General features: G+C 34.6%; 49 protein-coding genes and 2 pseudogenes (2 of these 51 cut by a window edge). 15 read left to right on the top strand and 36 right to left on the bottom strand.

Features of this window, described 5'->3' with window-relative positions; genetic code table 11:
- Together AC1Q51_RS22960 and AC1Q51_RS22965 are read left to right on the top strand one after the other, a co-directional pair.
- A protein-coding gene (locus AC1Q51_RS22960; protein ID WP_001010277.1) for an ABC transporter substrate-binding protein crosses the window boundary here: on the top strand, positions 1 to 187 show its final stretch. 782 nt of this gene lie to the left of the window's left edge; 187 of the gene's 969 nt are visible here — the last part of the coding sequence; its start codon lies off the left edge, out of view; its stop codon occupies positions 185 to 187.
- Positions 188 to 567: 380 nt separating this feature from the next.
- Positions 568 to 1953: a peptide MFS transporter gene (locus AC1Q51_RS22965; protein ID WP_069354950.1), complete on the top strand. Its 1386-nt coding sequence runs from the start codon at positions 568 to 570 to the stop codon at positions 1951 to 1953.
- Between the two features lie 41 nt (positions 1954 to 1994).
- Here AC1Q51_RS22965 and AC1Q51_RS22970 read toward each other — a convergent pair whose 3' ends face one another.
- Both AC1Q51_RS22970 and AC1Q51_RS22975 read right to left on the bottom strand, forming a co-directional pair.
- On the bottom strand, positions 1995 to 2174 hold the full coding sequence (locus AC1Q51_RS22970; protein ID WP_000382679.1) for an acid-soluble spore protein H: 180 nt from the start codon (positions 2172 to 2174) through the stop codon (positions 1995 to 1997).
- A 191-nt stretch (positions 2175 to 2365) separates the two neighbouring features.
- A complete protein-coding gene (locus AC1Q51_RS22975; RefSeq protein ID WP_000081428.1) occupies positions 2366 to 2653 on the bottom strand; it encodes an ArsR/SmtB family transcription factor in 288 nt (95 codons plus the stop codon).
- A gap of 819 nt (positions 2654 to 3472) precedes the next feature.
- Here AC1Q51_RS22975 and AC1Q51_RS22980 point away from each other — a divergent pair.
- The gene (locus tag AC1Q51_RS22980; RefSeq protein ID WP_000109093.1) at positions 3473 to 5092 is read left to right on the top strand and encodes an L-lactate permease; all 1620 of its coding nucleotides are present in this window, start codon (positions 3473 to 3475) and stop codon (positions 5090 to 5092) included.
- 39 nt (positions 5093 to 5131) lie between these two features.
- On the opposite strand, the gene aspA is transcribed toward AC1Q51_RS22980, so the two are convergent.
- The 3 genes from aspA to gloA2 all read right to left on the bottom strand — a co-directional run bounded on the left by aspA (position 5132) and on the right by gloA2 (position 8532).
- Positions 5132 to 6565 (bottom strand): aspartate ammonia-lyase, encoded by a 1434-nt coding sequence (aspA, locus tag AC1Q51_RS22985; protein ID WP_075718941.1) that lies wholly within the window; start codon positions 6563 to 6565, stop codon positions 5132 to 5134.
- A 173-nt stretch (positions 6566 to 6738) separates the two neighbouring features.
- Positions 6739 to 8037 carry a hemolysin family protein gene (locus AC1Q51_RS22990; RefSeq protein ID WP_000353320.1) on the bottom strand — a complete coding sequence of 433 codons (1299 nt, stop codon included), beginning with the start codon at positions 8035 to 8037 and terminating at the stop codon, positions 6739 to 6741.
- Positions 8038 to 8145: 108 nt separating this feature from the next.
- Positions 8146 to 8532, bottom strand: coding sequence for an SMU1112c/YaeR family gloxylase I-like metalloprotein (gene gloA2 / locus AC1Q51_RS22995; RefSeq protein WP_001017682.1), 387 nt, complete (start codon positions 8530 to 8532; stop codon positions 8146 to 8148).
- 91 nt (positions 8533 to 8623) lie between these two features.
- On the opposite strand from gloA2, the gene AC1Q51_RS23000 reads away from it, so the two are divergent.
- From AC1Q51_RS23000 to AC1Q51_RS23010, 3 genes are all read left to right on the top strand, one after another.
- Complete coding sequence (locus AC1Q51_RS23000) at positions 8624 to 9802, top strand: NupC/NupG family nucleoside CNT transporter (protein ID WP_061661013.1); 1179 nt, start codon at positions 8624 to 8626, stop codon at positions 9800 to 9802.
- Positions 9803 to 9988: 186 nt separating this feature from the next.
- Complete coding sequence (locus AC1Q51_RS23005; protein WP_002153524.1) at positions 9989 to 11005, top strand: LCP family protein; 1017 nt, start codon at positions 9989 to 9991, stop codon at positions 11003 to 11005.
- A 234-nt stretch (positions 11006 to 11239) separates the two neighbouring features.
- Complete coding sequence (locus AC1Q51_RS23010; protein ID WP_492331738.1) at positions 11240 to 12502, top strand: VanW family protein; 1263 nt, start codon at positions 11240 to 11242, stop codon at positions 12500 to 12502.
- A 42-nt stretch (positions 12503 to 12544) separates the two neighbouring features.
- Here the strand turns inward: AC1Q51_RS23010 and AC1Q51_RS23015 are convergent, their stop codons facing one another.
- Both AC1Q51_RS23015 and AC1Q51_RS23020 read right to left on the bottom strand, forming a co-directional pair.
- Complete coding sequence (locus AC1Q51_RS23015; RefSeq protein ID WP_000288806.1) at positions 12545 to 12817, bottom strand: hypothetical protein; 273 nt, start codon at positions 12815 to 12817, stop codon at positions 12545 to 12547.
- A 16-nt stretch (positions 12818 to 12833) separates the two neighbouring features.
- Positions 12834 to 13352, bottom strand: a complete 519-nt coding sequence (locus tag AC1Q51_RS23020) for an RNase A-like domain-containing lipoprotein (protein ID WP_000822706.1) — start codon at positions 13350 to 13352, stop codon at positions 12834 to 12836.
- 398 nt (positions 13353 to 13750) lie between these two features.
- Between AC1Q51_RS23020 and AC1Q51_RS23025 the strand changes: the two genes are divergently transcribed.
- On the top strand, positions 13751 to 14299 hold the full coding sequence (locus tag AC1Q51_RS23025; RefSeq protein WP_061661012.1) for a TVP38/TMEM64 family protein: 549 nt from the start codon (positions 13751 to 13753) through the stop codon (positions 14297 to 14299).
- Between the two features lie 63 nt (positions 14300 to 14362).
- On the opposite strand, the gene AC1Q51_RS23030 is transcribed toward AC1Q51_RS23025, so the two are convergent.
- The 3 genes from AC1Q51_RS23030 to AC1Q51_RS23040 form a co-directional block, all read right to left on the bottom strand.
- Positions 14363 to 16063: a M4 family metallopeptidase gene (locus AC1Q51_RS23030; protein WP_000730376.1), complete on the bottom strand. Its 1701-nt coding sequence runs from the start codon at positions 16061 to 16063 to the stop codon at positions 14363 to 14365.
- Positions 16064 to 16231: 168 nt separating this feature from the next.
- Positions 16232 to 16360: an NprX family peptide pheromone gene (locus tag AC1Q51_RS23035; RefSeq protein ID WP_000713580.1), complete on the bottom strand. Its 129-nt coding sequence runs from the start codon at positions 16358 to 16360 to the stop codon at positions 16232 to 16234.
- Between the two features lie 14 nt (positions 16361 to 16374).
- Entirely contained in the window at positions 16375 to 17634 is a 1260-nt protein-coding gene (locus AC1Q51_RS23040) for a tetratricopeptide repeat protein (protein WP_061661011.1), read from the bottom strand.
- 198 nt (positions 17635 to 17832) lie between these two features.
- On the opposite strand from AC1Q51_RS23040, the gene AC1Q51_RS23045 reads away from it, so the two are divergent.
- A complete protein-coding gene (locus AC1Q51_RS23045; RefSeq protein WP_000150177.1) occupies positions 17833 to 19296 on the top strand; it encodes a nicotinate phosphoribosyltransferase in 1464 nt (487 codons plus the stop codon).
- Between the two features lie 203 nt (positions 19297 to 19499).
- Here the strand turns inward: AC1Q51_RS23045 and AC1Q51_RS23050 are convergent, their stop codons facing one another.
- The 7 genes from AC1Q51_RS23050 to fdhF all read right to left on the bottom strand — a co-directional run bounded on the left by AC1Q51_RS23050 (position 19500) and on the right by fdhF (position 31063).
- Positions 19500 to 21866 (bottom strand): heavy metal translocating P-type ATPase, encoded by a 2367-nt coding sequence (locus AC1Q51_RS23050; RefSeq protein WP_000796571.1) that lies wholly within the window; start codon positions 21864 to 21866, stop codon positions 19500 to 19502.
- A 23-nt stretch (positions 21867 to 21889) separates the two neighbouring features.
- Positions 21890 to 22267 (bottom strand): ArsR/SmtB family transcription factor, encoded by a 378-nt coding sequence (locus AC1Q51_RS23055; protein ID WP_000918378.1) that lies wholly within the window; start codon positions 22265 to 22267, stop codon positions 21890 to 21892.
- A 316-nt stretch (positions 22268 to 22583) separates the two neighbouring features.
- Positions 22584 to 23999, bottom strand: a complete 1416-nt coding sequence (locus tag AC1Q51_RS23060; RefSeq protein WP_001284896.1) for an amino acid permease — start codon at positions 23997 to 23999, stop codon at positions 22584 to 22586.
- Between the two features lie 103 nt (positions 24000 to 24102).
- Positions 24103 to 25236 carry an alanine dehydrogenase gene (ald, locus tag AC1Q51_RS23065; protein ID WP_001219741.1) on the bottom strand — a complete coding sequence of 378 codons (1134 nt, stop codon included), beginning with the start codon at positions 25234 to 25236 and terminating at the stop codon, positions 24103 to 24105.
- 368 nt (positions 25237 to 25604) lie between these two features.
- The gene (locus tag AC1Q51_RS23070; RefSeq protein ID WP_001164721.1) at positions 25605 to 27476 is read right to left on the bottom strand and encodes a glycerophosphodiester phosphodiesterase; all 1872 of its coding nucleotides are present in this window, start codon (positions 27474 to 27476) and stop codon (positions 25605 to 25607) included.
- Positions 27477 to 27631: 155 nt separating this feature from the next.
- Positions 27632 to 28114 carry a helical membrane plugin domain-containing protein gene (locus AC1Q51_RS23075; RefSeq protein WP_001040540.1) on the bottom strand — a complete coding sequence of 161 codons (483 nt, stop codon included), beginning with the start codon at positions 28112 to 28114 and terminating at the stop codon, positions 27632 to 27634.
- Positions 28115 to 28126: 12 nt separating this feature from the next.
- Entirely contained in the window at positions 28127 to 31063 is a 2937-nt protein-coding gene (gene fdhF, locus AC1Q51_RS23080; protein ID WP_492331739.1) for a formate dehydrogenase subunit alpha, read from the bottom strand.
- 299 nt (positions 31064 to 31362) lie between these two features.
- Between fdhF and fdhD the strand changes: the two genes are divergently transcribed.
- Entirely contained in the window at positions 31363 to 32169 is an 807-nt protein-coding gene (gene fdhD, locus AC1Q51_RS23085) for a formate dehydrogenase accessory sulfurtransferase FdhD (RefSeq protein ID WP_000529236.1), read from the top strand.
- Positions 32170 to 32400: 231 nt separating this feature from the next.
- Complete coding sequence (locus AC1Q51_RS23090) at positions 32401 to 32907, top strand: GNAT family N-acetyltransferase (RefSeq protein WP_000405868.1); 507 nt, start codon at positions 32401 to 32403, stop codon at positions 32905 to 32907.
- 357 nt (positions 32908 to 33264) lie between these two features.
- On the opposite strand, the gene AC1Q51_RS23095 is transcribed toward AC1Q51_RS23090, so the two are convergent.
- Entirely contained in the window at positions 33265 to 33387 is a 123-nt protein-coding gene (locus AC1Q51_RS23095) for a hypothetical protein (RefSeq protein ID WP_001085006.1), read from the bottom strand.
- A 330-nt stretch (positions 33388 to 33717) separates the two neighbouring features.
- Between AC1Q51_RS23095 and AC1Q51_RS23100 the strand changes: the two genes are divergently transcribed.
- The 3 genes from AC1Q51_RS23100 to AC1Q51_RS23110 all read left to right on the top strand — a co-directional run bounded on the left by AC1Q51_RS23100 (position 33718) and on the right by AC1Q51_RS23110 (position 36567).
- Positions 33718 to 34389 (top strand): response regulator transcription factor, encoded by a 672-nt coding sequence (locus AC1Q51_RS23100; protein ID WP_000238956.1) that lies wholly within the window; start codon positions 33718 to 33720, stop codon positions 34387 to 34389.
- Between the two features lie 65 nt (positions 34390 to 34454).
- On the top strand, positions 34455 to 35909 hold the full coding sequence (locus AC1Q51_RS23105; protein WP_000041023.1) for a HAMP domain-containing sensor histidine kinase: 1455 nt from the start codon (positions 34455 to 34457) through the stop codon (positions 35907 to 35909).
- 145 nt (positions 35910 to 36054) lie between these two features.
- Complete coding sequence (locus AC1Q51_RS23110; protein WP_000351212.1) at positions 36055 to 36567, top strand: GNAT family N-acetyltransferase; 513 nt, start codon at positions 36055 to 36057, stop codon at positions 36565 to 36567.
- Between the two features lie 32 nt (positions 36568 to 36599).
- Here AC1Q51_RS23110 and pdxR read toward each other — a convergent pair whose 3' ends face one another.
- A complete protein-coding gene (pdxR, locus tag AC1Q51_RS23115) occupies positions 36600 to 38000 on the bottom strand; it encodes a MocR-like pyridoxine biosynthesis transcription factor PdxR (protein WP_492331740.1) in 1401 nt (466 codons plus the stop codon).
- Positions 38001 to 38120: 120 nt separating this feature from the next.
- Here pdxR and AC1Q51_RS23120 point away from each other — a divergent pair, with 120 nt between their 5' ends.
- Positions 38121 to 39047, top strand: a complete 927-nt coding sequence (locus AC1Q51_RS23120) for a DMT family transporter (protein ID WP_001059057.1) — start codon at positions 38121 to 38123, stop codon at positions 39045 to 39047.
- Between the two features lie 187 nt (positions 39048 to 39234).
- Positions 39235 to 39759 carry a DUF4871 domain-containing protein gene (locus AC1Q51_RS23125; protein WP_000719680.1) on the top strand — a complete coding sequence of 175 codons (525 nt, stop codon included), beginning with the start codon at positions 39235 to 39237 and terminating at the stop codon, positions 39757 to 39759.
- 294 nt (positions 39760 to 40053) lie between these two features.
- Here AC1Q51_RS23125 and AC1Q51_RS23130 read toward each other — a convergent pair whose 3' ends face one another.
- From AC1Q51_RS23130 to AC1Q51_RS23210, 17 genes and pseudogenes are all read right to left on the bottom strand, one after another.
- Positions 40054 to 41253 (bottom strand): NAD(P)-dependent malic enzyme, encoded by a 1200-nt coding sequence (locus AC1Q51_RS23130; protein ID WP_000880783.1) that lies wholly within the window; start codon positions 41251 to 41253, stop codon positions 40054 to 40056.
- A 59-nt stretch (positions 41254 to 41312) separates the two neighbouring features.
- Positions 41313 to 42659: a 2-hydroxycarboxylate transporter family protein gene (locus tag AC1Q51_RS23135; protein WP_000512722.1), complete on the bottom strand. Its 1347-nt coding sequence runs from the start codon at positions 42657 to 42659 to the stop codon at positions 41313 to 41315.
- Between the two features lie 122 nt (positions 42660 to 42781).
- Entirely contained in the window at positions 42782 to 43489 is a 708-nt protein-coding gene (locus tag AC1Q51_RS23140; RefSeq protein ID WP_492331741.1) for a response regulator, read from the bottom strand.
- Positions 43486 to 45090, bottom strand: a complete 1605-nt coding sequence (locus AC1Q51_RS23145) for a sensor histidine kinase (protein WP_065229735.1) — start codon at positions 45088 to 45090, stop codon at positions 43486 to 43488. Before AC1Q51_RS23145 ends, AC1Q51_RS23140 begins: the two co-directional genes overlap by 4 nt.
- A gap of 78 nt (positions 45091 to 45168) precedes the next feature.
- On the bottom strand, positions 45169 to 46116 hold the full coding sequence (locus AC1Q51_RS23150) for a methyl-accepting chemotaxis protein (RefSeq protein ID WP_433996687.1): 948 nt from the start codon (positions 46114 to 46116) through the stop codon (positions 45169 to 45171).
- Positions 46108 to 47151: pseudogene (locus AC1Q51_RS23155) on the bottom strand (HAMP domain-containing protein); the annotation flags it as partial. The gene AC1Q51_RS23150 and the pseudogene AC1Q51_RS23155, both read right to left, overlap by 9 nt.
- Before the next feature lie 253 nt (positions 47152 to 47404).
- Positions 47405 to 48160 (bottom strand): C39 family peptidase, encoded by a 756-nt coding sequence (locus AC1Q51_RS23160; protein ID WP_098329629.1) that lies wholly within the window; start codon positions 48158 to 48160, stop codon positions 47405 to 47407.
- Between the two features lie 7 nt (positions 48161 to 48167).
- Positions 48168 to 48989 carry a transporter gene (locus AC1Q51_RS23165; RefSeq protein ID WP_492331742.1) on the bottom strand — a complete coding sequence of 274 codons (822 nt, stop codon included), beginning with the start codon at positions 48987 to 48989 and terminating at the stop codon, positions 48168 to 48170.
- A 230-nt stretch (positions 48990 to 49219) separates the two neighbouring features.
- On the bottom strand, positions 49220 to 50470 hold the full coding sequence (locus tag AC1Q51_RS23170; RefSeq protein WP_080017751.1) for a sensor histidine kinase: 1251 nt from the start codon (positions 50468 to 50470) through the stop codon (positions 49220 to 49222).
- Entirely contained in the window at positions 50467 to 51138 is a 672-nt protein-coding gene (locus AC1Q51_RS23175) for a response regulator transcription factor (RefSeq protein ID WP_001238623.1), read from the bottom strand. The genes AC1Q51_RS23170 and AC1Q51_RS23175 overlap by 4 nt, the downstream gene beginning before the upstream one ends.
- A gap of 195 nt (positions 51139 to 51333) precedes the next feature.
- Positions 51334 to 52038, bottom strand: a complete 705-nt coding sequence (locus AC1Q51_RS23180) for a metallophosphoesterase family protein (protein ID WP_492331743.1) — start codon at positions 52036 to 52038, stop codon at positions 51334 to 51336.
- A 437-nt stretch (positions 52039 to 52475) separates the two neighbouring features.
- The gene (locus tag AC1Q51_RS23185) at positions 52476 to 53852 is read right to left on the bottom strand and encodes an ABC transporter substrate-binding protein (RefSeq protein WP_000060580.1); all 1377 of its coding nucleotides are present in this window, start codon (positions 53850 to 53852) and stop codon (positions 52476 to 52478) included.
- Positions 53853 to 53873: 21 nt separating this feature from the next.
- Complete coding sequence (locus AC1Q51_RS23190) at positions 53874 to 54695, bottom strand: carbohydrate ABC transporter permease (RefSeq protein WP_000635946.1); 822 nt, start codon at positions 54693 to 54695, stop codon at positions 53874 to 53876.
- The gene (locus AC1Q51_RS23195; protein WP_000573796.1) at positions 54692 to 55624 is read right to left on the bottom strand and encodes a carbohydrate ABC transporter permease; all 933 of its coding nucleotides are present in this window, start codon (positions 55622 to 55624) and stop codon (positions 54692 to 54694) included. Before AC1Q51_RS23195 ends, AC1Q51_RS23190 begins: the two co-directional genes overlap by 4 nt.
- On the bottom strand, positions 55624 to 56721 hold the full coding sequence (locus AC1Q51_RS23200; RefSeq protein ID WP_000571384.1) for an ABC transporter ATP-binding protein: 1098 nt from the start codon (positions 56719 to 56721) through the stop codon (positions 55624 to 55626). Before AC1Q51_RS23200 ends, AC1Q51_RS23195 begins: the two co-directional genes overlap by 1 nt.
- Positions 56718 to 57284 (bottom strand): glycerol-3-phosphate responsive antiterminator, encoded by a 567-nt coding sequence (locus AC1Q51_RS23205; RefSeq protein WP_090978368.1) that lies wholly within the window; start codon positions 57282 to 57284, stop codon positions 56718 to 56720. Before AC1Q51_RS23205 ends, AC1Q51_RS23200 begins: the two co-directional genes overlap by 4 nt.
- Before the next feature lie 308 nt (positions 57285 to 57592).
- Positions 57593 to 57671: pseudogene (locus tag AC1Q51_RS23210) on the bottom strand (GNAT family N-acetyltransferase) (its annotated part continues 197 nt past the right edge of the window); the annotation flags it as partial.

The raw sequence follows: 57671 nt of genomic DNA on the forward strand, positions 1-57671 counted from the left end.
TAAAGGAAATGAGAAAAAAGGCTCTGAATTAGAAAAAGAATATATCAATGATCCGCTATTTAAAAATTTAAATGCAGTGAAAAATGGTAAAGCATACAAAGTTGATGACGTTATTTGGAATACAGCTGGTGGTGTAATGGCTGCTAACCTACTATTAGATGATATCGAAAAACGCTTTGTTAAATAATTTTATTCTAACCAGCTCTCTCTTTGATGGAGCTGGTTTTTTCATTTCACTGAAGTGTCACATTATTTCATTTTGTATTTTTATTCCCAATATGTTATATTATAAAAGTAAATAGAATATATTTTCTTTATATCAGAATAGATTTTTTAATCTAAATTTTCTGATTAATCACTATTTTATTTTCTTTTAGAATTCAATTATTACATTTGAAAACGCTTATCATCTCGTTTTCAGGGCAAAATACAGTAACGGTTGAAGAAAAATAGAACTTTTTTAGAAATTTTCTTTCTATTTCCATATAATTCTATTGACTTCTAAATATTTTGTAAATTAAAATGATTACATAAATATCCGTTATACAGGATTAGGGGGAAACAAAAATGGATGCAGCTTTAAAATTAGACAAAGCTGGAGAGCAACAATCACCAAAAAAACATCCACCAGGGTTGTATTTGTTGTTCTTAACAGAAATGTGGGAAAGATTTAGTTATTATGGAATGCGTGGCCTTTTAGTTCTTTATTTAACAACTGCTGCTGTTAGTGGTGGGTTAGGATTTGATAAGGCAGTCGCAGTGCAATTATATGGTACTTTTACAGCGGCAGTATATTTCATGCCAATTATAGGCGGATGGCTAACGGATCATTATATCACAAGACGTCATGCCATTACTCTCGGCGGAATTATTATGGCAATCGGCAACTTTGTACTATTCTCAATGAATACAAAAACAGGACTATTTCTAGGATTAATACTATTAGTTATTGGTAATGGGTTCTTCAAACCAAATATTTCTACACTGTTAGGTGAATTATATGGTGAAAATGATTCACGTCGTGACAGTGCATTTACTATCTTCTATATGGGTATTAACGTAGGTGCTTTCTTCGCTCCACTTATTTGTGGATTTTTAGCAGAAGATTTCTTTAAAACAAGCGTTGATGGCGTTATGGTTATGGGATATAAATACGGATTCTTAGCAGCTTGTATCGGTATGATTATTGGACAAATTGTTTTCAACTTATTAGCTCCTCGCTACCTTGGTACAGCAGGAACAACAATTGTTGGTAAAAAAACAAAAAATCAACCTGCAATCGAAAAGAAACCTTTAACAAAACAAGAAAAAAATCGCACTTGGGCAATTGTAATTTTAACTTGTTTCGTAGTATTCTTCTGGGCAGGCTTTGAACAAGCTGGTAGTTCTTTAACACTCTATACAGATAAATTTGTTGATCGTACAATTTTTGGATGGGAAGTTCCAACATCTTGGTTCCAATCCGTTAATCCAGCGTTCATCGTACTCCTTGCACCATTCGTATCTATGCTATGGTTAAAACTTTCTAAATCAAAGCGTGGCGATTTAAAAATACCAACAAAAATGGCATTTGGTATGATTTTACTAGGTATAGGTTACCTGGTTTTAACATTAGCGGTTCTAAAAACTGGAAGTAGTGAAGCTGATATAACTGTTAAAGCAAACTTATTATTCATCGTTATCACTTATATGTTCCATACAATTGGAGAACTATTCTTATCACCAATCGGTCTATCAATGGTAAGTGCAATTGCACCTGTTAAATTAGCATCATTACTAATGGGTGTATGGTTAGCTGGTTCAGGTATGGCTAACTGGTTAGCTGGTAAACTTGCTTCCTTTACACAATCATTAGGATACCTTGAAGTATTTGCAAGTATTGGTATTATCGTTATCGTCTTAGGACTTGTACTCCTTCTCTTCTCTAAAAAAGTTGCGAGTATGATGGAATAATACAAAAAAAGACGCTTCTAAAATTAGAAGCGTCTTTTTTATTATTTCTCCTCTAAAGCTGTCACGTCCACATGAACGCTCTCACCAGGATTAGATACATCATACACTTGAGCACTCCCCTTCTGCTCATCACAGCTCTCAATCCATACTGGTACGCCCTCATATGTAACGTCAATTCTACTTGAAGAAGATAAGATTTGTTTCACACGTTTCACATCCATACTAATATCCCTCCTTTTGCTTACTGCACTCCTTTCTATTTTTTCTTTTCCTTTTAGAATATATTCCGTAAAGCAGCATGTTGATTGATAGTCATTTCTTCCTCACATGCTAATATTTACTCTCTCGCTACCTTTCCGACAAATAAAAAAAGACGTATATTCTACACGTCTTTTTCCATAATATTCAAATTTTAAGAAAATAATGTTTTTACTACCGCACTTACTTTATCATTATGGATTTGGTAATACACTTCTAATCCTCGTCTTTCAAAGCGCACTACTTTATTTTGCTTTAACTTCGTTAAATGTTGTGAAACCGTTGATTGCGGAATTTCTAATACTTCCTGTAGTTGTGTTACATTACATGTTCCTCTTTGCATAAGTTCCATTACTAGACGTAGACGAAGTGGGTGAGCTAACGCTCTTAACATTTGTACATCTTCTTCTGAAATACGACATTCGAATTGATTTTGGCTCATAAAGTTCCCCTCATTTTCGTTTTTATTTGCGTTTTTATGTTCTTTTTATTTATTTATATATCTGTTCTTATATTTCCTGTTACGACATAACTTTATCAACCTATAAAGCCGAAAAATTTTTCCATTTTCATCAACAAAAATTCAGGAAAAAATCCTTGTTGATTTTGAATATTATACTATATGATATAACGAAAAAGCAAAATAATGGCCTACGAATACTTTGCTTGCAAACGTTGTTTTATCAGGCTTTTTGTTATATTTTCACCTCATTGAAATGCACAGTAACGGTATTGTAAAATACCGTCTATAATTGATAACCTATCGTAATGTAGCTGAACTATACTTAACCTCTTTGTTACGCTAAAAGGAATTTTCAGTAAAAAGAGATGATGTGGTATTAAAAAATTGTTTCTAATTTTTTATTCGTATTGCAAGCGGTTGGACTGTTGTGCAAAACTTCCTATTAAATCCACTCACCATTCCTCCCTCACTAGATCAAACAGGACAGATCAGTTCATATATCAAACTTTATACTCGATATAAAAGATGGCATCTAATATACGCCTATAAGGAACATGCCATCTGAATAAGCAAAATAATATGTAAATAACTTATACAGCACACTTAAATTCATTTGAGTGTGTTTTTTGTCTACTTTATGAACAAAGCTTTTCTTTTAACACTATTATGGAATAATTATACTTTTTTACGTTGACAATAGTGTTGAAGGAGAATATACTAAGCATGTAAGTTGATTGTGAATAGTTTCACAAATAATGTGAATTTCTTCACATATAATAGATAGGAGTTGTCATTATTATGAGTACTTGGACACAAATTTATGACCCATTAAACAATATTTGGTTATCTGCACTAATCGCAGCACTTCCAATCTTTTGTTTCATCATTTGTTTAATGGGATTCAAAATGAAAAGTTACATGGCTGGTCTTTATAGTGTGATTGTCGCTATTATCCTTGCAATATTTGTTTATAAAATGCCAGCAACAGTAGCTGTAGCATCTGCCGGATTCGGTGTCTTATCTGGATTTTATCCAATTTGTACTATCGTTATCGCCGCAATTTTCCTTTACAAATTAACTGTTAAAACAGAGCAATTCAATATTATTCGCGATAGTATTTCAAGCATTACAAATGATCAACGTTTACAAGTATTATTAATCGCTTATTCTTTCGGTGCTTTCTTAGAAGGCGCAGCTGGTCTAGGGGTTCCAGTTGCTATTACAGCTGCACTACTTGTAGGTATGGGATTTAACCCATTAAAAGCAGCAGGTATTTGTTTAGTAGCTAATATCGCTGGTGGTGCTATGGGTGCTATGGGTATTCCAGTTACAGTACCAGCACAATTAACTGAACTTGACGCATTAACTATCGGTCGTCAAACTGTTCTTATTTTACCTTTCATTAGTATCATCTTACCTTTCTTACTTGTTTCAATGGTCGATGGAATTAAAGGTATTAAAGAAACTTGGCAAGGTATTCTTGTAAGTGGTGTTTCTTTCGCAATTACTCAATTCGCTGTAACTTACTTCTTAGGTGCAGAACTTACTAATATTTTCGCAGCCGTTGTAAGTATGATTGCTCTTGCATTATTCTTACGTGTTTGGCAACCAAAATCTTCTACTAAAGAAGAAAAACAAGAAACTAAAGTATCACATACATTCAATCAAATTTTATATGCTTGGTCTCCATTCGTATTCTTAACTGCATTTGTAACAATCTTTAACTTAAAACCGATTAAAGCTTTATTTGCTCCAGATGGTGCGTTAGCAAACTTAGTATTTAACATTCAGTTCCCTGGTCTTCATAATGCTGTTATGAAAACTACACCAATTACAAAAGCTGATACACCTTTCGCAGCTGTTTTCAAATTCGATGTATTCTCTTCTACAACTACTGCGATTGTACTAGCAATTATCGTTTCACTTATCGTTTACCGCGTAAAAGGTAAAATGGTTAAAGAATTAATGATTGAAACAATGAAAGAATTAAAAGCTCCAGTATATACAATTTGTAGCGTTATCGCTTTAGCTTACGTAGAGAACTACTCTGGTATGTCATCTACACTTGGACTTGCATTCTCTTCTACTGGTAATGCATTCCCAGTTCTTTCTCCAATCTTAGGATGGATTGGCGTATTCATTACAGGTTCAGTAGTTTCAAGTGGTTCTTTATTTGCACCACTTCAAGCAGTAACGGCAGACCAGTTAAACATCGTTCCTTCTACACTCGTTGCCTTAAACGTAGTAGGTGGTACAATGGCAAAAATGGTTTCACCACAATCTGTAGCAGTTGCTTGTGCCGCAGTTGGACTAGTTGGTAAAGAATCTGCTCTATTTAAAACAGCAATGAAATACAGTTTAATTTTCTTAGCTGTTATTAGCTTACTTCAATTAAACGCTGTATTTAATATCTTTTAAAAATAAAACACCGATCCAAATGGATCGGTGTTTTTCACATTACATTTTTTTATTTTTTAATAAAGAAGCTCCAGCAATTTCAGGGTGAGTCATTTCGAATGGATCTAAAATAATATCCAATTCCTCTTCTGTCAGTACACCATGTTCTAAACATAACTCCCTAACAGATTTTCCTGTTTCAATTGCTTCACGTGCAATACGAGATGCTGCTTCATAACCAATATGAGGATTAACTGCTGTAATAATTCCAACACTTTTCTCAACATATTGCTTCAGCAATTCTTCATTTGCTGTAATTCCTTCAATACAATATTCACGGAATACACGGAATCCATTATTCATAATACTTATAGATTGAATTAAATTAAATACAAGCACAGGCTCCATTACGTTTAACTCTAATTGTCCTGCTTCTGATGCTAAGCAAATTGTATGATCGTTTCCGATTACTTGGAATGCGACTTGGTTAATCACTTCTGCCATAACTGGATTTACTTTACCTGGCATAATCGATGAACCCGGCTGACGTGCTGGCAATTGAATTTCAGCTAACCCAACACGTGGACCAGACGCCATAATACGAAGATCGTTTGCAATTTTAGACATGTTCATCATACATACTTTAAGTGCTGCAGATACTTCTGTGTATGCATCTGTATTTTGCGTTGCATCAACTAAATGCTCTGCACCAACAAGTGGGAATCCACTAAACGTTCTTAAATGTTTTACTACTTGTTCAATATACGTAGGATTTGCATTTAATCCTGTACCAACAGCTGTCGCCCCCATATTCACTTCATATAAATGTTGACGAGACTGTTTAATTCTTTTTATATCACGCGCAAGCACTCGGCTATACGCTTCAAATTCTTGCCCAAGGCGAATTGGAACTGCATCTTGTAAATGTGTGCGTCCCATTTTAATAACGTGATCAAACTCTTTTGCTTTTTTACGAAAAGCAGAATGAAGTTCTTCCATTGTAATAAGAAGCTTTTCTAACATCATAAGAGTTGCAATATGAATCCCTGTTGGAAACGCATCGTTCGTTGATTGGGCCATGTTCACATGAGTGTTTGGGCTAATTTTCGCATACGCCCCTTTTTCATATCCCATACGTTCTAACGCTCTATTCGCAATTACTTCATTTGTATTCATATTAATAGAAGTTCCGGCTCCGCCTTGAATAGGATCCACGATAAATTGATCATGAAACTTTCCATCAACAATTTCTTGCGCTGCTTCTGCAATTTCATATCCAATGTCTTTAGCTAAGTAACCAGTATCTATATTCGCAAGCGCCGCCGCTTTTTTCACAATTGCCATTGCTGTAATGAGTGATGGATGAATGCGATATCCTGTAATTGGGAAGTTTTCTACGGCACGTAATGTTTGTACACCATAATAAGCTGCACTTGGTACTTCTTTTTCACCTAAAAAATCTTTTTCTATACGTATATCCTTCGTTGCTATCATTTTTATCACCTATACTTTTTCATTCTAAATCCTTATCCAAAAAATCCGCCCTCTAAAAACACGAGTATCATTCAGAAGAATTTTTCAGTATCCACCTTCACTATATAGCACCTTTTTTGAAAGCGCAAACATTTATTTTTCTGTATATCCTTTTTATTAAAGTTTATAGAAAATCATTCTTCTACTTTCCTTATTTCCACTCGTTTAATTTGATGCATATCCTTTTCAAGGACTTTAAAATAAAAACCGTGTTTCTCAATAACATCTCCTTCAGCAACGATTTGTTTTTGTACCATAATCCAGCCACCAATTGTATCTACATCATCAGCAATTAAATGTATGCCAAGCAAATCATTTACTTCACTAATAAGCACTTTTCCCTCTACGATTTTATACCCTTCACTTACATGCTCTATAGGTGGATTCTCATCTTCATCGTATTCATCTCGAATTTCTCCAACAATTTCTTCTAAAATATCTTCTAGTGTAACAATCCCTGCTGTACCACCATATTCATCATACAATACAGCTAATGGAATGTGTTTTCTTTGCATTTGTAATAGCAAATCATGAATTGGAATATTTTCTAGCACTTCAATAACTGGCCTTGTATATGGCATAATCGAGCACTCCTCGTCCCGATTCCCATCCATATAACGAATAAATAAATCTTTTACATTAACCATCCCAATAATTTCATCTTTATCTTCACCAAATACAGGATATCTCGTGTACTTTTCTTGTGCGATTACTTTAATATGTGTTTCAAATGGTTCGTCCTCATATAAGCCTACAACTTCCGTACGAGGTACCATAATTTCTTTTGCTACTCTATTATCAAATTCAAAAATATTATTTACATATTTAAATTCCCTTTGGTTAATCTCTCCGCTCTCATAGCTCTCAGATAAGATTAACCTTAATTCTTCTTCTGAATGAGCTACTTCATGTTCAGAAGCTGGATGTAATCCGAATAAACCAGTAACAACCCTCGCTGAACCATTCAAAGCCCAAATAAACGGATACATAACTCGGTAAAAATAAATAAGTGGTTTCGATAACAATAAGCTAACTTGTTCTGCTTTTTGTATAGCAAATGTCTTTGGAGCAAGTTCCCCAATGACAACATGTAAAAATGTAATTACTGCAAAGGCAATAATAAATGAAACTGTACTGGAAATTGCAGGTGAGAATTGTAATTTTAAAAACAACGGCTCAAGTAAATGTTTAATAGTTGGTTCCCCTAACCACCCGAGCCCTAAAGCAGTAATTGTAATACCTAGCTGACAGGCCGATAAATATTCATCTAAATTTGAAGTTACCTTTTTAGCTGCCAGTGCACCTCGTCTTTTTTCGCTAACGAGTTGATCAATACGACTGCTACGTACCTTAATAATTGCAAACTCAACAGCCACAAAAAATGCTGTTAACCCAATAAGAATGACTACCATCAATAATTTTAAAATATCCACATATGTCCTTTAGCTTTCTTAGCTAAAGTTACACCTCCTTTTAAAAAGAAGTTTCACTTTAGTTTCTTCAATTATTGGAAAGCAACTCTATATAAAATCCACCAATTTTCAAACCTCATACAATTCTAAAGGTAAACCATCAGGATCTTGGAAAAAGACGAATTTCTTCTCCGTTATTTCATCAATACGGATTGATTCTGTCTCAACACCACATTGATTTAAATGCTTCACAGCTTCTTCTATATTTGTAACAGCAAATGCTAAATGTCTAAGACCTGCTGCTTCTGGAAAACTTTTGCGCTCAGGTGGATTTGGAAATGAAAATAATTCGATTTGATACTCTTCTCCTACACATAAATCTAATTTATAAGAATCTCGTTCCTTTCTATATACTTCATTCAGTTCTTTAAATCCTAATATTCTAGTATAAAAATACTTCGACGTCTCATAATTCGAACAAATAATTGCAACGTGATGCACTCTACATATATTCATACTCTCTCTATTCCTTTCTTTACCAAAGATGCATATTCTCTCTTGAAATGAAAAACATATATAGCAGAATATCTCTTTTAGGAGGCTTATCATGAAATTCATTACTTTTTTCTTCGGACTAATTGTTGTTTTCTTGCTCGCTTATATTGCTAGCAATAATAAGAAGCATATTAAATTTAAACCAATTTTTATCATGCTTATTATACAGTTAATTTTAACCTATTTACTACTAAATACAGAAGTCGGCCTCATACTAATTAGAATCATTTCCAGTTTGTTTACCAAGCTACTCGAGTATGCTGCTAATGGAATAAATTTCGTATTTGGTGGTCTTGCAAATAAAGGTGAAATGCCATTTTTCCTTAATGTATTATTACCAATCGTCTTTATTTCTGTTTTAATTGGCATATTACAACATTTCAAAATACTACCATTTTTTATTCATTGGATCGGGTACTTTCTTAGTAAAATAAATGGTCTTGGGAAATTAGAATCTTACAACGCTATTGCCTCTGCCATTGTCGGCCAATCAGAAGTTTTTATTACAGTGAAAAAGCAATTAGCTCAAATTCCAAAACACCGTCTTTATACACTTTGTGCCTCTGCTATGTCAACCGTATCTATGTCTATCGTAGGTGCCTATATGACAATGATTGAACCTAAATATGTAGTAACTGCACTCGTTCTCAATTTATTTAGCGGTTTTATTATCGTACTCATCATTAACCCTTACGACGTTAAAGATGACGAAGATATTTTAGAAATCAAAGGTGAAAAACAGAGCTTTTTTGAAATGCTTGGAGAATACATTCTTGATGGTTTTCGTGTAGCCATTGTTGTCGGCGCTATGCTCATCGGATTCGTCGCATTAATTAGTTGTATTAATGACCTGTTCCTCATTATATTCGGTATTACGTTCCAACAATTAATCGGCTATATATTTGCACCTATCGCATTCCTTATCGGTGTACCAAGTTCTGAAATTGTCGCAGCTGGCAGCATTATGGCAACGAAGCTTGTAACAAATGAATTTGTTGCAATGATGGACCTCAGTAAAATTTCTAATAGCCTTTCCCCCCGTACAGTTGGTATTATTTCTGTTTTCCTTGTGTCTTTTGCCAATTTCTCTTCCATTGGTATTATTTCAGGTGCGGTAAAAGGACTAAACGAGGAACAAGGAAACGTTGTTGCGAGGTTTGGCCTTAAATTACTATATGGAGCTACTCTCGTTAGCATTTTATCTGCAATTATCGTAAGCATTATGTTGTAATTAGGTAAAATTTTATCATTTTCTTATCCCTATCTTTTGTATACAATAACGAATAGGTGTCTTATAAATAATCAAGACATCTATTTTTTATACATGTACAATCGCTTTTATTTAGCGTAAAATATTTTTTATGTGTTTGAATACACTTCTAAATGTATACACTTTGATAGTTTTAAAGGAGAAAAAATGATGAAATCCGACACGAACAACAATACGCGAGCCAAAAAAGGACGCTCAAAGAAAAAACGCCTACTTTGGTTCCTTCTTATTCCATTACTAATTGTAGCACTTGGAGCAGGAGGCTACTCCTTCCATATATACAGTAAAGCAAAGTCCGTCTTAAATAATGCTTATGCTGAACTAGGTCGAGGAGATAAGTCCAGTAAACGTGAAAAAGCTGTTAAACCTATGACCGACAACATTTCCGTACTTATTATGGGTGTTGATGAAAGTGAAATTAGGGAAAAAGGTTATGGAAAAGCGACTCGAACAGATGCGTTATTACTTGCAACAATTAATAAAAACGATAAATCCGTTAAACTTGTAAGCATTCCACGTGACTCACGCGTCTACATTAAATCACGTGATAAATACGATAAAATTACACATGCGCACGTATTCGGTGGTGTAGACAGCACAATTGATACGGTAGAGAACTTTTTAGATGTTCCAGTTGATTACTATGTAAAATTCAACTTTAAATCCTTTATTAAAATTGTTGATTCTCTTGGTGGTATTACTGTAGACGTTCCAGTTGAGTTCACAGAGCAAAATAGTAAAGATGAAGCAGATGCAATTCATCTTAAAAAAGGACGTCAACATTTAAATGGAGAAGAAGCATTGGCGCTAGCTAGAACTCGTCATATCGATAGTGATTATATGCGTGGCCAACGACAACAGCTTGTATTAGAGGCCATTGCTGAAAAGGCACTATCTCTTAATTCCATTAATAAAATCGGTGGCCTACTAGACGCTGTCGATAAGGATTTAAAAACCAATTTAACGTTTGATGATATGATGACAATTACAAAAAATTCAATGGATTCAAATTTAAAGATGGAAAAAATGCAAGTAGAAGGTACAGATAAATATATAGGTGGTATTTATTATTACGTTCCAAATGAAAAAAGCGTCGACACTATTTCAACTACCCTTCAAAAACATCTCGGTGTTACGAATAAAAATGAACATAAAAAATTATAATAAAAAGGCTGCTAGATCTTTCTAGACAGCCTTTTTATTATATTTTTCAACATATTTTTCATACACATTGTGACAAGAAGTGACAATTATTACAGCTATGTAACATTTTTTATGAAAACATTACACACACAGTGAAAATAATAGTATACTAGTACGTACATAATGTTATTTTCATCATTTTTATACAAAAAATGTAATACATATATTTATACATAAATTTCTGGGGGGAAATAAATGAAGCTAAGTAAAATACTGATTGGTTCTGCAATTGCTGGGGGCATATTACTTTGTGTAGGCAGTGTTGGGGGATATCAATATGTATCCAAATTAAATAATCAATTAAATACTACTGCATTACCAAATACTACATTTGAAGGTATTTCTCTCGAAGGAAAAAATAGGAAAGATATTCAAGCAATTATTAATCAAAAGGTAACTGAGTTAGATCAAAAATCCCTTACCTACATATTCCAAAACGATAAACAAACTTACACATGGAAAGATTTAGGGATAAATTATAAAGAGAAAGATATTATTGACAAAATCTTCAAAGAACAAGAAGGAAACGTAATGGATCGTTACAAAATGCGTAAGCAAGCTGAAAACGGTGAATTAAAACGTGACTATAAATTAACACCACAATTAAATGCAACAGCTTATGAAACCTTTATAAAAGATAAATATAATGAAACATTAAAAAATCCTGTTAATGCAGAATTGAGTATTGAAGGCTCAACAGTAAATGTTAGTCAAAGCCAAAACGGAGAAAAAATTGATAAAGGGAAACTAAACGATTTAACAAACGAAGCTATTACTACTGGTAAATCAGATGTTACATTGCCAGTTACATTTATAAAACCAGAACGTTCTACAGAAGACATACAGAAAATGGGTATTAAAGAAGTCATCGCTGAATATTCTACTCCAATGGCCGGCCGTAACGGAAATCAATCATTTAACGTAAATAAGTCAGCCAATACTTTAAGTGGGGTTATTGTCGCACCTGATGAAACATTTAGTTTTAATGGCCGCGTTGGCGTAACTGATGCTGCACATGGTTATAAATCTGCAGCAGTATATTCACAAGGTAAAGTAATACAAAGTGCAGGCGGAGGAGTTTGCCAAGTCAGTAGTACTTTATACAGCGCAGCTTTAAGGGCAGATTTAGGCATTGTTTCTCGAAGCAATCATTCTATGCCGGTAAATTATTTACCACTTGGGCAAGATGCAGCAGTAGCAGATTATGGTCCAGATTTAAAATTTAAAAATAATACGGGCAATCATATTTATATTCAAGCATTTTCAAATGGAGGTAGTATTACTACACGCATTTTCGGTACAAATACTGGTAAAAATGTTGAAGTTTCTTCCCAAGTAATTAGTAGGACTAGTGATAAAATCACAGCGGTTACGTATAAAAAAGTAACACAAAACGGGGCAGTAATATCAAATGGACAAATTTCAAAAAGCGTATATAAAAGCGCTCCAAAAGAATAGATAATATCAACCGAATAGCATAAAGAAAAAGGCGTGATTTAATCACGCCTTTTTCTTTTGCAGTAATAGTAAAAAAGTTTCAAGATGGTCTTTCGTTTCTTCTAAAGACCACATACGATTCCCTTCCTTCGCAGCTAATACACACGCCTCTTCCCACACGTTCTTTTTCTTCATATTTATTAATTCATCACGTAATTTCAAAACGATTTCTTCGTCTTCTTGTTCAATAAACTCTTCCATCACGCTTACTATTTCATCCTCATGAATACTTAACGTACAGTACGATTTAAGAAAGTATTGTAATGTCGTATACATAATGTACTCCCCCTTCTTATTTATCAGATGGATAAGAAGTAATAATCTTAAACCCTAATTCTCCTGACTTATCTCTTGCTAAAACAGTAACAGTTTTTACCAACTTGTCTTTTACACTCATATTTTTCTTTATTACCGTTTTTCCAACCGGGAATGAATGTGTTGTATTTAATACGAGACGAGCCTCTTTAGAATTTTTTAACCAGTCTTGAATTTCCTTATCATGCTGCTTCAAACTATCTTTTACAGCTTTCGTTGCTGTTTCCTTGTCATAGTATGTACTTGCTGCTGATACTTTATCTGTCTTCAAGCGATTCTTCAAATCTTCTTCTGATTTGCCTACATGTCTTTCAATCGTATGACCATTTTTAGGTGGCCCTTCCATTTCATCTAAAATATTATCACTAATTTTTTCTACTGATGTCGATTGATTCCCTGTTTGTTTCTCTGTTTTTTGTTCTTTTCCTGCACATCCACTTAAGATCAGCATTAGTGCCAATAAACCACTCAAGAAAAGACTACTTATTCGTTTCATCATATCACCTCTTTCATGATTATTATCGCAACTTCACTAAAAGTCAATTTCACAACGAAAAAATCTATCAGTTTTCATTTTTTTCATCTATTTTTCCATATTTACCCGCGCAATTTCATCAATCCTCTATTTTTCGACTTTTATAATATATACCCCCTATATTTTATGATTATTTCCCATATAAAAACAATGATAATATAACTATAAAACTCTTTCATACAAAGGTTTTTATAGTATTTTTCAAAACATTTTAAAATACCCCTGTTTTTATATACCCAATACCCACATAAGGTATAAAGACCCCTTCTTATCAACGTTTTTCTACATTATGTAAATTTACCCTTGCCTATACAAACGAAATATGGTGTAATGCAAAAAAAGATAAAGGATTTTAAACAATGGCTGAAACGATTCAAAATTTCTTAACAGAATACTATTCAATCGCAATTCCACTTAGTATCTTAATTAACATCATCATTAGTCTTTTAGGCGTTATTCCTAGCATCTTTTTAACCGCCATTAATATACAGCTCTTCGGTGTAACAAATGGCACAATCATTTCGATCGTAGGTGAGGCCTTAGGGGCTATTATCTCGTTTTATATTTACCGCATAGGCCTTCAAAAGTTCACTCACGATAAAGTAAATAAGCACCCAAAGGTAGAGCGTCTTCTTTATGTACAAGGTAGAGAGGCCTTTCTACTCGTTCTATCGTTTCGATTGATACCTTTCATCCCATCAAGTATCGTGACTTTATTTGCAGCTCTAGGGAAAATGTCATTACTCTCCTTCAGTATTGCCAGTACAATAGGTAAAATACCGGCATTATTGATTGAAGTATATTCGGCATACCAAGTCATGAACGGAACAAATGAAGCGAAGTGGATTGTGACAATCGCAGGTTGTATCGGATTATATTATTTGTGGAAAAAATGGAGAAAAAAATAAAGAAGGAGCCTATGCTCCTTCTTTATTTTTGAGGTATTTTATTAATAGCTATCCTTTAAATCCTTAGTTAATACCAACAGCACTAAACGATTGCTTAACTGCCGCTACTTCCGCAGAAGTCGCACCATATAAATCAGCTGCAGCTTGTACTGCACCAGCACGAGCTTGGCTAAATGTAGTAGATTGCGTGAAATATTGTGTATTTGCACGGTAGTAAATCGCACCTAACTTATCTTTACCAATGCCCGTTACAGTTACACCCGAATGCGTACCACCATTTGCTAATAAATAAGCTTGTTTGTTAATGATACCACTGTTTGTATGAACCCCACCGTTATCACTAGTACCAGTGTAACGCTTAGAATAATGGTCTGGGTCACCATATTTCGCTGGATCACTCATAGAGCGAAGCGCATCTCCCGCTTTACCAGGCGTGTAAATATCTTCACCAATCTCCCAATCTGGGTTACGGTTATCATAGAATTCTACTAAAGTACCAAAGATATCAGAAATCGCTTCATTTAACGCTCCTGATTCATTTTGATAAATTAAGTCCGAGCTATTTTCCGTAACAGCATGCGTTAATTCGTGACCAATTACGTCAATTCCACCAGATAATGAAGTGAATGTTACACCATCTCCATCTCCGTATACCATTTGTGAGCCGTTCCAGAATGCATTATTATACTTACTTCCGTAATGAACTGTTGATTTTAAAGGTGCCCCTGCATCATTAATAGAGTTTCTATTAAATGTAGCTTTATAATAATCATATGTTTTACCTGCATAGTAATGAGCATCTACTGCCGCTGCATCATACGCTGCATTGAAAACATTATCTGCATCTACCCATAAAGTTCCTGGCAATGTAGTACGATTTTTCGCATCATATGTGAAAATCGTTGCTCCGCGCGTATTATCTTGTAAGTAGTAAGATGAGCCAGATAATGTTGTATTGAGTGATTTCGTATCTCCTAATACACCTTTACCAGTTCCTACTTTATTTGTTCCTGTTACAGGTTTTACTACTGCTTTCGCATCCTGTTTAGGAGCCTCTTGCTTAATTGGTGATTTATCTTCATTTGCTACATGATCCAATTTATTATATTTATTTAATACTTTACCGCTGTCTGCTTCAATGAAATAGTAGTAGTTTCCTGGACTTGGATCTAAGAAATTTAGATTTACAACATATGCATATGTTGTTTCTTCACCATTTTGATATACATATAAGTCCGCTTTTGGTTCTACCTCATATTTCGGTGTTACCCCTAAATCTTGCTGCGCGATTTCAATTGCTTTTGCGCCTTCAATCTTATTTTTATTTTTTAACTTTTCCTTTTTGTCTAAATCAGGTGCAACTGTTCCAGACAATACTTTTAAAGAACCGTCTTTACTTACGTGAGCTACTTGAGTAGAACCCCATACAGGTACTCCTTCGTAAACTTGTTGCATACGTACTACTGTTGAATCAGTTACAGCATCTTTCTTCACTTGTTTCACTTTGAAAGAATCTTGCGCACTCTTTTCCCCTAGCTTGTAATCACCTTTTGCTGCGTTTAAGTAATCAAACACAACAGATTCTGCTTTCTTACCAGTCGCTCCAGTTAGATCACCAGAAATAAACTCAGGTGACTGTACTGTCTCATTGTACTTCTTCGTAGAGAGTACATTTTTAGAATCCGCAAATGCAGAGCCTGTCCCTCCAAACGTTGTAACTGCCATTCCTGTCGCTAACACTAACGCTAAACTTTTCTTTTTCATGAACCTTCCCCCTAATAAAAATTTTTTTGAAAAAGAGTAGTTTCATATTAGCATTATGTTTCCACTATTAATATACTAAAAATTCAATTAATTTATTTCTCAAGTTTTGTAGAATTTTGAGGAACAAATATTGAAAAACCCCTTTCCGGTTGGAAAGGGGTTTCTTCATTATGAATTAATTTGTTCAACGGTTTTAGCTTCTTGACCAAGGACATCTGGTTTCCAAGCATACTGAATATCTAATACTATCGCCGCAATTGACATAATTACAAATGTTCCTACAATAAACTTTTTCATAATCTCACTCCTTTTTATTCTTCTAATAATTTTATTGCTAATTTATAATAATAATTACTTTCTTTAAAATCTGCGCATTCTTCTAAGTACTCCGCCAACTCTAAATATATAGTTTTCAAATCTTTTATATTGTTTTCAGCTTTAAAAAAAGGAACTACCTCTGTTTCCAAAAACCTTTTATAAGTATCTCTTTTTTCAAAATACTTATATTGTAAACTTAATAGTAAATATAACATTCCTTTGTATCTTTCAGCTTTCTTTGCAGCAAAAATACCTTTTTCAATCCATTTCTTCGCGTCTTCAAATTCTCCCAATTGAATACATTGTAAGGATAGTTCATACATAGCATCAATATAATTCATATCCTCTTCTTTTTTATACTTTAAACATTCTATATAATACTCTTTTGCCTTCACATAATTCTTTTGACGGTAATACAAATAACCAATATTATTTAAAGCGATTGACATAATATTATCTTTATCCGCAAAAGAATTTGCTTCTCTTAGAATATGATTATAGATTTCCATCGCTTCATTATATTGTTTTTTTCGAGTATAACTAAATGCAATTAGAAATTTACAATTAATTATATTTCTAAACTTATACTCACTCTTAAAGCCTTCTAACGCAACATTGGCAAAGTATAAAGTCATGTGGTCTATTTCCATCTGACTATATGTGAGCGCTAAATTATAATATATCCCCGTTTCATAATAGCCCAGTGCCTTCGCCATGGTTTCCGTTTGCAGTAAGTACTCCAAAGCCTGTGTATATTTATACTGTAAAGAATATAATAACGCCCTACTATACGTATAAAGCATTTTTTGAAATGGTGAATATTTTTTATACACCTTTTTCAACTTATCCAATTCTTCTTCAAGAGCTACTAAGTCCCTTTTCATAATTAAATATCGCGTATACAGCAGTTTATAATAATTTATAATTTCAAAATCCAACACATGCTTCATTTCACCTTGCAACTCTTCATATATACGTTCTACTTGTTGCTTGTCTAAATGAACTAGTGCATTTAACCATTCATCCAGCTTCCCCTTCACATCTTCTTCTACATCTCTCAAATCCGTCACGGCAATTTCTAGTCTTGTGCAGAGCAATTGTAGAATTTCTTCTGATGCTTCGATCTTTCCATTTTCAATCTTACTTAAGTATGAGACAGAACAAATGCCCTGACATAATTCTTCTTGTGTCATTTTTTGCTGAAGCCGTTTGTAAAAGACTTGTTTGCCTATTTTTTCTAATGTTTGTTGCATTGTCCTCCTCCATTCTCATTACCCCATTACTCTAATAATACATAAAATCTGGAGAAATATAAATTGATAAATATAAATTTTCTAAAAAATATGCATAATTTCATTTTTTTCTCTCTTGACTTCACTTCAATATCTCTTCTTTGCTACGAATGGTGAAAAATTGGTATACTATAACCAAATTATGGAGGTGTTCTCGCGATGACTCATTATAAAGACGATAGTTATGCCTTACATACAGACCTATATCAAATCAACATGGCTTATACATATTGGAAAGATGGTATTCATAATCGCCGTTCTGTTTTTGATTTATATTTTCGAAAGCTTCCATTTGAGAACGGCTACGCTGTTTTTGCTGGCCTTGAGAAAATTGTAGAGTACATAGAAAATTTCAGTTTTACTGAAAGCGATATCGCTTATTTAGCAGAATTAAAATTTGAAGAAGAATTCCTTCATTATTTACAAAATATGAAATTCACTGGGACGATTCGCAGTATGCAAGAAGGTGAAGTTGTATTTAATAACGAGCCTTTATTACGTGTTGATGCACCACTGGGTGAAGCACAAATTATTGAAACCGCCCTCTTAAATATTGTGAATTACCAAACATTAATTGCAACAAAAGCTGCTCGTATGAAACATGCTGCAAGTAATGATGAGCTTTTAGAGTTCGGCACAAGACGTGCCCATGAGTTCGATGCCGCCCTTTGGGGGACACGCGCTGCCTTTATTGGTGGTTTCTCCTCTACAAGCAACGTTCGTGCTGGGAAACGCTTCGGGATCCCTGTAGCTGGCACACACGCTCACTCTTTCGTTCAAGCATATCGCGATGAATACGTTGCGTTTAAGAAATACGCTGAAACTCATAAGAAGTGCGTCTTTCTCGTTGATACATATGACACATTGAAATCTGGTGTTCCAAATGCAATTCGTGTTGCAAAAGAATTTGGGGATCGTATTGATTTCTATGGTATACGTCTTGATAGTGGTGATATGGCTTATTTATCGAAAAAGGCACGAAAACTACTAGATGAATCAGGGTTTACAAATACAAAAATTATCGCTTCTAGCGATTTAGATGAATACACAATTATGCACCTTAAATCTCAAGGGGCAAAAATTGACGTATGGGGCGTTGGGACGAAATTAATTACGTCCTTTGAGCAACCTGCATTAGGGGCTGTTTACAAACTAGTTGCAATTGAAGATACTGACGGAAAATTAAATGATACGATTAAAATTTCATCTAATCCTGAAAAAATTACCACTCCAGGACTGAAACGAATTTATCGTATTATCAATCGGGTTAACGATCATGCAGAAGGCGATTATATTGCGTTAGATTCTGAAGAACCTGGAAAAGAAGAGCGCTTAAAAATGTTCCATCCAGTTCACACATATATAAGTAAATTCGTAACAAACTTTGAAGCCCGTGAACTCCATAAAGACATTTTCGTTAACGGTGAAAGAACATATGAACTACCAAGTATATTAGATATTCAACAATATAATGAACAGAGTCTCGCTCTATTTTGGGAAGAATACATGCGAACTTTAAATCCCGAAGAGTATCCTGTCGATTTAAGCCAAGAATGTTGGGATCATAAAATGAATTACATTCAAACTGTTCGAGAACAAGTTGAAAAAAACATACAAAAGTAAACAGAGAAGTTTCTCCTTCTCTGTTTTTTCAATACTATATGGATATTTGTAAAAAATATATTAAAATAATACGACGAATGTTTTTTATTTGTAAATTTTAATATTATATTATTTAAAAGTAAAATAATATTTGATATTATTTTATTAAATCAATTTCAACAAAATAACCAATAAAAAAGAGGACGCAGGTTGCGTCCTCTTTTTTATAAATCTTTCACTCGTAATACACGCATTGCATTTAACACTGCAAGTAGTGTCACACCAACATCTGAGAAAACAGCTTCCCACATTGTTGCAATACCAAAGGCACCAAGTAATAGAACGATCCCTTTTACACCTAAAGCAAAGATGATATTTTGCCACACTATACTTCTTGTGCGTTTTGCAATTTTTACAGCTGTCGCAATTTTTGAAGGCTCATCAGTCATAATAACGATGTCTGCCGCTTCAATTGCTGCATCTGATCCTAAACCACCCATCGCAATACCAACGTCTGCACGGGCTAATACTGGTGTATCGTTAATACCGTCACCAACGAAGGCAATTTTTTCTTTTCCATGCTTCGCTGCATCAATTTTTTCAATCTCTTCTACTTTTTGTTGCGGTAGTAATTCCGCATGAACTTCATCTAAGCCTAATTCTTTACCGACAGCTTCACCAACTGTTTTTGCATCACCAGTTAACATTACTGTCTTTTTAATACCTAGTTCTTTTAACTTTTGAATCGCTTGTTTCGAATCCTCTTTTACCTCATCAGAAATAACAATATAACCTGCATATTTTCCATCTACAGCAACGTGAACTAATGTACCTACTGTTTCTGGTTGTTTAAATTCAATATTTTCTTTTCTCATTAATTTTGCATTACCTGCAAAAATTTCTTTTCCTTGTACTTTTACGACTGTACCGTGACCAGAAATTTCGTTATAATCATCGATTATTTTTTCATCAATTGATTTTCCATATGCCTTTCGAATAGATTGGGCAATTGGATGGTTAGAATACACTTCAGCAAATGCCGCATACTCTAATAACTCTTCGCTTGTAGTACCTTCGCTCGGTTCCATTTTTGTAACTTTGAAAACACCTTTTGTTAATGTTCCTGTTTTGTCAAAAACAATATATTTTACATCATTTAAAGCTTCTAAATAGTTACTACCTTTTACTAACACACCACTTTTAGATGCACCACCGATACCTCCAAAGAATCCAAGAGGAATGGATACAACTAACGCACATGGACAAGAGATTACTAAGAACACTAAAGCTCTATAAATCCACTCAGAGAATGTAGCCCCTTCTAAAATAAGCGGTGGAATAAACGCCATGATCGCCGCTGTAATAACTACAACTGGAGTGTAGTAACGCGCAAACTTCGTAATAAAGTTTTCTGTTGGTGCTTTTTTACTGCTTGCATTTTGAACTAAATCTAAAATTTTCGATACAGTTGATTCACCAAACTCTTTTGTAACTTCAATTGTTAATACACCGTTTTGGTTCACAAAGCCACTTAATACATCATTTCCAACTTCAACTTCACGTGGTACAGATTCACCAGTTAATGCTGAAGTATCTACCATTGATGTTCCTTCAATTACTTTTCCGTCTAATGGTACTTTCTCACCTGGCTTAACGATAATATAATCGCCAATTTGTACATCTTCTGGTGATACTTGTTTCGTTTCATTCCCAATCTTTACATTCGCATAATCAGGACGAATATCCATTAATGAAGTAATTGATTTTCGAGAGCGGTTTACCGCAATGCTTTGGAATAGTTCTCCTACTTGATAAAATAGCATTACTGCTACGGCTTCTGAATATTGCTGAATTGCAAAGGCTCCTACAGTTGCAATTGCCATTAAGAAGTTTTCATCAAATACTTGGCCGCGAGTTATGTTTCTTACCGCTCTCCAAACGATATCTCCACCTATTAATAAATAAGCAAGGACGAATAACGGAATTGTTACCATTTGTGGTAAGCTCGCTAATGCAGCAATTGCTGTCAAAATTCCGCCGACCACTAATCTCCCTACCATCTTTTTCACGTTTGCTTCACCATGATCGTGACTATGTCCGTGGTCATGACCGTTCTTCTCTTCACGAACAACTTTCACATCTGGCTCTAACTTTTGAACGACATTTGTTATATTTGCTACAGTTGCTTCTAGTTCTCTTTTATTCGCAACTTCTACTCGTAGTTTCTTCGATACGAAATCAACAGTTGCTTCTGAGACAGCTGGCATTTCCTTCACTTTATTTTCAATTTTCATTGCACAGTTCGCGCAATCTAAACCTTCTAATATAAATACTTCTTTAGCAATTTTATTTTTTTGCTCTTCTTGCACTTTAATATGCGGTTCTAATTTTGTAACGAGTTGTTTTGCTTCCGTAACAACTTCGTTTTCTTTATTTTGTGCTGTTTCTAAGATCATTGTCTTTGTTGCGAAGTTTACAGAGCAAGAATTTACTCCTTCTATATTCCCAACACCTTTTTCAATTTTCATTGCACAATTCGCACAATCTAAACCTTCTAACATCAGTTTCTTTTTCACTAACGCTTCAGCCATCGTTCTCCCTCCTCGCGTTCTTTTTATTCTTCTTCGTTTACGTGTTCAAACGCTTGCTCGAAGATATGAATTACGTGCTGGTCAGCTAACGAATAATAAACAACCTTTCCTTCTTTACGATTCTTCACAAGTTTCGCTTGCTTTAACACACGAAGCTGATGCGAAATAGATGATTGTGTCATTCCTAATAAATAAGCTAAATCACAAACGCACATTTCAGCTTCAAATAGCGCATGTAATATTCTCGTACGTGTACGGTCACCTAATACTTTAAATAGTTCTGCTACTTTACTTAAACTTTCATCAGTTGGAATTGTTTGTTTTACTTGCTCAACAACTTCTTCATGAATTATCGTTTGAGAACATGTCTCTTGTGGTGTTTCTACTTTATTTCCAGCCATTATAGCTCACCTCTTTAATTGAACATATGAACAATCATTCATATATCTTATACTCTTATTATATGAGCGCCTACTCATATGTGTCAATGAAATCTGAATTTTTTTTATGAACATTTCGTTCACATTTTAGTAAGGCATATACATATTTTCCGCATCCTCTATATTCTCATACAAAAAAGGATGTACAATTCGCACACCCTTTTTTCATATTCCGACATAAAAATTCAACAAAGTAATATATGTTCCCTTTATTTCAACAAAAGAAAAAGCCTTGCGCGCTCCCTAGACGCACAAGGCTTACTGTGTTTATATCCCTTTAATTAGCTTGATCTAAATTATCCTGCGAACTTCCATCGTCTTTTAAATGACTATGCTTTTTCGAATAAACAAAGTATACAACTACTCCAATCGCTAACCAAATACCAAAGTATATCCATGTTGTTAACGGTAAATTTACCATTAAGAATAGACAACATGCAATTGAAATAATCGGTAAGATCGGTACAAGTGGTACCATAAATCCACGTTGTAATTTCGGATGCGTTTTACGAAGAATGATAACAGTTACACCAACCATGGCGAATGTTAATAACGCTCCAATATTCGCTAAATTCGACAATTCTTTTAAATCGATAAATCCAGCAATTAAAGCACTACCAATTCCTGTTAACCAAACTGAAAATGTTGGCGCTTCAGTCTTCTTGTTAATTTTCGCAAAAGATTTTGGTAATAAACCGTCACGACTCATTGCGAAGAATACACGTGTTGTCGCATAAATGTAAGCGAAAATTACAGCCATAATACCGATTACAGCTCCAATAGCAATTACACCAGCCACTTTATCTTGTCCTACAACCTCTAACACATATGCCATCGCTTCCGGTACATCTAGCTCTTTATAAGAAACCATACCCGTCATAACGAGACAAACTACAACATAAATGATTGTACAAATAACTAACGAAGCAATAATACCAATTGGTAGATCACGTTGCGGATTTTTTACTTCTTCAGCAGAAGTTGCTAATGCATCAAATCCTAAGAAAGCAAAGAATACTGCTGCTCCCCCTGCGAACACTCCACTTAAACCGTAAGGTGCAAATGGTATCCAGTTTTCTGGTTTCACGTAGAATACACCAACTGCAATGAATAAAACAACAATACCAATTTTAATTAATACCATTATGTTATTCACACGCTTACTTTCTTTCGTACCTCGTGATAATAACCAAGTTATCACTAACGTAACGATAACTGCTGGTAAGTTTACCATACCACCTTGCGCTGGAATTGTTAGCAACGCTTTCGGAATTTCAAGTCCCAGTCCACTCACTAAATTATTGAAATAACCCGTCCATCCGCCAGCTACTGCGGCAGTCGTTACGACATATACGGATAACAATGTCCATCCCATTAAATGAGCAACAAACTCACCAATTGTTGCATACGAATATGTGTACACACTACCTGAAACAGGAAGTGTAGATGCAACTTCTGCATAACATAATGCTGCAAATCCACAAACAATTGCTGCAATCATAAATGAAAAAATAACTGCTGGACCAGCATCTCTTGCTGCTACTAATCCAGTTAATACTAGAACTCCTGTACCAATTATCGCACCAATCCCTAGCATTGTTAGGTCAAATGCCCCTAGCGTTTTCGTCAAAGTTTTACTTTTACTTTCCCCTAACAATTGCGTAACGGATTTCTTTTTAAATAGGTTGGCCACGATGTATGCCCCCTTTTACTAAGAAGAGCTAAGAGGTATTATCTCTTAGCTCTTATCATGTTGTATTATATATTGTTCGATTTTGTTTTGTATAATGCTTCTATTAGCAAGATACTGTTTCTGCTTCTAATAATTCTTTAGCACCTTTGTACTCTACACCGTGAGCTTCTGCAACTGCTTCAAATGTTACATAGCCATCTAATGTGTTAATACCTTTTAGTAATGCAGAGTTGCCTAGGCAAGCTTCTTTGTAGCCTTTGTTAGCAATTTGTACTGCATATGGTACTGTTACGTTTGTTAATGCAAGAGTTGATGTACGTGGAACCGCACCTGGCATGTTTGCAACTGCATAATGAACAACGCCGTGTTTTTCGTAAGTTGGGTTATCATGAGTTGTAATACGGTCAGTTGTTTCGAAAATACCACCTTGGTCAATCGCGATATCTACAACAACAGAACCTGGTTCCATTGATTTAATCATTTCTTCTGTTACAAGTTTTGGAGCTTTTGCACCTGGGATTAATACTGCACCGATTACAAGATCAGACTCTTTTACAGCTTCTGCAATATTGTAAGGATTAGACATTAAAGTTTTTACTTGGTTTCCGAAAATGTCATCTAATTGACGAAGACGTTCTGCGCTTAAGTCGATGATTGTTACATCCGCACCTAGTCCAACTGCAATTTTAGCAGCATTTGTACCAGCTTGTCCACCACCGATGATTGTTACTTTACCACGTTTAACTCCTGGAACACCTGCAAGTAAGATACCTTTACCGCCTTTGTTTTTCTCAAGGAATTGCGCACCAATTTGTGCAGCCATACGACCAGCTACTTCACTCATAGGTGCAAGTAATGGTAGAGAACGGTTTTCTAATTGTACTGTTTCATATGCAATCGCAACAACTTTCTTCTCAATTAACGCTTTTGTTAATTCTGGCTCTGGAGCTAAGTGTAAGTATGTGAATAAGATTAAGCCTTCACTGAAGTGTTTGTATTCGCTTTCAATTGGTTCTTTAACTTTCATAACCATTTCCATGTTCCAAGCTTCTTCAGCTGTATCAACAATTTTTGCTCCCGCTTCAACATACTGAGCGTCTGTGAAACCAGATCCTAAACCTGCACCCTTTTGAATGAATACTTCGTGATTGTTACGAATTAAATGTACAACACCTGCTGGTGTCATTGCCACACGGTTTTCGTTGTTTTTAATTTCTGCTGGTACCCCAATACGCATAATGAAATGCCCCCTTATAATTAACAGAAAAAAGAGATTCTTTTTTCTTTTTGTAATAATTAATAACTTATGTCCTTATTCTAGCATAACTTAAAAGTTATGAAAACGCTAACATATCATTTTTCTAAAGTTTATATATTTAGAATAGTGTAAATATATAAAACATTGATTCTATTAGGGGTTTCGTGACATTCCATTATCTTTCACTCAATTTTTATTATACTTCTTCAAAATAAACAGTAATCATTTATTATTTGACAATAATGTAACAATGTAAAAAACTAAGCGATAACGTATACATATACAGTTATTACTTTACTTAATACTTTAGAGATATATTCTTTTCACAAAAAAACAGCTGCTAGCATTTAGCTAGCAGCTGGGTAACTTATAAATAATTTTAAAAACAAATCATCTGTCGTTTCAGTAATTTTATCAAACAGATCACTTTCTTCCGCTTCTTGCTCTTTTAACATCTTAATTGTTTCACGTGCATCTTCAGGGTAATCAGTTATGATACCATCTACGTTTAACTTATAATATGCCTTTAAATTTTCCATATCATTTACTGTCCATACGTAAATTGGTTTGTTTAACTTCCTTGCTTCTTTTACTAATTTCTTATTTAACATATATTCTTCTGCTACGTAAAAGTCAGCCTTCACATTCTTTAAGTTAGCTCTACTTGCATACAATATATACCCTACTTTTATATCTGGATTTGCACGCTTAAACTCTTTAATAAGCGGATAGTGTAACGTTTGAATTACACATTGCTTCTCAAATTCATTATCTTTAATCGTTTTTAAGACTTTGTTTACAAAGTCTTTTTCGCCCCCATGAAGCTTCACTTCTATATTAAGTTTGATTTTGCCATTTGCTAGCTTAATGATTTCATCAAGTGTACTTATTTGTCCTGAAAGTCCATCTTGACTAAGGGTAAGCTGCCTTAACTCAACCATCGTTAAATCTGACACATGCACATTTGCATTTGCGAGACGTTTCAGCTTCAAATCATGTATAACCGCTAGTTCACCGTCTTTCGTTTGTAATACATCTATTTCAGCGTAGTCTGCTTTTGCATCAATAGCACCTTGCACAGCTTCTTTCGTATTTTCTACGCCTTTTGATATATACCCGCGGTGCGCCATAATAATCGGTTCTTTATACGAATTTGAAATAAACGTTACAATGAAGGCAACGACCATTCCCGCAGTAATAATCCCTACAATGTATACGCCAATGAATTTCCAACGATGTTTTTGGAAGAAACATTTATCTGCTTTCGTTTTCGAATAATCTAATCCTTCTTCTAATAAAACATCTTCAACCGGTACCTTTTGTAAGTATAATCGCGTAATCGCCATAATATAAAATGGCGTCACGATAAAGCTGAATAAATACAATGTGCTCGTTAAAAATACAGAAATCGTTGATTCAGCTAATAATGCAAATGTTCCTTTCGGGTTTGTAAATTCATAAACACCCCATAGGCACAATAAATATATTCCCAAAAATACGACATATACAATTCCAATTGAAATAAAAAATCCTACTAAAAAGAGTAGTACTTTAAAAAAGCTTTCCTTTACTAAATTTGCACTTTTACGTGCTGCCACGCGAAATGATTTTTGCTCTAAAACAACAATAGGTAGAACGAAAATCCATCGAAGATTCAAATACGCGACTACAGCAAAGAACGTGTAATAACCAACTTGCCCCATCGTTGTCTTAAACAGTTCTCCTGTAATAAAGTTAGGAATTTGAATTTGCGGGATTAATGCCGTTTCATATCCCATATTTAAAAGAGGCAACAATACGACAGCATATAAAATAAATCCTGGTAAGCAATATGTGAAAAGAGTAGGTAAATACGTTACCGTTTTATATAAAATCGGACGTAATTTCACCTTCTGTCTTTTATGAGCGAAATACGAAATAATAATAAGCACCGCAAATTCCGTAAAGATAAGAAACAGTGCTAACAATGATAAAATTACGATTGCTAAGATGCCATAAGGCGTCTTTAAAAACGCTAATAATTCATCATTTGTCGCATTTGCATAACCACCAAAATACAATAACTTATTAAAAATAATTCCAAATAGCGGAACAAACACAATCGCTGCTAATAATTTATAAGCAAGTTGAAAAGTTAATACATTCCAAAAAGCAAATTTAACTGTTTGAAAGGAATGTCTCATTACTCCTGGTATAGATAGTTTTTTACGGTGTTGCATATATTCCTCCAAATTCTAAAACGGTATTTGAGATGGATTCCATATTTCCAGTTCTAATCCATCTTTTTAATAATAATATATTCCGCTTAACATGAACACTCTTATACATATAATGAAAAAAGTGATGGCTACTTCCCATCACTTTTGCATTTATTCTATTTTTTCTCTAGCCCTTGTCCAAATGCTTTCAAGAAGCTAAAACCGAATGTAATAGCTCTATTGATATCTGGATCTTTTAATACTTTAAAGAAATCCATCACTTTTGTTTTTTTGCCACTATTTAATTCATCTGTTGCAAATTGCAATCCTGTAACTAAACTTGACGTAATTTGCTTCGTTATTTCTGGGTCAACTGAAGATAACGCTTCTCCTGCCCCCATCATATTATTTAACGCATTTTTAACGGGTTCACGATTTAATTGCTCCACAGCGATTTTTGAAACATCTTCCTTCGCAGCAAGTAAACTAATTGCCGCATCTAATATACCAGCCTTCTGCAACTGTGCTAAAAGCTGCATCGTTTCTTCTACTGCTTCACGATTATTAGATAGCTCATTTAGAAGTTCATCTGCTACTTGCTGTTTCTGTTCTTCCTCTGTTACAACTTTCTTTTTAATTACAGTAATTTCTTTCGCCACTCTCTCCGCCCCCTAGTCCACAAGTGATACGTATTGTTTTCTTTGCCATTTTTGCTGGATTTCAACACCGTTTTGCGGATTACGCTTTTTATCTCTCGGGTTTGAAGATGGTAACGGACGATTCCCTTTTTCACGTAGTACACGCATCTTTACCATCGTTTGTTTGTACGCTGGTGTACACGTATAAAGATCTGTCGCCGTTCCAGTTAAAATATTGATTGCCTCTTCATTTACCGTTGCATGCATCGGTAAATATAGCTCTTTCCCCGTTACACGATCTGTAACAAGTGCCTGTACTTTAATTTTCCCAAATGGTGATGCTAATTCTACAAGACCACCATCTTTCACATTGCGCTCTAGGGCAAGTTCAGGCGAGATTTCAACGAACACTTCAGATACTTTAGATAAAATACCAGCCGATTTATTCGTCATATTCCCTTCATGGAAATGTTCTAACATACGACCATTATTTAAAAGTAAATCATACTCATCTGGCGCTACAACTGGTGGTACCCATTCATCTAATGATAGACGAGCTAGTTTATCTGGGAAGTTAAATCCGTCCACATATAATAGTGGTGTATCGCTGCCATCATGGCTACCCCAACATAAACTATTCCATCCTTCTAAACGATCGTATGTTGCCTGAGAATATAAAGGTGCAAGCGATGCAATTTCATCCATGATTTCACTTGGATTTTCATAATTCCAGTCCCCGCCAAGTGCACGAGCTACTTTTTGTAAAATCCACCAGTCTGGCTTTGAATCACCAAGCGGCTTCAATACTTCATATAATCTTTGAATACGGCGCTCTGTATTCGTAAATGTTCCCTCTTTTTCTAAGCTTGGTGCTGCCGGTAAAATAACATCTGCAAAACGAGCTGTTTTCGATAAGAACATATCTTGAACAACAAGGAAATCTAAATTCGCTAAAATATGTTGTACATGGTTGGCATTCGAATCTACTAAAGCCATTTCTTCACCCATAACATACATACCACGCAGTTTTCCTTCATCTGCCGCAAGTAACATTGCAATATTATTTAAGCCTGGTACTTTCGGAATTGTAGTACCGTATGCTTTTTCAAATTTCGCACGGAGCGCATCATCTGAAACTGCTTGGTAACCTGGAAGCCAGTTTGGTAATGTTGCCATATCACAAGCGCCTTGTACGTTATTATGTCCGCGTAATGGATATGCTCCTGCACCAGGACGACGATAATTACCCGTAACAAGCAATAGATTTGAAATTGCTGCTGAAGTTGTACTTCCTCCAGTATTTTGCGTTACACCCATTCCCCAAAGTACACAAGTACCATCTGCTTCATATACCATACGAGCCATTTCTTTCAGATTTTCTTTCGAAATCCCCGTAATTTCTTCTGTATAATCAAGCGTATACTTTTCTACCATTTTGCTATATTCATCAAAATTCTTCACATTTTCAGCTATGAACTTTTTATCGTGCCAATCTTGATCAATAATATATTTCGTAATACCAGCGAGCCATACGTAATCAGTTCCTTGGCGCGGATGAATGAATAAATCCGCACGCTCTGCCATTTCATGTTTACGAAGGTCCGCCACAATTAATTTTTGGTCATGTAATTTATGAGCACGTTTTACACGCGTTGCAAGTACAGGATGTCCTTCTGTTGGATTTGCTCCAACGATAATGACAAGGCCAGCTTCCGCAATATCTTTCACTGTTCCAGCGTCCCCGCCCATACCGACAGTTTTAAATAAACCGTCTGTTGCTGGAGATTGACAATAACGGGAACAGTTGTCTACATTATTCGTTCCATATATTTGACGGGCTAGTTTTTGCATAAGATAATTTTCTTCATTCGTTACTTTCGAAGAAGAAATAAACCCAAATGCATCACTTCCATATTCTGATTTAATATGCTGCATATTGGATGCAACAACTTCAAGAGCCTCTTCCCATGAAGCTTCAACAAACATATCTCCTTGGCGAATTAATGGCTTTGTAATTCGATCTTCACTGTTTACAAAATCCCATCCAAATTTGCCTTTTACGCATGTGGAAATACCGTTAACCGGCGCATCTGAAACAGGCTGTACTTTCAAAATGTGGCGGTCTTTCGTCCATACTTCAAATGAACAACCTACACCACAAAATGTACAAACTGTTTTTGTTCTATTCACTTTCGTCTTACGCATCGCAGCCTCTACTTCTGAAACTGCTAAAATACTACTATATCCAGGCTCTACATCCTTTACAAAATCGATCATCGGATCTAACACATCTGGTTTCAATCCAGTCATGAATCCAGCTTCACCTAACATTGATTTCTCCATCAACGCATTACATGGACATACTGTTACACATTGCCCGCAACTTACACAAGATGAGTCATTTATACTTACACCATTGTCCCATATAACACGTGGACGGTCTAAGCTCCAATCAATCGATATAGTTTCATTCACTTGTAAGTTTTGACATACTTCTACACACTGCCCACAAGCAATACATTGATTTGGATCATATCGATAAAATGGATGTGACATATCCACTTCACACGCACTTACTTTTGGCTCATACGGATATTTCTGTTCCTCAATTCCCATCATATGTACTGTATTATGGACTTTACAGTTACCATTATTGTTATCACAAACGGTACAATACAGTAGGTGATTCTCTAATATTCGATCCATTGCCTCAGTCTGTGCCTCTTTTGCACGCTGGGACTGTCTTTCGATATGCATACCGTTCTCTAATTTCGTTGAACAAGCACGCAATAACTTTCCATTTACTTCTACAATACACGTATCACAAGTTTGAATTGGATCTACTTCTGGTACATGACAAATTTGAGGATGTTCCAAATTACTCTCGTTAAATAATTGTAGTATCGTCTTTTCACCCGATGCAGAAAATTCTTTACCATCGACGGTTACACGGACTGTCTGTTCTGCCATAGTTTCCCCTCTCCTTACAACCAACTGTACAACACAATTATGAATCCGTTTTCAAAACCGCATTACTGTACATATTTTTGAAACGCTCTACCCAAATACTTTCTTATGAAGTCGATTCTAGATGTTATAAGGTATAACTACGAAAGCTTGAAAATATCACTATTCTACAGTTCTATTATATCGTACATATACAATAATAACCAAAATAATCTGTGATCTTCTTGTTAATAGGTGTTTTTATTTTCCCATTGTTTTATGATAAATGTGGGAGAGAAATACATATAAAAGGGGAATTAAATATGGGGCCTACGCAAGAGACTTATACAATTGTACGTTATCAATCTGGTACATTTTCAAAACAACTTGACGAGATTGTTACAGAATCTCCTATTACTATTAAATTGAATGGTGAAGAATATGTAACAGTCGTATGCACACCAAATTATATTGAAGATATGGTAATTGGTTTTTTAATTTCTGAGGGGATTATTTCTTCCTATAACGATGTTGAAGAACTATGGGTTCAAAAAGATAACGGAATTGTCCATGTAAAATCATCAAAAGTGAATCTGCTCTATCAAACTTTATATAATAAACGATACATCACTTCTTGCTGCGGAAAAGGTAGACAAGGTTTTATTTTCGTAAACGATGCGGCAAAAGCAAAAGACTTACATGATATACATGTAAAAATTACTCCTGAAGAATGTTTTTACTTAATGAATACTTTACAACAATCTTCCACTACCTTTCGCCAAACTGGTGGTGTTCACAATACCGCGCTATGTGATCGAAATAATATCCTTCTATCAAGAATGGATATCGGAAGACATAATGCATTAGACAAAATATACGGTCATTGTTTACGCAATGATATATCTGTTAAAGGAAAAATTATCGCATTTAGCGGACGTATTTCATCCGAAATTTTACTCAAAGTTTCAAAAATCGGATGTGAAATTGTTCTATCTAAATCTGCCCCAACAAAACTAGCATTGCAACTTGCTCACGATTTAGGCATTACAGTCGTAGGATTTATTAGAAATGAATCTTGTAATATTTACACACATCCACATCGAATTGATGGTTATCAATCGAATAACTAAAATAGCTCCTCAATTGAGGAGTTATTTTAGTTATGAAAATGTAATATATTAAAGACTTGAATAGTTAATAAAGTTAATATATAATTTCATTACATATTAAAAAACAAAGCATTGTAGCATATATCTTTTCATTCTTTTACAAATTAAAAGAGACTGCTAACAAAACACATACACAATCTTATAAAAGTAATGGATTTATTTTATTTGAAATCGACCAAGGAGGTTACAACTATGGAAATTCGCTTATTAACGACAGAGGACGCAGAAATATATTTAAAAGTTTGTATGGAAGGTTTAACGAAGAACCCGGAAGCTTTTAGCTCTTCCTATGAAGATGTTTTGAAACATGAGGATCCTGTAGCTGCTATGGCAAAACGATTAAGCAATCCGGATAAGTATACTCTAGGGGTCTTCAAAGATGATGATTTAATCGGCATTGCTACTTTAGAAACAAAGCCTTTTATTAAACAAGAACATAAAGCAAAAATCGGTTCCGTTTTCGTTTCCCCAAAAGCGCGTGGCCTTGGAGCAGGACGAGCTCTTATTAAAGCAATTATTGAAAATGCCGATAAATTACATGTAGAACAACTTATGCTCGATGTTGTAGTTGGTAACGCCGGTGCCAAAAAATTATATGAATCATTAGGTTTCCAAACTTACGGCGTACAAGAGCGTTCATTAAAACATAACGGTCAATATTGGGACGAGGAACATATGGTTCTGTTCTTAAATGATTAATACTTCAATATAGTTTTCCAAAAGCATCTTTTTATTAAGAAAGATGCTTTTTTCATTACAACAATGTAATCTTCATGTCACCTTTATCGATCGTACCAATCCTTACCATTCATTATACTAAAAATATAAAGTGACACTTTACTCAGTGGGGAACCACATCTCACACTGATCGCATGTACTTGATATGTAAAGGAGAATGTGACATGAAACAAAACAAACGAGCTATGCTTTTAATATTTACTACAGCAATTATAACTTCTGGATTAGCAATTTTACCTTGGTTTATTATATAGAAATACTCCCCCTAACAACGAAAAAAGCTGATTGCTTCTTAAGAAGCAATCAGCTTTTTTTATATTATAAAATCCCCAAAATTTTATTTACGCAACTTATAATAATAACCATAGATACGGCAACGCACATGACAACCGTATTACGATCTTGCTTTTCTTTTTTTGAAATTTCTTCTTTTGAATTCATGTGTATGATCTCCTTTTAAAAAAAGTGTGAGATAGGAAATTTTTCTTATCCGATGCGAGGTGAATACGAAAACCCTCTCTATCTCACATACACAATAGAATGGAATTGTCATTTTATAAATAAAATGACATGACGTTATGTCGCAACATAGGGTATTTTGTGTCGCTACGTTTTCTATTATAAAAAATAGTTGTGCAAAACTAGTGCATTTTTTATGTCAATTACTCTGAGCGAAAAAATCAGCCCTCCATTCAATCACATAAAAAGAGTTTTTTATTATTTTCATGTAAACTATACAAGTAGAATGAACAGTTTGGGGTGCACAAGATTATGGTAAAAATTTTATTAGTAGACGATGAAGAACGTATGTTACGATTATTAGATCTGTTCTTAAGCCCTCGCGGCTATTTTTGTATGAAAGCTACCTCTGGCCTTGAAGCACTAAAATTAATCGAACAAAAAGAATTCGATATTATTTTATTAGATGTTATGATGCCAAATATGGATGGATGGGATACTTGCTATCAAATTCGTCAAATTTCCAACGTTCCTATCATTATGTTAACAGCTCGCAACCAAAACTACGATATGGTGAAAGGCCTCACGATGGGCGCAGATGATTATATTACAAAACCATTTGATGAGCATGTATTAGTCGCACGAATCGAGGCTATATTACGCCGTACAAAAAAAGATGGCTTTGTTAGTTTCAATGGTATTGAGTGGGATAAAACGAAACATACTGTCACAGTTTATGATGAAAAAATCTCGCTAACTCCTATCGAATTTTCGTTACTCGGGCTATTTTTGCAAAATACAAACCGTGCTTATAGCCGAGATGATTTAATCGAAAAAATTTGGGGCTATGAAACAGATATCGAATATAGAACAATTGACTCACACATTCGTAATATCCGTGATAAACTACGCAAAAAAGGATTTCCGATTGAAGATTACCTAGAAACGGTCTATAAAGTCGGATATAAATGGAAAAGTGAATAATTACTTCGGTCAGTGGGAAATCGTATACCACTGACTCTTTATTATGAATAAGGTATGGTGAAAAAATGAGTAAACTTTCCCTTAAAATTGGGACATACTTTTTAATATTAGCTTTATGTATTGAAACAATTGCTTTCGTATCTTTTTATAAAAGCCTTTCAAAAATGCGTATTGTAGAGGAAACAGATGCTCTTTTAGAGAAAGGTAATCGCTATAGTAAAAAAATTAAAAGCCGCGAGAGACGGGATGAATATTATAAAGAAATGAAACACGCTGAACATAATAAAAATCCTAAACGTCCTGTGTACCCTGAGTTCGATATTACGAATGAGGCTGCACACTTAGTTGAATCGGAATCAATTTCTAACTCCGATATAGCTATCATTATTACTGACCATAACGGCAAAATTATTTCCACCTCAGAACCCGTAACAAAAGATATGCAAAAACAACTTACTTGTAAAACAGAAACTGTCCCAGACGGCGGCTTAGTCGTTGAAAGGAACTGGAAAAAATCAAAGTTCATCACAACAGTAAGCCCACTTAACACAACAAAGTTTCAAGGAAAGCTATATATGTTATTAAAAACATCTTTCCTAGAAAATATGTTGCTTAAACTCATGAACCAATTTCTTATCATTAGCGTTTTAACAATTATTTTAACAACAATTTCTGTCTTTGTTTTTTCACGCGTTATTACAGAACCACTTGTAAAAATGAAGAGAGCGACAGAAAAAATGTCAAAATTAAACAAGCCAATTCAATTAGGTATTAAACGAAATGATGAACTCGGAAGTTTAGCAAAAACAATTGAAGATTTATCGAGTGAACTTACGTATATGAAAAAAGAGCGCAATGAATTTCTCGCTAGTGTCGCTCATGAACTATTAACTCCATTGACCTATATGAAAGGTTATGCGAAGGTAGCAAAGAGAGACTCTTTAACAAAAGAGGAGCGAGAAGAATACTTACAAATCATTGAGGATGAAACGGATAGTGTAACCGATCTCGTCCAAGATTTATTTATGCTTGTACAATTAGAACAACACCAATTTGTTATAAAAAAACAAAAAGTGCTTCTTCAGCCATTTTTAGAACGAATGGTAGAAAAAACAAAAACAACATTAACAAATAAGCAAATGCAACTTCATGTATATTGCAAAGATGATTTAGAAGTTTGTATAGACGAAAGACGTATGGAACAAGTTATGTTAAATTTATTACACAACGCTTATCAACATTCGCCAGAAAACACAGCCATTACGATACGTGTACTTACAAAAACAGATTCTTTTACAATAAGTGTACAAGATGAAGGTGAAGGTATTCCTGAAGAAGATATCCCGCATATATTTGACCGTTTTTATCGTGTCGATAAATCTAGAACACGAGCTACAGGCGGAAAAGGTATCGGGCTAGCTGTTGCAAAGGAAATTGTAGAATTGCATAACGGTTCTATTCTAGTAACAAGCCAATTAGGAGCGGGAACAAACTTTATAATCGAGCTACCTTTTGAATAATATGCGTGTGAAAACACCAGTAGTAGTAAACACTACTGGTGTTATTTTGTTCATAAAAACAGTTCATATAAGCTAAGCTTTTGAAATTATTCTTATTTCAATATAAAATAAAGGTACATTTGCAAAGATTTGGAGGGTGATATAATTGGATATCCATGTATTAACAAAAGACGAAGCAGAAATTTACTTAGAACTTCGCGTAGAAGGATTAAAGCAAAACCCTGAAGCATTCAGCTCTTCTTATGAAGATATTATTAATAAAGAGTGTGCGATTGAATATAAAGCACAAAAATTAGCACAAGATGAAAACTATACGCTAGGTGCATTTAAAGATGGAAAATTAATCGGGGTTGCAACACTGGAAACGAAACCATATGTAAAACAAGAACATAAAGCTAAAATCGGTTCTGTATATGTATCTCCAAAAGCACGCGGACTTGGAGCAGGAAAAGCACTTATTAAAGAATGTCTTGAGCTTGCTAAATCTTTAGAAGTAGAACAAGTTATGCTTGATGTTGTTGTTGGAAACGATGGAGCGAAAAAACTTTATGAATCATTAGGTTTTAAAACATTCGGTGTACAAGAACGTTCATTAAAATATAACGGACAATATTGGGACGAAGAGCATATGGTCTTATTCTTAGATGAAAATAAATAATAAAAAACATCCTCATGTTTGGAGGATGTTTTTTACTTTCTTGTAAACCATGCCGTGTGTAATAATTGAATCGCTTTCGCAATTTCTTCCTCTGATAATATCGCAAACCCAAGTAAAACTACACTCTCAGGCGCCGTACCGTCTTTATAGTACGTAGACACAGGATATATTTTGATACTATGTTTCGCAGCTTCTTGAATTAATTCTTCTTCCCGCATTCCATTATGCACTTTTAATAAAATGTGTAATCCCGAATCTTCTCCTATCACTTCAACACGATTAGAGAAATACTTCTCTATTTCAAAAACAAGTCGATCTCTCTTCTTTCGGTAGACGACACGCATTTTATGAATATGTTTTTCCCAATAGCCTTCATTTAAAAATCTTCTAATCACTTCTTGGTCCATTCTTGAAACACTTTGTGTATAAAATAAATATTGCTGTTGATACTTTTTAATTAATTTCTTCGGCAACACCATATAGCTCATCCGTAGCGATGGCAATAATGCTTTAGATAGCGTCCCCATATAAATAACTTTCCCCTCTGTATCTAACCCTTGCAGCGCCGGTATAGGCTTTCCAGAATAGCGAAATTCACTATCGTAATCATCTTCAATAATATACCTGCTCTCTTCTTTCTTTGCCCATTGTAAAAGCTGCATCCTTCTCGTAATAGGCATAATCATTCCATATGGAAACTGATGGGAAGGTGTAACAAATACAACATTCGCATTGCTATTTTCTAAATCTGCAATACAAATTCCATCTCTATCTAAAGATAACATTTGGACTCTTGCTTCCCCCTTTTCAAAAACAACCATCTTTCTATGATACCCTGGGTTTTCAACTGCATAATTGCTTCCCTTTAACAATTGAAACAATAGTTTCACTAATATTTGTGTTCCCGCTCCTAATATAATTTGACTAGCTGAACAACGTACACCTCTAGATTCATACAAATAATTCGTAATCTCTTCTCTTAAGCTCGCTTCCCCTTGAGGGTGTCCTAGAAAGAGAAGTTCGTTATTATGCGGCTGCCATATTTCATTTACAATTTTCCGATACATATTGAATGGAAAAACATTTGTATCAATTCCTGTTTGTGTAAAGTCAAATTTATAACTCTTCTCCTGAAACAGTACTTCTTCTATTCTCTCTCCGCTATCCTCTATATGAACCATTTGCTCAATCTTGCATACAAAATAACCTTTTCTCGATATCGACTCAATATAACCTTCTGCAAGTAATTGTTCGTACGCTGCCTCTACTGTATTTTTACTTACTTGTAAATGTATCGCTAACTTTCGCTTAGCCGGTAATTTCGTAAAAGGGACAATCGATCCATCTTTAATTTCTTTTTTTATATACTCATACAATTGCACATACAATGCCTTTTTACTATTCATATTTAAATTAGGCGTTAATTCTAACATAATATCTGACCCCTTAATAAAAATAAAATCTGATACTTTTTACAGTACCAGAAATTATATATAATTCCTTTTATCATGTCACACATAAAAAATCAAATACTGGAGAGGAGAAACATGATAATGAACAATGGTAGACGTATCGGACTCATTATGATTATTACAGGGGCTACATTATGGGGATTATCTGGTCCAATGATTCAGTGGCTATTTCAACATACTAATGTATCCTCAATTGATTTTTTAACAATTCGATTGTTGCTTGCAGGAATATTTATTTTGTCTTTCTTACTTATAAAGAAACAAAACATATTTCAAATTTGGAAACACCCTAGATATTCTATACAACTTATTATTTTTTCTATTCTCGGCATGCTTGGTGCGCAATACGCCTTTATCGAAACAGTTCATATTAGTAACGCGGTCACAGCAACACTATTTCAATTTCTAGGTCCTGTTCTTATAACCATGTATGTTGCATTTGAACAAAGAAAATTCCCTGCTTCCATGCAACTATTCGCAATTATAGCCGCGCTAATAGGAACATACTTTATTATTACAAATGGCTCAATTGAAAATGTTGTTTTATCTAAAGAAGCTATTATTTTTGGACTATTAACAGCAATTGGATTTGCATTTTATACCCTTCATCCGGCTTCTCTCATTAAAGAATGTGGGACAACTGTAGTAATTGGTTGGGGGATGTTAATCGGAGGAATTGCACTACTTATTTATAATCGTTCATTCGGGTGGAATCACTTTTCACAAACCCTTACACTAAAAACTTTTTCTATGCTTATCCTTATCATTATTAGTGGTACCCTTTCTTTCCTTCTATATATCGGTAGTCTTAAATATTTAGCAGCAACAGAAACAAGCATTTTATCTAGCATTGAACCCCTTGTAGCTGCCATCGTTTCAATTACTTGGCTAAATGAATCTTTTGGAACATATCAATTATTAGGCGGCGTATGTATCGTTCTGTCCGTTATTTTTTTGACGATGCCTCAAAAAGAAACCGAACCAACCTATACAACTGAACAAGTATAAAGTGAAACTTTAATTAGTGGGGCTATCTCCCACTGATTATTAACCTACACCAATCGGGCTTTTACGGGATAAAAAATGTCAAAAGAGGTCGTACAAAACTTACGACCTCTTTTTATACTTTAAAGGAATTGTCCCGCCTTCTAGCAAATACAATTACACTAACAATAAAAACTAGGAGTGTGGCACCATGAAAAAAATCGGAACTATGCTACTTCTCTCCTTCCTCATCACTGGATGCACACCAGCACAACCTGATTCAAAAGCATCTAAAACTGAAGCTGTCGCAACGTCATCCAATCAAGTGAACGCACCTTCCTTCTTTCATCTTAGTGTTTTAAAAGATGTAAATTGGGAAGAAGCCCCCTCATTCATAGACGGAAAAATACCTTTAAAAGGCATCGAAGGAAAAATCGCAATGGCTGATAGTCCTATTATCGCGAATGAACAAAATGAAATAATGTGGTACTTTCTAGATTCTGAAATACCAACTGGAAAATTGTCTATTATTGCGCTAAAACAAGGATCTGTAACTCCGACACCAGTACTCTTTCAAAAAGAAACTTCCAAACAAACTTGGACCACTTCAAATACAATCGATTCTACTGCAAACGAACTCCCTCTCACTATGTCACTACCTTCATCTGGATTATGGTTATTAAATATATATGTGAATGAAAAATATTATGATCAGTTTGTAATCACCGCTGAGTAAAGTGACAAAAATAAACCACTTTCTTACAAGAAAGTAATTTCTACGGCATGTACTTCGATAGTTGAATTATCTCTCTTCTCTTATACTTTTAAAGTAAGAAATGAAACGAGGAGAGATGAGAGATGAAAAAAATGATAGAAGTAATCGTAGCAGTAACTGAGGTTTTAGTGAATGATAAACAAGTTGCAATGGAATTAAATAAATAGTGAAGAAACATAAATAATTCTACACTTCTTCATTATTTTGATTTCTTATCTCAAAAAAGCAGTGCCTTTTAGGCACTGCTTTTAGCTATTAATAACTTGGTATTTTCGTAATTTGCGCCACGCCCGAATCAATAGCTGCTTTCGCTACTGCTTCTGCAACACTTGGAACAACTCTTTTATCTAATGGATTCGGGATTACATAATTCGCATTACGTTCTTCGTCAGTAATGATGTTAGCGATTCCATATGCTGCCGCTAATTTCATCTCTTCTGTAATATCAGTTGCGCGCACATCTAACGCACCGCGGAATATTCCGGGAAACGCCAATACATTATTTACTTGATTCGCATAATCCGAGCGCCCAGTTCCTACTACAGCTGCCCCAGCCTCTAATGCATCCTCAGGGAAGATTTCTGGAATTGGATTCGCCATTGCAAACACAATTGCTTTCTCATTCATCGTCTGTACAAGTTCTTTCGTTAATACGTTAGGAGCAGATACGCCAATAAAAATATCAGCTTGGTGAATCGCTTCTTTTAACGTTCCACGCACATGTTCACGATTTGTCTTTTTTGAAACTTCAATTTGTGCTTCGTTCATCCATGTTTCACCTTCACAAACAATACCTTCTAGGCTAACTAGCGTAATGTGCTTTGTACCAGCCTTTAATAATAATTTTCCAATTGCAATTCCTGCCGAACCCGCACCGTTAATAACGATTTTCACATTATCCATTTGTTTGCTAACAACTTTTAATGCATTAATAACAGCTGCTAAAACGACAATAGCTGTTCCATGTTGATCATCATGGAATACAGGAATATTCGTTTCTTCTTTTAATCGTTTTTCAATTTCAAAACAACGTGGTGCTGCAATATCTTCTAAATTAATCCCTGCAAATGTAGGCTCTAAATTTTTTACAAGGGTAACGATTTCATCTACATCCGTTGTGCCTAAACATAATGGGAAAGCATCTACATTCGCAAATTTCTTAAATAAAATACTTTTTCCTTCCATAACAGGCATAGCCGCTTTCGGTCCAATGTTTCCTAAACCAAGTACCGCTGTTCCATCTGAAACAACTGCCACCATATTACCACGTGCTGTATAGTCATACACCGTTTCTTCATCTGCCGCAATTGCTTTACAAGACTCCGCTACACCTGGTGTATACGTCAGGCTTAAATCATCCGCTGAATTTACTTCCACTTTACTTGTAATTTCAATTTTCCCTACTAATTCTTTATGCAATAACAATGATCTTTCATTAATTTGATTTGCTAACATACTTATAATCTCCCCTTAATTTGACAAGCTAGCTATATGAATATAGCTAGCTTGTTTGATCATGAAAACATTTTTAATAATATTGTCGCCGTTACAACCATTGCCGCCCCGCCTAAACGAGTTGAAATTTGCGCGAACGGCATTAATTCCATACGATTTGAAGCAGATAAAATAGCAACATCTCCAGTTCCGCCTAAACCGCTATGACATCCAGTTACAATCGCCGATTCAACTGGATACATCTTCATCACTTTCCCTACAAGAAAACCTGATGCTACCATTGTAAGAACAACCGATGCGCACACAACAACATATCCTACTGAAAGAACTGCTGCTACGTCTTTTAACGGAATATATAGCAATCCTAATCCAACCATTAAAGGCCAAGTTAAATTCTTCGAAATAAATTTATATAAATGGAATGCTCCTTGCTCCATTTTTGCTGGCATTAATTTAAAGTATTTCACAAGTGCTGCTGAAAAAATCATAATGATTGCCCCAGGAATACCGATGAACTTAGAAGCAAATCCTCCGAAGATGAAGAACGTACACGCAATTAATAAACCTGCTCCCATTAATGAGAAGTCAATTGGCTTCTCTGTATTTTGTTCTTTTAATAATTCTGCTTGATTGTCTGTTTTCACTAATACACCGTTACCACTAAGCTCCGGTTTCTTCTCACCTAAACGCTTCATATACCCTGCACTTACAATTGCGAACATATTTCCAATAATAGCTGCTGGAATAAGCTGTGATACAAACGTTGCTGACGATTCATTTAAAATATCACTATAAGCTAGCGACAATGGTAAAATCCCTTCCCCGATACCACCACTTACAATTGGTACGATGATAAAGAAGAATGTGTGCTTCATTTCAAATCCAAATAATGAACCGACCAATAACCCTACTGCTACAGAAGCTAACGTCCCTACTACTAAAGGAATAAACATGCGAACGAAACCTTGTACTAACACTTTACGGTTCATTCCTAAAATACTTCCGACTACTAAACAAGAAATATATAAATATAAAAAGTTCGATTTTTTCATTAACATAGTCGCAGCTTCCATTGAAGCTGGATTCATCCAGTTAAAAAATACAAGTAATGATGGAATAAATAACGAAAGTATTGCTGGACCGCCGATATTTTTTAAAATTGGAATTCTCATCCCAATATCGCCTAAGAAAATCCCCATGATCATAATAACTGCAAATCCACCAATCATATCTGCTGGCAATTTATTATATACAGATGCCCCATAAATAATAGCAGCCAATACTACATATAACGGTAAAGGTATAACACCGATTTTTACATTCATAATTTTAGAAGCGAAAGATTCTCTTTGTACTTCATTTCCTTCAGAAAATGATACCGCTTCCACATTCTTTTGAATTCCCATATGGCACCCCCTCGTTTTCTTAATAACAATATTAAAACGCTTTCAATAGTAAAAATAGTTTTTGTAAGTTTTGTAATTGATTTTGTAATTAAAAAAAGTATAAGCGACTTATACTAAGTCGCTTATACGTAAAACTCTATTTTCTTTTGATTAACACATCTTAATTTACTTACAGGTCTTCCCACATGTTGGTACATCATTTCGTTTTCTAACACCCCAATGTCAGTCAGAAACATTACATATTTCCGAATAGAAACTCTTGAAATTCCAACTAATTGTGCCATTTCATCTGTTGTAAACGCTCGTCCATTCAACGACTCGATCTTCTGCCAAATTAATTGCAACGTTTGCTTCGTTAATCCTTTCGGAAGCTCTTTAGTGACAGTAGGCTCTCTTTTTTCTTTTTGTAAAATTAACGAATCTAATTCCGATTGACTAAGCTTTTGTTGTTCTTTCATGAAAGTAAGTTTTTCTCGATATATAGTTAATGCCTCTTTAAATCGTTCGAATGTAAATGGTTTAATTAAATAATCTACAACTCCGTATTGTAATGCTTTTTTAATACTCCCCATATCATGTACAGCTGAAATCATTATAATATCGATTTCTTTTTCTTGATTCCGAATATACATTAAAAGCTCAAACCCAGTCTCTTCAGGCATAAAAATATCAAGTAATACTAAATCCACTCGTGATTTCTCTAATACTTCTATCGCCAACTTTACTGAGTTAACTGCTTGAACAAGTTCAAACCCTCCTACTTGCTCTAAATAATGCGTATTTAACATTGCTACCATCGGGTCATCTTCTACAATTAAAACTTTAATCATATTTGCCTCTCATCCCTACCTTTAGGTATTTCAATTGTTATCGTTGTTCCCTTTCCTACTAATGAATGTATATCAATTTCCCCATTTATTCGCTGTATACTTTCTTTTACAAGATACAAACCATAACCGCGGTTATCTCCCTTTGTTGAATAACCTTTCGTAAATAATGCCTCTATTTCTTTTTCTTGTATACCTTTTCCCGTATCTTGTACTGTAATAGTTAATATATCCCCATATTGTATCTCAACTTCAACTTGCTTCTTTTCACAATTCGTCACTGCCTCTAACGCATTATCAATTAAATTTCCCACAATCGTAATAAGTTCATGAGTAATACTTTCATCATCTATTTCCGGCATATGAGAATCTTCACTTATAATTAATTTGATATTCTTCTCTCTAGCATAGCTGAGCTTACCTAGTAAAAAACCAGCAAATACTGGATTTTTTATTCTTTTCATAACTCCACCAATTTCATATTGATGCTCTGATACCATACCGCTTATATACTTCTGTAATTCTTCATACTGTTTCATATGTGTAAGCCCTAATACGACATGCATCTTATTCATAAACTCATGAGATTGTGCCCGTAATGCTTCTGCATATAGTCTAATACCAGTTAGTTCCTCTGCTAGTTTTCGAATCTCTGTTTTATCACGAAATGTTGCAATTGCGCCAACTATTTCTCCTTTTACATATAAAGGAACTCGATTCGTCACAATCGTAATTCCATAAATATTTTGTTCTTCGTTTAATTGTACTTCTCCCGTTTGCAATACTTCTTTTATACGTGAATTCGGCATATACAACTCAACATCTTTACCGATAAAATCTTCTTCAAGTCCGCTTTTTTTAAATAGACGTTTCGCTTCATTATTAATTAGCGTTACTCTAGCCTCTTTATCTACAGCAATAATACCTTCCTTTACAGATTGTAGCATCGTATTTCTTTCTTCAAGAATTTTTGCTATCCTGTGAGGTTCAAGACCGAATAAGCTTTTCTTTATATGTCTAGCTAGCAATATCGCTCCTATAATTCCGACTAATACTCCAACTCCAACTCCAATATAAATGATATATCTACTTTCCTTAACTCTCTCTTTTACATTATCTGCTGAAATACCGACCGCCACCGCTCCAAGCTGTTCACCCGTTTCAGAAAATACAGGTACAAACACTCGCATTGAAATACCTAAAGTTCCTTCTGCCAGTGATACATGTTCCTTTCCTTTCAATGCAGGCCCTTCATCTCCCCCAATAAAATGATGACCTATTTTTTGAGGATTTGGATGTGATTTTCTTATTCCATTCATGTCCATAACTACAATAAATTGAACACCTGTGTTTTTTAATATCCTATTTGTATACGTTTGGATTGCAGAAGTATCTGCTTTCCCAATCAAGCCATCGATTACAATCGAATCATTCGCCACAATGTGTGCAATTGTTTTTGCTTTCTCTGCTTGGTTATCCTCCGTTGTCCGTTCTACATTGTGACTAATTAATATATCTGTCACAAGTAAAGAAAAAATCACAACTGTACAAACTAACAATGTAATCGTTTTCCATAAATTCCATAGTCTTTTTCTTTTTTTCATCCCGTTAATGACTCCCCTAATTGCTGAATAGAAAAATAAGTAAGGTGATATTATTTTCACCTTACTTATCTGCTGTTATTATACTTTAAATTTACTAGTCATCGCTTGTAATTCTTCTGCCATCCCAGCTAAGTTTTGCGAAGCAGAACTAATTTCTTCCATTGAATTAACTTGTTCTTCTGTTGAAGCAGCAACACTTTGCATACTAGCTGTATTTTCTTCTGCAGCCGCTGCAATTTCATCAATAGCATTTGTCACTTCATTTGCATCTCCCGCAATTCTCTTCGTTGTTTCTACCATTTGATTAACTTGAGAAACAATATGTGTAGTAGAACTTAAAATTTCCGTAAAACTTACTTTCGTTTTTGTTACAACATCAAGGCCTTGTTGAACTTCTCCATTCACATTATCCATTGCCTTAACAGTATGTTCAATATCCGCCTTAATTTCTGCAATTAAATTTGCAATCTCTCCAGATGACTCTCCTGATTGCTCTGCTAATTTTCTAACCTCATCTGCTACAATAGCAAATCCTCTTCCCTGTTCACCTGCTCTTGCTGCTTCAATAGCCGCATTTAAAGCTAATAAGTTCGTTTGAGTAGCGATATTTTGAATTGCTTCAGAAATAGCTCCTACCTGCTTTGATTTCTCATCAAGAAGTTTAATAATAGCATCTGACTCGGATACCGACCTAGAAATAGACTGCATTTGTTTTGCGGTTTGTTCAACTAAATCTTCTCCCTCTTCAGCTCTTTCTCGCGCATGTAATGAGGAAATAGAAATTGACTCTGCGCTTCCAGTTACATCTTGAATTGCTGTATTTACTTGTTGTAATGTAGCCGCACCTTCTTCAACACCTTGGCTTTGTGATTCAGCCCCACCTGATACTTGCTCCATTGCAATTGTAATTTGATCTGTCGCATCATTCGCTTGCTGTACGCTCGCTGTTAACTCTTCTGCCGATGCTGCAACATGTTCTGCTGAAAAGCTAATTTGGGTAATAACATCTTGTAAAGACGTAGACATTTCATTAAATGAATTCCCTAGTTTCCCTATATCATCTTTGGAATGGATTGTAATTTTCTCTGTTAAATCTCCCTTACTAATTTTATGTGCCGATTCAGCTATTTTTCGTAATGGCCTTGTAATAGACTTTGTAATGAAATAAATTAATACACTACCAAATACAATAGCGATAGCAATAACAATTAAAGTCTTATAAAACACTGGATTTGCAGCTTGGGTAATTTCTTCATCGAACATAACTCCAACTACTTTCCAGCCTGTTTTCTCATTTGTTGCAAAGATTAAATTCTTTTTATCATCTTGTTCTGTATAAGACACATTTCCTTGTTTATCTTCATAAATTGGTTTAATCCAAGGATCAGTAACTTTTGTACCTGGTTTTCTAGATGGATGACTAACAATTTGCTTATTTTGATCTAAAATAACTGCATAACCTTTTTCACCAATGTTAATCATTTTGGAAATTTTTAAGATGTTATCTAAGTTTAAATTAATTCCTATAACACCTTTACCATCTTTTACTTCTTTCGCAATTGTCACTACCATATTTTTTGTAGATGCTGACTGATATGGCGCAGTAACAATTACTTTCCCTTTATTTTCATGTGCTTCTTTATACCAAGATCTATCTGTTGGATTATACCCATCAGCCATTTGAATAAATGGTTCTCTTATAAACTTTCCCGTCTCTGTTCCAATATAAATACCTTCAACTTCTGGATGAAGCTTTATATATTGTGCTAACTTCGTTCTTACTATTTCTTCTTGTCCATTTGGATATGTATCCTCTGTTAAGATGTCTGCAAAGTACGTCGCATCAACAAATTTCTCTTCTATATTTTGAGAAATAACAGTATTTAAAATCGAAATATTCTCCTTTGCCTTATCTGTCATTTGATGTTCAAAATTTGTTTTGGCAGTTTGATATGAAACACCACCGATAATAATTCCTGGTATAGTTAAAATAATAAAAAATGAAATGATTAATTTTTTATTGATACTCATACATTTAACCCCGTTAAATATTTTTTGCATAATAAGCCTCCTTTATGTAATGTGGATACTTGTGTCATTTTATACAATTTACATATATAAAACAATATATAATGATAACATGTAAATTTTTCGTCAATTATGCATTTTTTCATATTCACTCCTTCTAAAGATTTAATCATAAAAAAATAAGAGAACTTCAGCTTATATAATAAGTTCAAGTTCTCTTATTTCGTAACAAAAAACCCCCACAAAAACTCCTCTTACAATTCCTTACATCTCTTTCCTTACTCATTCATTTAGAGCTTTTCACATAACTAATCGCCTGACTCCCCATTTGCATCCATGCCTTTTCAAAACTTTCTCTCGGTATTTTTACATCTAAACTTTCATTAAGAGGATCTCGAATATATACAAATTCCTTATCATACCCAATAAGTACAACACAATGTTCATTATACGTAATAGAAACATCTCCACTATTTGTTTCCCATGTAGTAAATTCATCTTCATCTAATGGTGCAAATGTTGCATTCGTGATCATGACTACAGGTTTCCCTGCTTTTACACTCTTATAAATTTCTTCTATATTCTTCCCTGTTAAGTCTACAGCTTTATTAGGTAAATATTTTTCCGCTAACTGAAAAAGTGGCCCATGATATACACCGTATCCTGATTCAGAGAATGTATAAATATTACCTACAAATCCTTCATTTGGATTCCCGCGCACACCATCGTCTATAAAATCAACTTTTTTTATTTCATTTGCTAATGTCATCTTATCCACTGAAACACCAGCGTATTGTAACATCATCGCTAAGCTTGTCACTTCACAGCCTCTATCCAATTCTGGTAACTGCTGAATTAATGGAACATTTGATAAGATGACTTTTTCATCGTTATTACTAAACTCCGTTTCTTTTCCTCTTTGTATATTTGAGAATGTTAACTTCTCTACATACTTTGGAATTCCATTTGTATATACACTCCATATTGCTGTACCTAGTAAAGCTGTACATATATACCACTTCAATTTTCTTATCGCTTTCACGCCCTTATTAATTCGTTAAATAAGAATAAAATGCGTCAGCATCCGTTCGTATCATCGGTACAAAATTTAGTTCTTTTCCTTTTTCAGGCTGATCTTTTTTTATCTTTTCCGCTAACTCTTGAATATTCATATTCATTTTATCCATATTAAGCTCATCTGCCATTTGTAGCACCATTTGTTCATTAATTTCTCTTAATATTTGATATATATCTTTACCATACAAATCAATATGATATTTTTTTGCTTCTTCCTGTACTTTTTGTTCGTACACTTCTTGTGCTAACTCTTCAATTTCTTTTCCTTTTTGAGAAATGTCTAACTTTCCTGCTTCTTCTCTTACTTTCTTTCCGTAGATTTCTTCCGCGATGTCTTCGATTTCTTTTCCATCTGTCGAAATACCTAATTTATCTGCTTCATCTTTAATTTTAATCGCATTAATTTGAGTAATTAAATCTACAATTGATGCATTCTCTATAGATATACCTAGCTTTAATGCTTCTTGCTTTACTTTTGTTTCATAGATTTCTTCTGACAGCGTCCCAACATCTTTTCCTTCAATCGATATGCCTAACTGCTCTGCTTCCCTTCCTACTTCTGTTTCATGAATTTCTTTTTCTAGTGTAATTTGTTCTTTTCCTTCCGTTTCAATACCTAGTTTCTCTGCTTTTTCTTCTGTATGCACTGCATGTATCTTACCATTGTTCAATTGTTCTTTACTGCGCTGTGTGTAATCTGTCTTTCCTTTTTGTGTTTCAGAAGGAGAGGCACCCCCTAATATACTTAAACTCATTACTCCAATAGTGAATACCGTCATCATTTTCTTTTTCAAAATTAATTCCTCCCTCTTATACTTTCTTTCCCATCATTCCCCTAGTTTTTTTAATACTATACATACATCTCATCGCTGCTTGAGATAACATTATGATTGATAAAACTCACTCACATACACCTAGTCTCTTCTTCATGTAACGAACTTTCTTTATGCCATACATAATATAAATAGTTTCTTAACTTTCCCTTAAAAAAGACGACCTTGTAAAAACAAGATCGTCTTCTTACTTATATTTTTTGATTTTTAGGGAAAATCACTTCAAAGCAAGTTCCATCTCCCCATTTGCTCTCTACTGATATTTTTCCATAATGCTTTTCTACAATCCAATTTGCGATTGAAAGACCTAATCCAGCTCCTTCTGACGTACTTCTTGCTTTATCCCCTTGATAAAAACGATCAAATAATTTCGGAATATCTTCTTCTTTCACTCCTATCCCGTCATCTTTCACATGTATACGAATTGAACTACTCGTTTGCGTGCAATCGATTTGAATATGCCCACCTTCGTTTGTATACTTCATCGCATTATCTAACAGTATGACCATCATTTGATGAATCCGCTCTCTATCCCCCATAAAAGATACACCACGTTCTACTTTTAGCATCATTTCTTTTTCTTGATAAGAAGCAATCTCCTTATATGGAGCTACTATTTCTTCTAACAATTTATCAAGTTCAAATGTTTTCTTATCCATCTCAATTTGATTAGAATCAGAACGTGCTAGCAATAATAAATTACTAACGAGTTTCGATAACCGCCTACATTCTTTTGAAATTGTAGAAATATCCATCGCTTTTTCTTCTATCGTAGCGGATGGTGACTGGAATAAAACATCCGTTTTTGATTGAATAACTGCAAGTGGTGTCCTGAGTTCATGTGATGCATCAGAAACGAATTGCTGCTGTTTCTCCCATGAATTTTGAATAGGTACGAGTGCCCTACCAGCTAAGAAAAAGCCGATTCCTATTGCACATAAACTTCCTATGCTACAACCTATAATAAGAATTAAAAATAAAGTATTTAACATTCCTTCTTCCGCTGTTATATCTCGCACGATTTGAACTATTTCTCCATCTTTTTGAAGCGAAAATGCTCTAAAATATCGTCCTTGTACTTTGATATCTTGTAACTCCCCTATTTTTTCCGGAGAAAACTTTTCCAAATTCTCTTCAAAAATAGAACGGAATTTACGGTTATCGCCCTCTATTTTCACTATTTTCCCATTCCAAGTTATTCTAGTTACTCGCGGATCTCCAATTTGGATATTCTCCATACGTTTTCTTGGTGGTATTTTAACATCTAATTTTTCTCTATACTGAGCCATCATTTTTATAGATTGATCCACTTCATTATAAATACGCTTATATGTGTATGAATAAATAATACTACCTAATATACCTATTAATAGGATAAATACTAATGAATTCACTATAGTCAAACGAATGCGTGTCTTTTGAAACATACTTCCCTTTTTCATTGTTCTTTTAATATATATCCAATACCTCGAACGGTTTGAATATCTTTCTGATAACCGAATGGTTCTAATTTTTTACGCAAATGATGCACATACACTTCCACAATGGCTACTGTCGTATCTGAATCAAATCCCCAAACACGATCAAAAATTTGTTCACGCATTAAAATCTTCCCGCTATTTTGAATGAGATACTCTAGTAGCTCATATTGTTTCAATGTCAACTTAATACTTTGTCCATCTACTTGAACGTCTTTATCTTTTCCGAACAATTCAATCCCTTTATAACGAATCGTTTGCTGGGTTGTTAAACTACCACTTCTGCGTAGTAAAGCGCGAATTCTCGCTTTTAATTCAGGGGCCTGGAATGGCTTAACTATATAGTCATCTCCACCAAAATCCAATCCCTTCACCCGATCTTCTAAAGAATCTCTCGCTGTCAAAAACAGGACTGGTGTTTCAATCTTTTCATCACGTATTTTTTGAATTACTTCAAATCCGTCCATCCCTGGCATCATCACATCCAGCAAAATTGCATCATATATATTTTGAAGCGCTAAAAACAATCCATCTTCTCCATTTATTGCCGTATCTACTTCAAATTCATCACGCAAAATTTGTACGATAGACTCTAATAACGAGGCATTATCTTCTACTACAAGTAATCGCATGCTCTCACCTTCCATCAAATAGTTCAATTCTATTTATTATTACATTTCTTCTCTTCATAACAAAAGAATGTAGTTACATTACGTATTTTCATTTTTAACTATTTCCTTCTAAAATTTTGAAGTTTTATTATAAAAACTTTGTCTTAAATTTAGTTTAATAAAAAATTGAAAGAAATAAGATTCCTCTTATCTCTTTCAATTTTTTATTACATATACCTTTTTACTCGGCAACTCCAAACAATTTAGCTGACCACCATACACAGCCCCGCCATCAATTCCAATAATACGATTACTCCCAAAATACACTCCGCAATCCTCACTACCATGAAGCGTTTTTGTTTCCGTATGCCCAAATACAACAACCTTTTCACCACTATATCCATTATGAAATTCATTACGGATCCACATTAACGTATATGGTTCAGATTCAGAAACTCGTTTCACCGGTTCAACCCCAGCATGTACAAATATATACTCTTCTGTTTCAATGTAATGATCTAATTCTTGAATAAACTTTATATGTTCCTCTAATACACGAGATTGTAACATCGGTTTTTGGAAGTCTTTCTCATTAACCGCAATATCCTCTTCTACAAATCCATAGCTATATAATGTCTTATCTCCACCATTTCTTTTTACCCAATGGTTCCATGAACGTTCCTCATTTGTCGTTAACGCCTTAATCATCATATCTTCATGATTTCCTTTTAAAATGAGTGCTCCCTCTTCTTTCAATTCTCTTACCTTTTCAATTACAGCACGCGCATTTGGACCACGATCTACATAATCTCCCAGTAAGATTAATTGATCCTGTTTCGCATCATATTGAGCTTCTTCCAATAACTGTTCGAACTTTTCTATCTCTCCATGAATATCACTAATAACAAGAATTCTTTTCATATTATCCCCCCTCTTTCTAATTATAGTTCGAAACGACAGAAAGTTCAGAATTGAAATCCCGCATTAACGGGCAGTAAGTCCCCCACTGATTACAGTTTCACTTTATTACAAACTAAACTATTATCCTTACAACAATGTAAGTCTCTTGTCATCCAATTCGATAGTTGTAATTACTGTATTTCCTTATACTGAGAGTAAGAAATGAAACAAAAAATAAGGAGAGATGAGAGATGAAAAAAGTAATGGAAGTTGTAGTAGCGGTAGTAGAGGTTTTCGTAAATGGTAAACAAGTCGCAATGGAGTTAAATAAATAATGAAAAGGACAACATTCACTCTAGACCCTTTACTCATATAAAAGAGATAAGACTTCATCATTTCTTTGATCCCTTATCTCCCTATAGAGAAAGCCGTATCCCTTTTAAGGATACGGCTTTCTCTTATTTTTGACTCGTACGAGCTGAAATGCTAATTGCTCTATCTGTTGCTTTGGCAGCTTCATCTAACGCTTCTTTACTATTCTTCCCGTCATACATTGCTTCTAATGCTTTTACAACTGCATCTCTTGATTCTGGGAATACACTAATTAAAGCACCTTGTGTTGCCGGAGTTTGCTTCGTCGCTTGCAGTTGATCTACTGTTACTTTCAACTGCGGATATTTTTCATATTGCTCTTTTACTAATGGCTCATTATATGCATCTGGATTAATTGAGAAATAACCTGTTGCAGTATGCCATTTTGCTTGTACGTCTGGCTTCGTTAAATATTTCATAAAGTCCCAAGCACCTTGTTGCGTTTCTTCTGAAACCATATTCGTCATCCATAATGATGCTCCACCAATAACAACACCATTTTGTTTCGAATCCTCTGGATACGGAATATATGAAACACCTACATTAAACTTAGATGCATCAATTAAATCACGAACACCTGCTGAAGAATCTAAATACATAGCAACTTGTCCAGACTGGAACGCGGCACGAATATCATCCCAACTTGCTCCATACTTTCCAAGTGCGCCAGCTTTATTTAAATCATCTAACATTCCAAATACTTTCTGTCCTTCTTTACCGTTAAATACCGCCTTCTTTGCAGCATCTTTACGGCCGTTTTCGTTATCTACATATAAAGCACCTTGTGTCGCTAACAATTCTTCAAAGAACCAACCGTAGTTAAGCATGGAGAATCCATATTGTTTTACATTTCCGCCTTCTTTAATCGTTAACTTTTTCGCTGCTTCTTGTAATTCCGCATATGTTTTCGGAGCTTTCTCTGGATCTAAGCCCGCCTTTGCAAAAGCATCTTTATTATAAATTAATACTGGTGTAGATGAATTAAATGGCATAGAATACATTTTTCCATCAACTGAATAATAATTTGTAATTGCTTTTTCTAATTTTGACGTATCGTACTTATCTTTTTTTATCCAGCTATCAATTGGTGTGATTTTTTTGCTATCAATCATATATTTCGTTGTAATTTCACTCGATTGAACAAGAGCTGGTGCTTCTTTCGTTGCAGACATCGTTCTAAATTTTGTTAAAGACTCTTCATATGTTCCTTGGAACTCTGCCTTTATCTCGTATTTATTTTGTGACTTATTATAGTCTGCAACAAGACCATCTAGTACCCCTTGTGTTTTTCCACCCATCGCATGCCAGAAGCGAATTACAGTTTTATCACCATTTTTTTCAACTGGTGCTACTTTTGCCTGCGCTTCAGGTTTTCCCTCTGTTTTACTATTTGAACAAGCGGCACTAGATAATGCCATTGTTGCTGCCATTAATAGGGCAGCACCTTTTTTTACTAAACTCATTTTAAGCTCACCTTCTCTTAGTTATTTAATTGCACCTTTTGTTAATCCTTGTTGTAATTGCTTTTGTCCTAAAAATAGTAAAATCAATGTTGGAATAACGATAACCGTAACACCGGCCATTACGCTTCCCCAATCAGTTGCAACTTCTTGAGACTGAAGCTGCTTTACACCGATTTGCACTGTTCTTACTTTTTCATCAGTGGTCACTAAAAGTGGCCATAAATACATATTCCATGTTGTTAAAAAGCTATATACTCCAAGCGTAATAAAACTCGTTTTACAATACGGTATTACAACGCTGAATAAAAATCTTATATTTCCAATCCCTTCAATAAAAGCAGCTTCTTTCAGTTCATTCGGGAGTGTCATAAAATGTTGGCGTAACAAGAAAATACCGAAAGCTGTTGCAAAAAACGGCACTGTCATCCCAGCGAAACTATTGATCCAGCCAAAGTTTTGAATCGTTAAAAAGTTAGGTACCATCGTTGCTTCCCACGGAATAAGCATCGTTGAAATAAACAGGAAGAAAATTAAGTTTCTCCCTTTAAATTGAAGAAAAACAAAAGCATACGCCGCTAAGCTTGATACGATAAGTTGTCCAATCATAACGACTGTCGATACAATTAAACTGTTATATAAGTATGTAAAAAGTGGTACTTTTTGAAAAATATTAATGAAATTATCAAAAGTAAATTGAGTTGGAAATAACCTTCTCATTTGAATATCGTCTGGTGTCATAAAGCTTATTAAAAACGCATACAGTACAGGAAAAAATACCATTACTGCACTAATTATGAGCAGCATGTATAATAGGAAATTTTGCTTCCACTGTTTAACAATCATTTATAATGCACCTTTCTCTCAGCAAACTTAAATTGAAGTAATGTAGCAATGAAAATGAAAACAAATAATACCATCGCTTGTGCACTTGCTGTTCCAAATTGATGATTCACAAACGCCTCTTTGTAAATCGAGTACACAATTAAATTCGTTGCATCATTTGGTCCACCGTGCGTTAAAATATCAATTTGTCCAAAGCTTTGGAACGCACTAATTAATGTTACTGTTACAATAAAGAATAAAGTTGGAGATAGCATCGGTAATGTAACACGGCGAAGCTTATATAAATAACTAGCACCATCTATAGATGCACTCTCATATAAAGACGTATCAATATTTTGTAAACCACCTAATATAACTAAAAATGCAAAACCTGTATTCACCCAAACTGTTGTAACTGATACAGAGAATAGTGCCCAGTCCGGACTCGTTAACCATGCGATTGCAGGAAGGTTCATAGAGGCTAATATATTATTAAATAATCCTACACTTGGATGAAATAAAAATAGCCAAATCACTGCACTAGCAGCTACTGATATTCCCATCGTCGAAGAAAACAGAACTCGGAATAACCCAATACCTCTTACCTTTCCATTTGCAATCAATGCAAGAAACAAAGCAAATATAATACTCGTAGGAACTGTATATAAAACAAATAATAAAGTTGATTTTATACTTTTGTAGAAGGCTGGATCAGAGAATAAATATTGATAATTTTCTAAGCCAACGAAGAGATTAGCTTCTCCATGTATATCGGTTAAATAAAAACTATAATAAATCGTCCTAAACAATGGATAGAACAGAAAAATCGAAAATAGCAAAATAGATGGCGCCAAAAACAATAATCCTATTCTTAAATCTTTCGTTCTCTCCCATAATTTTTTCTTTTTTGACACCTTTGTTTGAACTGGTAACTTACTTACTTCGATCATTATTTCGCCACCACTTTCAACTCTTCTTCAGCTACCACTTTTAAGCGTTCATTCGTGTTTTCGTTAAAGAAGCATAACTTTTCTTGCGAGAATAATAATTTTACTTTGTCACCTTTGTTCAGGAGTAACTGTCCGATAACTTTCGCACTCCAAGTTGTTCCATTTACCGCAAAGTTCAATATAGATTCATTCCCTAATACTTCTACAGATTGCAACGTCACTTCTTGTCCCTCCTCAGACAGTGCAATATGCTCAGGGCGCATGCCTATGCGAATTGTTCCTTCTGGTAATTGCTTTAACTGTCTAATAGATAATGGAATTTGCAATTTCCCTATATGTAATACACCTTTTTCTTTATCCACTTCTCCATCATTTATATTCATAGAAGGAGAACCTATAAAGCTTGCAACAAATTCGTTTGCTGGTTCGTTATATATGTCAAGTGGTGTTCCAACTTGCTGTATACTTCCTTTATTTAAAACCATGATACGATCTCCCATAGTCATCGCTTCTATTTGATCGTGGGTAACGTAAATCATCGTAATTCCTAATCGCTGCTGAATTTCTCTAATTTCAATTCTCATTTGCGCACGTAATTTCGCATCTAAATTCGAAAGTGGTTCATCCATTAAACAGATTGGTGCTTGACTCACGATCGCCCTAGCAAGCGCAACACGCTGTCTTTGTCCGCCTGATAATTGACCTGGTTTCATTTTCACATACTCTTTCAGTCCTACCATTTCAATAGCTTCCATTAGTCGCTTTTGTCGCTCTTCTTTTTGTACTTTTCTTACCTTAAGTCCAAATAAAATATTTTCTTCTACAGATAAGTGTGGATATAATGCATAATTTTGAAATACCATTGATAGATTACGGTCTTTCGGCTCTAGATCATTTGCAACACGTTCATTAATAATTAAATCTCCCGAAGAAATCTCTTCTAAGCCAGCGATCATTCGTAATAATGTGCTTTTCCCGCATCCCGAAGGCCCAACTAAAACAAAAAATTCGCCCTTCTTAATATGAACCGATACGCCTTTAACCGCTGTCTCTTCTGCATTTTTATATACCTTTGAAACATTTTTCAATTCAATCACAAAGTTGCACTCCTTTTTTCTTCATGTATCCATACTTCATAATGACTTGTTGAAATCGCACTTGCTCCTGCACGAATTGCAATTTCCGCATCTTCTCGCGTTTGAATCAACCCGCCTGCAATAATAGGAAACTCTATTTCCTCTACTAGCTGTTTAATTATAGAAGGCATAATCCCCGGCATAATCTCTACTGCATTTGGTTTAGTCGTTTTACAATTTTCAATTGATTTAGTAAGAGATAAAGTATCTACAATAAAAATACGTTGAATTGTTTTCAATCCAATTTTATTAGCATTTCGAATTGTCGAACCCTTTGTTGAAATAATACCTTGTGCCCCGATAACATCTTGAATATACAAAAGCGCTTCCTCTGTATTCGTATTTAAACCTTGTATAAAATCACAATGAAGAAATACATCATGTCCATGTTTCTGCAATTCATATACACGCTCTGGTAATTCCAGCATTGAACCAGTCATAAGAAAAACTGTTTTCGGCAATTTTTTGTATGCTTTGTATCCTTCCCAATCCTTTATCATCGCAATATAAGGTTCTTTAAACATTTATTCCACCTAACTGTTCTATTTTTATCCAAACTAAAAACACCTACTTACATAGAACGCCTTTCTCCTTATTTGAACTCTAGGGAATAGAGCACACCTAAGAAAGTGGCACATTATATGTAAGTGGGTGTTCTCAAATATTCTCTACCCTAGTTATTTTGTTACCTTTACTATATTACGCATTTATTAAGTCAGTTTTGATAGATTGTTAATTAGGTGTTAATCGAATGTTAATATTCACCACATCATTTTTTACATTAATCTAGATATTAAAATATAAATAAATAGAACGAAACAATACTTAAAATTCAATCAATATGTAAATTCATTCCATAGTTAATGATTTTTAGTTTGCTTGCCACTGCTTGCAAACTAAAGTTATCCCAA

The organism is Bacillus sp. MT94 (assembly GCF_058792475.1).

Bases quoted from the DNA above. Each gene is read 5' to 3' on its own strand.
- AC1Q51_RS23015 (WP_000288806.1), bottom strand. From the start codon at position 12,817: ATGTATACGACATTACAATACTTTCTTAAATCGTACTGTACGTTAAGT.
- pdxR (WP_492331740.1), bottom strand. From the start codon at position 38,000: ATGTTAGAATTAACGCCTAATTTAAATATGAATAGTAAAAAGGCATTG.
- AC1Q51_RS23095 (WP_001085006.1), bottom strand. From the start codon at position 33,387: ATGAATTCAAAAGAAGAAATTTCAAAAAAAGAAAAGCAAGATCGTAAT.
- AC1Q51_RS23020 (WP_000822706.1), bottom strand. From the start codon at position 13,352: ATGAAACGAATAAGTAGTCTTTTCTTGAGTGGTTTATTGGCACTAATG.
- AC1Q51_RS23135 (WP_000512722.1), bottom strand. From the start codon at position 42,659: ATGGGAATTCAAAAGAATGTGGAAGCGGTATCATTTTCTGAAGGAAAT.
- AC1Q51_RS23120 (WP_001059057.1), top strand. From the start codon at position 38,121: ATGAACAATGGTAGACGTATCGGACTCATTATGATTATTACAGGGGCT.
- AC1Q51_RS23050 (WP_000796571.1), bottom strand. From the start codon at position 21,866: ATGGCTGAAGCGTTAGTGAAAAAGAAACTGATGTTAGAAGGTTTAGAT.
- gloA2 (WP_001017682.1), bottom strand. From the start codon at position 8,532: ATGAATATATGTAGAGTGCATCACGTTGCAATTATTTGTTCGAATTAT.
- ald (WP_001219741.1), bottom strand. From the start codon at position 25,236: ATGCGTATTGGGGTACCAGCAGAAATTAAAAACAACGAAAACCGTGTG.
- AC1Q51_RS23025 (WP_061661012.1), top strand. From the start codon at position 13,751: ATGGCTGAAACGATTCAAAATTTCTTAACAGAATACTATTCAATCGCA.
- AC1Q51_RS23000 (WP_061661013.1), top strand. From the start codon at position 8,624: ATGAAATTCATTACTTTTTTCTTCGGACTAATTGTTGTTTTCTTGCTC.
- AC1Q51_RS23005 (WP_002153524.1), top strand. From the start codon at position 9,989: ATGATGAAATCCGACACGAACAACAATACGCGAGCCAAAAAAGGACGC.
- AC1Q51_RS23125 (WP_000719680.1), top strand. From the start codon at position 39,235: ATGAAAAAAATCGGAACTATGCTACTTCTCTCCTTCCTCATCACTGGA.
- AC1Q51_RS23140 (WP_492331741.1), bottom strand. From the start codon at position 43,489: ATGATTAAAGTTTTAATTGTAGAAGATGACCCGATGGTAGCAATGTTA.
- AC1Q51_RS22980 (WP_000109093.1), top strand. From the start codon at position 3,473: ATGAGTACTTGGACACAAATTTATGACCCATTAAACAATATTTGGTTA.
- AC1Q51_RS23175 (WP_001238623.1), bottom strand. From the start codon at position 51,138: ATGCGATTACTTGTAGTAGAAGATAATGCCTCGTTATTAGAGTCTATC.
- AC1Q51_RS23090 (WP_000405868.1), top strand. From the start codon at position 32,401: ATGGAAATTCGCTTATTAACGACAGAGGACGCAGAAATATATTTAAAA.
- AC1Q51_RS23105 (WP_000041023.1), top strand. From the start codon at position 34,455: ATGAGTAAACTTTCCCTTAAAATTGGGACATACTTTTTAATATTAGCT.
- AC1Q51_RS23030 (WP_000730376.1), bottom strand. From the start codon at position 16,063: ATGAAAAAGAAAAGTTTAGCGTTAGTGTTAGCGACAGGAATGGCAGTT.
- AC1Q51_RS23010 (WP_492331738.1), top strand. From the start codon at position 11,240: ATGAAGCTAAGTAAAATACTGATTGGTTCTGCAATTGCTGGGGGCATA.
- AC1Q51_RS23055 (WP_000918378.1), bottom strand. From the start codon at position 22,267: ATGGCTGGAAATAAAGTAGAAACACCACAAGAGACATGTTCTCAAACG.
- AC1Q51_RS23180 (WP_492331743.1), bottom strand. From the start codon at position 52,038: ATGAAAAGAATTCTTGTTATTAGTGATATTCATGGAGAGATAGAAAAG.
- AC1Q51_RS23150 (WP_433996687.1), bottom strand. From the start codon at position 46,116: ATGTCTACGTCTTTACAAGATGTTATTACCCAAATTAGCTTTTCAGCA.
- aspA (WP_075718941.1), bottom strand. From the start codon at position 6,565: ATGATAGCAACGAAGGATATACGTATAGAAAAAGATTTTTTAGGTGAA.
- AC1Q51_RS23185 (WP_000060580.1), bottom strand. From the start codon at position 53,852: ATGAGTTTAGTAAAAAAAGGTGCTGCCCTATTAATGGCAGCAACAATG.
- AC1Q51_RS23195 (WP_000573796.1), bottom strand. From the start codon at position 55,624: ATGATCGAAGTAAGTAAGTTACCAGTTCAAACAAAGGTGTCAAAAAAG.
- AC1Q51_RS23130 (WP_000880783.1), bottom strand. From the start codon at position 41,253: ATGTTAGCAAATCAAATTAATGAAAGATCATTGTTATTGCATAAAGAA.
- AC1Q51_RS23040 (WP_061661011.1), bottom strand. From the start codon at position 17,634: ATGCAACAAACATTAGAAAAAATAGGCAAACAAGTCTTTTACAAACGG.
- AC1Q51_RS23205 (WP_090978368.1), bottom strand. From the start codon at position 57,284: ATGTTTAAAGAACCTTATATTGCGATGATAAAGGATTGGGAAGGATAC.
- AC1Q51_RS23100 (WP_000238956.1), top strand. From the start codon at position 33,718: ATGGTAAAAATTTTATTAGTAGACGATGAAGAACGTATGTTACGATTA.
- AC1Q51_RS23070 (WP_001164721.1), bottom strand. From the start codon at position 27,476: ATGCAACACCGTAAAAAACTATCTATACCAGGAGTAATGAGACATTCC.
- AC1Q51_RS22965 (WP_069354950.1), top strand. From the start codon at position 568: ATGGATGCAGCTTTAAAATTAGACAAAGCTGGAGAGCAACAATCACCA.
- AC1Q51_RS23035 (WP_000713580.1), bottom strand. From the start codon at position 16,360: ATGAAAAAGTTTATTGTAGGAACATTTGTAATTATGTCAATTGCGGCG.
- AC1Q51_RS23145 (WP_065229735.1), bottom strand. From the start codon at position 45,090: ATGAAAAAAAGAAAAAGACTATGGAATTTATGGAAAACGATTACATTG.
- fdhD (WP_000529236.1), top strand. From the start codon at position 31,363: ATGGGGCCTACGCAAGAGACTTATACAATTGTACGTTATCAATCTGGT.
- AC1Q51_RS22970 (WP_000382679.1), bottom strand. From the start codon at position 2,174: ATGGATGTGAAACGTGTGAAACAAATCTTATCTTCTTCAAGTAGAATT.
- AC1Q51_RS22975 (WP_000081428.1), bottom strand. From the start codon at position 2,653: ATGAGCCAAAATCAATTCGAATGTCGTATTTCAGAAGAAGATGTACAA.
- AC1Q51_RS23190 (WP_000635946.1), bottom strand. From the start codon at position 54,695: ATGATTGTTAAACAGTGGAAGCAAAATTTCCTATTATACATGCTGCTC.
- AC1Q51_RS23045 (WP_000150177.1), top strand. From the start codon at position 17,833: ATGACTCATTATAAAGACGATAGTTATGCCTTACATACAGACCTATAT.
- AC1Q51_RS23170 (WP_080017751.1), bottom strand. From the start codon at position 50,470: ATGAAAAAGGGAAGTATGTTTCAAAAGACACGCATTCGTTTGACTATA.
- fdhF (WP_492331739.1), bottom strand. From the start codon at position 31,063: ATGGCAGAACAGACAGTCCGTGTAACCGTCGATGGTAAAGAATTTTCT.